Below are 57,671 nucleotides of genomic sequence, written 5' to 3' on the forward strand. Positions count from 1 at the left end.
GCGCTCGACCGCGACGGCTGGGATGGCGAATGGTATCGTCGTGGCTTCTACGACAATGGCGCGCCGCTTGGTTCGAAAGACAGCGACGAATGCCAGATCGACGCCATCGCGCAATCCTGGAGCGTGTTGTCCGGTGTGGCAGATCCAAAGCGCGCCGAACAGGCGATGGCTTCGCTCCAAAAACGTCTGCTGGATGAGGAGGGCGAACTGCTTCGCCTATTCACGCCGCCTTTCGACAAGACCGTGCAGGAGCCGGGTTACATCAAGGGCTATCCGCCCGGCGTTCGCGAGAACGGCGGTCAGTACACCCATGGCGCAACCTGGGCCATTCTGGCGCTGGCCCGCATGGGAAAGACAGCGGAAGCCTGGCGTCTGTTCTCGCTGATCAGCCCGGTCAATCATGGCCGCAACCCGGACACCTACCGTGTTGAACCTTATGTGATCGCAGCAGACATCTATTCCGTCGAGCCGCGTCGCGGGCAGGGCGGCTGGACCTGGTATACGGGTTCGGCAGGCTGGTTCTACCGCGTGGCAACCGAGGGCATCCTCGGTGTGACAAAGCGTGGAGACAGGCTGCATCTTGATCCGGCATTGCCGCCGGAATGGGACGGCTATGAAGCCGAGCTTCGTTTCGGCGAGGCGCTCTACCGGGTCAAGGTTGTCGCTGGCGCTAAGGATAAGGCGATCAAGTTCAACGGCCGCAAGGTCGGCAAACCGGACGAAGGCGTGCCGATCAAGCCGGATGGCGAACATGAAATTGTGGTAGAGCTTCCCAAACAGAAGTGAACCGATTAAAAAGGCGGGTGAAAACCCGCCTTTTGCACGACTCAGGCTAAGTAGAATTAGCCCTTGTGCCATCGGATACTTGTTGTTTGCTGGAGGCCGTGATGGCCAGAACTGATATCGCGCGCCGCGTCTATAACCATGCCTGGAAGCTCGATCCTATTATCCGCAGCCTGCTGGATACGGATTTCTACAAGCTTCTGATGCTCCAGATGATCTGGGGCCTCTATCCCAAGGTGGACGCGACCTTCTCGCTCATCAATCGCACGACCTCTGTGCGCCTCGCCGACGAGATCGAAGAAGGCGAGCTGCGCGCGCAGCTTGATCATGCGCGCACGCTGCGCTTCTCCAAAAAGGAAATGATCTGGCTGGCGGGTAACACCTTCTATGGCCGCAAGCAGATTTTCCAGCCGGAATTCCTGGCATGGCTGCATGATTTCCAGCTGCCGGAATATGAGCTTCGTCGCAAGGACGGGCAGTACGAGCTGCATTTCCACGGGCCGTGGTCTCACACATCGATGTGGGAAATTCCAGCGCTTGCCATCATCAACGAACTGCGTTCGCGCGCGGCGATGAAGAACCTCGGGCCGTTTTCGCTCGATGTGCTCTATGCCCGCGCCAAAGCCAAGATGTGGAGCAAGGTGGAACGGCTGCGCCTGCTGCCGGATCTGAAGATTTCCGACTTCGGCACCCGCCGTCGACATTCGTTCCTGTGGCAGCGCTGGTGCGTGGAGGCGCTGAAGGAGGGCATCGGCGATTCCTTTACCGGCACCAGCAACGTGCTTCTGGCGATGGATACCGACCTTGAAGCGCTCGGCACCAACGCGCATGAATTGCCGATGGTGCTGGCCGCACTCGCCAAGACCGACGAGGAACTGCGCAGCGCGCCCTATCGCGTGTTGCAGGACTGGAACCGTTATTATGGCGGCAATCTGCTGATTGTTCTGCCGGACGCTTTCGGCACCGCGGCCTTCCTGCGCAATGCGCCGGACTGGGTTGCCGACTGGACGGGTTTTCGTCCCGACAGCGCCCCGCCCGTCGAAGGCGGCGAACGCATCATCGAATGGTGGAAATCACGCGGAAAAGACCCGCGTGAAAAGCTGCTCATTTTCTCCGATGCGCTGGATGTCGATACGATCGAAGACACCTATCGCCATTTCGAAGGCCGTGTGCGCATGAGCTTCGGCTGGGGCACAAACCTCACCAATGATTTCATGGGTTGCGCGCCCAAGAGCATCGAAGGGCTGAATGCCATTTCGCTGGTCTGTAAGGTCACGGATGCCAATGGTCATCCGGCGGTCAAGCTTTCCGACAATCCGCAGAAAGCGACGGGCGACCCGAAGGAAGTGGCGCGTTATCTCAAATTCTTCGGCAATGAGGAAAGAGTGGAGCAGCTCGTCAGAGTTTAAACGTCAGCGGATATTCGGGTTCTGGTGGCCTGCAAATACCGCTCTTCTGCGCTTCCGGTGCTCACGTACCTTTAAGTACGCTGCGCGCCGGTTCTCGAAGAACGGCATTTTCGTCTCACCATAACGCCGAATCTCCACTGACGTTACGAGCCGCGTTTTACCGCTATTCCATCAGCCGTGCTGTGCCGGAAAGGCGGATTGATCCGCCGCGTTCCGTGCCGATCTGGGCGCGAAGATGCGACGGACTGCCCATATCCTCGCCCTGAAACACTTCGATCTCGCCGCCATGCGGCCAGCCGATATCGCGCAGATAGGCGGCAAAGGCCGCCGTGGAAGCGCCCGTCGCCGGGTCTTCATAGACGCCACCAGCAGCAAACGGGTTGCGGCTATGGAAGCGTTGCGGCGTTTCCGAATGGATCAGCAGGATGGTCGTCCAGCCCTGCCGCTTCATCATTACGCGGCCACGCGCCAGATCGTAATGCATCGAAGCAAGCTTCTCGCGTGAGCGCAGCGGCAACAGGATATGGTCCGCGCCCGCATGGATCAGCGCCGGCGGAATGCCGGGCGCGAGATCGTCCTTGTCGTAGCTGAACAGCGAGAGTGCCTGTTCCACCTCGACTTCAGCGGCGGCACGGTTGCGCGTCGGCGGCGATTGCAGGCTGGCGGCGAACAACTCGCCTTCCTTGCGACCGTCCACGCTGATGGTACTGTTATTGAGCTTCAGGTTGAAATGTCCGTCGCCCATGCGCATGGCCAGCGCTGCACCGAGCGCAATGGTGGCATGGCCGCAGAACGGCACTTCCATTTCAGGCGCGAAATAACGCACGCGCCAGCTTTCGCCGTCCGGCGCGGCGAAAGCCGTTTCAGAAAAGCCCACCTCCTTGGCGATTTTCTGCATTTCCTCTGGAGAGGGGAGGCGGTCCGCAATCAGCACACCTGCTGGGTTGCCGCCCTGATTGCCTTGTGAGAAGGCTGCGATGCGCAAGACGTCCACTGAATTGTCCTTCGCCATATTCGATTCTCTCCCACCCACTCCCTATAGAAGGCGGGAATTGAGTCGGGTCAATGGCGTAGGTTAGAAGGCGCTGTCTTATCTGTAGATGACGGAATCAATCGCGCATTTCTGCGGCCCATGGCGGGTTTGCGCCCGCGCGGGAAACGGTGACGGCAGCAGCCCGGACGCCAAGCGCAATAGCAGAATGAATCTGGTCTTCGTTCAGAGTTGCGATGGCCGCCTTGTTGAGCAAGCCCTGATTGTGCAGGCTGACCAGAATGCCCGCATTGACCGTATCGCCCGCGCCAACCGTGTCCACGACATCAACTTTGACGCCCGGCACACGCACCGTTGCATGGGCCGTATAGGCATCGGCGCCATGGGCGCCCTTGGTAATGACGATCAGCTTTGGACCGAGCTTCAGCCATTCGGCGGCGATTTCGTCATGGCTGCCATGTTCGCCGAACCAGTTGAGGTCTTCGTCGGACAGTTTCACGATATCGGCCAGCGCGATCATGCGTTTCATGCGCGCCAGATGCTTCTCGCGGTCGGTGATGAAACCGGCGCGGATATTGGGATCGAGGAACATGACCCGCTTTTTAGCTTCACGGGTCATCAGCGCTTCATAGACGCTGCCGCATGGCTCGGAAATCAGGCTGATGCAGCCAAACAGCATGGCGTCGATGCTTTCATCCACGAAAGGCATGTCGCTTTCGGAAAGCATGCGGCCAGCCGTATTCTCGTCGTAGAAAGCATAGCGCGCCTGACCGTCCACGAGGCGGACGAAGGCAAGCGTCGTCGGGCGATCCGAAATGGCGGCAAAGGAATAATCGACATTGGAGCGCGCCAGCGTGTCACGCAGCACTTCGCCGAAGAAATCCGAGGAAATGCCGGAGAAGAAGCCTGTCGGCACGCCAAGTCGCCCAAGCGCTATGGCCGAATTGAAAACCGAACCGCCCGCAAAAGGCACGAAGGCTGTTTCGCCGGTCGCGGCTTCGCGTGGCAGCATGTCGATCAGGGCTTCACCGCAACAAAGGATCATGGCTCGGTTTCTGTTGAATTGGGTTTTAAATCGATTGAAGGCAGCTAAACAAAAAGCGCGGTGTTTTTCAACAGCCGCGCTTTGCATTTGTTAGACGTGCTGGCCGCCATTGATATGGATTTCCGATCCCGTGACATAGGATGAAGCTTCAGTGCACAGGAAGTAGATGGTTTCCGCGACTTCCGAGGTTTTGCCAAGGCGGCGCATGGGCAATTGTTCCACCAGCTTTTCTGTGCCCGGCGACAGGATCGCCGTGTCGATTTCGCCCGGCGCAATAGCGTTGACGCGGATGCCATAGGGGCCGAAATCCGAGGCCATTTCGCGCGTCAGCGAGGAAAGCGCTGCTTTCGACGTGGCATAAGCGGTGCCTGCAAAGGGGTGAACACGGCTGCCTGCAATGGAGGTCACATTGACGACCGAACCCTGTGCGGCTTCCAGTTCCTTGAACAGGCCACGCGCCAGCATGATAGGGGCCATGAAATTGACCTGAAACACGTCGCGCCACACGGCCATCGGCGTTTCAATCGAATTCAGGCGGCGGCCGCCCTGTGCTTTCGGCGAAATGCCTGCATTGTTGACGAGCGCATGCAGCTTGCTGCCATTGGCTTCAAGGCGACGGCGGATTTCGGCAATCGCTTTGCCGACGTCTTCCTGATCGGCCAGATCGACCTTGATATGGTCTTCCGGTCCGGCGGGCCATGGGCAATTATCGGAAAAATCCTGCCGCGAGCAGGTAATCACGCGCCAGCCTGCACGCGAAAAACGCTTGACGGTCGCATGGCCGATACCGCGGCTGGCGCCGGTCAGAACCAGTGTCTTGCGCTCTTCGTCAACCTTCGGGGCTTCAGATGGGGACGCGTCTGTTTTGGTCATTTGGGTCATGGAAAACCTCGCTCTCAAATCTTGAATAGACCATGCCGCTCAAGATTTCGAGGGGAATTAGCAATTGCGTGCAGAAGGTGCTTCACTTGATCGCGACTGCGGGAGCGGACTGTCATCCACTCCCGCATTTCTTGCAAATCTCTACTGCGAATTGCCCATGATGATGTCAAGCAACGTGGTGGAGCCACCCTGCCGTCGCTGCGGCTGCTGCACCGGCTGGCCACCGACCTCGCCGGGTGGCATCGGGCGGTAGGTGTCGTCATACCCGCCGGATGCGTTGCCCTGCGGGCCCGGCGCATTCACAGGATAAGCGCCTTCCGGTGCAGCCTGCTGGATGTCGTTGCGCGTGGTGGTTTCCGGCGCTGGCGGCCAGTAACCATCGTCGCCATTTCCAGCCATCGGCTGATCGCCATAGCCGCCCTGTGGCATCATGTTGGGATCGTAAGGCGCATTCGGGTCCATGCCGTCGCTGCCGCCGGGAACGACATTCTGGATGTCGTAATGGCCGGGCAGTTCGGAGATGGGCACGCCCTTGTGCGCTTCCTGCATAAAGCTTTTCCAGGCGGCAACCGGCAAGGTCGAGCCGAAGACGCGCTTCATGCCCTTGCCATCGTCATTGCCGAACCAGACGCCAGTGGTGAGATTGGATGTGTAGCCGACGAACCATGCGTCGCGGAAATTCTGGCTGGTGCCGGTTTTCCCCGCTGCGGGCCAGCCGCCAAAGGCCGCCTTGCGCGCCGTACCGTCCTCGACGGTGCGCCGCAACATGGCGTTCATCATGCCGACATTGCGCTCGTCGATGACACGCGGGCCAATGGCGTCATCTTTCTGGTAAAGCACCTTGCCATCGGCATCCGTCACCTTGGTGATGAAATAGACCGGCGCGCGATAGCCGCCATTGGCAAAAGGCACATAGGCATCGGCCAGTTCGAGAAGGGTCACTTCCGAGGTGCCAAGCGCCAGCGAAGCGTTGGGCTCAAGCTTCGATTGCACGCCAAGACGGTGCGCGGTATCCACCACGGTCTGCGGGCCGACTTCCATCACAAGCTGGGCGGAAACCGAGTTGAGCGAGTGCGACAGCGCGGTCGCCAGCGTCACTTCGCCCATATATTTGCCGTTGTCGTTGCTGGGCGTCCACTTGCCGATGCGCACCGGCGCATCGTTGCGCACCGAATCCGGTGTGCGGCCCTGTTCCAGCGCCGAAAGATAGACGAACGGCTTGAAGGAGGATGCAGGCTGACGGCGCGCATCGGTCACGCGGTCAAACTGGCTGGCGGCATAATCGACGCCACCGACCATGGCGCGCACCGCGCCGGTGCCGTCGATGGAAACGAGCGCACCCTGGCTCACATTCATTTTCTTGCCGCTTTGGGAAATCTGGTCCTTGATCGCCTCTTCGCCTGCCGATTGCAGGCCGAGATCGATGGTCGTTTCCACCGTGATATCGGTCTTCGCCTCGCCGATCAGGGCTGGCAATGCCGACACGACCTTGTCGGCGACATAGTTTTCCGAACCCTGCCAGAAGGATGGCGCGCGGGTCGGCGGTTCGCTTTCGGCGATCGCCAGTTGTCTGTCATCGATCATGCCTTCTTCGCGCATGGCACCCAGCACCAGCTTGGCGCGGGCGGCGGCGGCTTCCGGATCGCGGGCGGGCGACAGGCGGGACGGGGCTTTGAGAAGGCCAGCCAGCGTGGCGGCTTCCATCAGGTTCACATCCTTGGCCGACTTGTTGAAATAGCGCCGCGAAGCCGCGTCGACGCCATAGGCGCCCGAACCGAGATAGACCCGGTTCAGATACATCTCCAGAATCTGTTCCTTGGTGTATTTATGCTCGAGCCATACGGCGAGCATCACTTCCTGTACCTTGCGTTCCAGCGTGCGGTCAGGTGACAGGAACAGGTTTTTGGCCAGCTGCTGTGTCAAAGTGGAACCGCCCTGCACGGCGCGCCCCGAAACAACATTGGTCACAATTGCGCGGGCAAGGCCGATCGGGTCGATGCCGAAATGCGAAAAGAAACGCCGGTCTTCAATGGCGACAACCGCCTTTGGAATGAAGGCCGACATTTCATGCAGACCCACAGCCTCGCCGCCGGTGGTGCCGCGATTGGCAATCAGCTTTCCGCTAACATCGACAATGCGCACGTTGGGTGGACGGTCGGGAATTTCCCAATCCGTCGTCGGCGGCATCTTGGCTGCAAAATAGACGAGCACACCGGCAAGGCCGATGCCGCCCCACAGGCCGAGCACGAAGCACCAGTAGATCGCCCGGCGCAGAAAGCCGAAGAAGCCGCGCGGCTTCGCCTTGCCGCGGCGTGCCGCACGCGGTTCGCGATCCCGGGACGGGGTCCGTTTGCGTTGCTGCGAGCGCGCCATACGCTCCTCCTCATCGACACGGAAATCGTCCTCGTCAGTCCTCTTCTCTTCTTTGCCGAAAGAAGGGTCGATGCGTCCGTTCCTGTCGTCTCGCGATGCCATAGTCTGCCTAAGTTACCCACCTGCGCGCCGGTCCGTTATGCGTGCGAACCGATCATTTTCCAAAATTAATCTGCATTGCCGTCATGTTATTCAGCCAATGCGAAGAAGGGTCTACCCGGTGCAGGGTAAATGCGGCGGTTTAAAGGGACGTAAATCGCCGGTTAATAAAAAGCCCGCCATGCGGCGGGCTTTTCCAGTTTTACGAACAGCTTACTCGCTGCGAGGCTTCTTGCTATAGCCGCCTTCGGACTTCTTCGGGCCCTTTTTGAAGCCGTCACCACGCGGCTTGTCACCCCAGGATTTTTCGCCACGCGGCTTGTCGCCCCATGACTTTTCCCCACGTGGCTTGTCGCCCCAAGGCTTGTCTCCGCGCGGCTTGTCGCCCCAGGATTTCTCGCCATAAGACTTTTCACCACGCGGCTTGAAGCTCTTGCTTTCGCGGCGTCCGGCATCTTCACCGGCGCCAGCAACCGCAGGACGGATCACCAGACCCTTTTCGCCCGTGCCGCGCTCGGCAACCGACTGACGGAATTCATCGGCCTTCGATGCGGCGATTTCAAAGCGGGTTTCGCCGTCGAGGATCTTGATCGAGCCGACATCGCGCTTCGACACGTCGCCGGCCTTGCAGATCAGCGGCAGCAGCCACTTCGGATCGGCGCGGTGCTTTCGACCAGCCGAAACCGAGAACCAGACGCCATCGAAATGCGCATTGCGGTCGAAGCGTTCGCCCGGTTCGCCGCGTTCTCCACGATCAAAACGGTCGTTACGCTCGAAACGATCGCCGCGGTCAGAACGTTCGCGCGGTTTCTTGCCGCCAACCGGATGAACCGGCGCGTCCGACACTTCTTCCGGTGCAGGCGCCAGCGACAATTCGCGATTGAGATAGGCGGCTGCCAGCTGTTCCGGCGTGTAACGCTCCAGAAGCGCTTTCAGCACGTCCTGATGTTCTTCCTCAACCGGCTGGCCAAATGCCTCGGCATTGAGAATGCGTTCGTTGTTTTTGGCCTGAACGGCAGCAATGCCCGGCGCAGGGATGGTCTGCGCGTCGAGCTTCGCCATATGCAGAAGGCGCTCGGCGGAACGGCGGCGCGAGAACGGCACGACCAGCACGCAGGTGCCCTTGCGACCGGCGCGACCGGTACGGCCCGAACGGTGCAGCATGGTTTCAGGATTGTTCGGCAGATCGGCATGGATAACCAGATCGAGATTCGGCAGATCGATACCGCGTGCGGCAACGTCGGTCGCCACACAAACGCGGGCGCGACCATCGCGCATGGCCTGCAGCGCATTGTTGCGCTCGGCCTGGCTCAGTTCGCCCGAAAGCGCCACCACTGCAAAGCCGCGATTGGAAAGGCGGCTTGCCATGTGCTTTACCGCTTCACGGGTTGAGCAGAAGATGATCGAGTTCTGTGAATCGTAATAAAGCAGCGTGTTGATGATCGCGTGGTCGCGCTCATGCGGCGGAACCGGCATGGCGACATAATCGATATCGGCGTGCTGGCTGGTTTCGCTCTGCACGGTGAGGCGCAGCGCATTGTTCTGGAAACGCTTGGCGAGCTGCGCGATGGGCTTCGGCACGGTTGCCGAGAACATCAGCGTGCGGCGGTCTTCCGGCGCTTCACCGAGGATGAATTCGAGGTCTTCGCGAAAACCCATGTCGAGCATTTCGTCGGCTTCGTCGAGCACGACGACGCGCAGCGCAGACATGTCCAGCGCGGAGCGGGTGATATGGTCGCGCAGGCGGCCCGGCGTACCAACGACGATATGGCTGCCACGTTCCAGCGCACGGCGCTCGGTGCGGATATCCATGCCGCCAACGCAGGATGCAATGCGCGCGCCGGTATCGGCATAAAGCCATTCCAGCTCGCGTCGCACCTGAAGCGCCAATTCGCGCGTCGGCGCGATGATCATGGCAAGCGGCGCACCCGCTTCGCCGAAGCGAAGCTCGTCTTCCAGAATGGTGTTGGCCATGGAGAGACCGAAGGCAACGGTCTTGCCGGAACCGGTCTGGGCGGAAACGAGAAGGTCGGAATCAAGGGTTTCAGGCGCCAGCACGGCGTTCTGAACGGCGGTGAGGGTATTATAACCGCGAGCGGCAAGAGCTCCGGACAGGGCCGGAGCGATGGTTTCGGGCAGAGACATGGACAACTTTCACAAAAGCTTCACAAGTCGCAAACCCATTGGCCGTAAACCTAACGTTCACGGCTCCCCTGGCGACCACCGAAGCAACAGAATTGCCGCTTCCCTATAGGGTTCAGGTCGCGAGGTCAACCATGGCTGGCGACATGGCAGCCCTGCGCCCGGCGTATGCCAATTGACCGACTTACCGGGGCTCAGTTTTCATTTAATATATAAACGTCACTATCAATAATGATTGGCTATCAATTCGATTTAATCAAAGTAATTGCGAGATAAAAATGAGAAAATTATTGGCTGTTTCAGCTTTTTTAATCGTTGGCTTGATGTTTTCTGTCAATTACGGTGTCGCAAGGCCGATTTCGTACTGTGCATCTGGAATTCCTCCCAAGAGTAACCCCAATGAATATGATGATTTCAGAAATGCAAAATTCCAGCTCGACCAATATTTGAAGGGGAAGGGGCAGAGGCCCACGGTCTTCAACAATAACGAGGGAATTCTCCCGAATGTGCCTCGTATGACCTATTTTGAGTTCGATCTCGGCAAGGATCGATACGGTCGCCGTGGAAGGCACCGGGCCATTATCGGTTATGATGGGAGTGCAAATCGCACCTATTATTATACGGATAATCACTACAGATCGTTCTGTATGATCCGTTAAAATGCGGGTTTAAAGCAAGGCCGAGCCGCAACCGTCTGGCAGTGACGGCTCGGTAAAGAGTGTTAGTGGGCCTCGTCCCAGTTATGCGCTGCGCGCGCATCGACATGCAGCGGAACCGTCAGAGATACCGCCGGAAGGGCCGCATTCTCCATGATATGACGCACCAGCGGAATGGTTTTTTCCACTTCATTTTCCGGTACTTCGAAGATCAGTTCGTCGTGCACCTGCAATAACATGCGGGCGGCGAGCTTTTCTTTTTCAAGCGCATCTTCCATGCGAATCATGGCGCGGCGGATAATGTCGGCAGCCGAACCCTGAATGGGCGCGTTGATGGCCGCGCGCTCGTTGAAAGCGCGGATTTGCGGGTTGGAAGCGCGGATATCCGGATAATGGGCACGGCGTCCGAATATGGTTTCGACATAGCCATTTTCACGCGCAAAAGCCTTGGTCGCTTCCATATAATCCTTGATGCCGGGGAAGCGCTCGAAATAGGTGCGGATATATTGCCCGGCTTCCTCACGCGGGATGGAAAGCTGGTTGGCGAGACCGAAAGCGGAAATGCCGTAGATGATGCCGAAATTGATCGCCTTGGCGCGGCGGCGAACCTCCGACGGCATGCCTTCCACCGGCACGCCGAACATTTCCGACGCAGTCATGGCGTGAATATCGACGCCATCGGCAAAAGCCTGTTTCAATTGCGCAATGTCGGCCACATGGGCCAGCACGCGCAGCTCGATCTGGCTGTAATCGGCGGAGATCAGCTTGTTGCCCGGTTCCGCGATGAAGGCCGTCCTGATCTTGCGGCCTTCGGCGGTACGCACCGGAATGTTCTGCAAATTCGGTTCGGAAGAGGAGAGGCGGCCCGTCGAGGTGGACGCCATTGCGTAAGATGTGTGGACGCGTTTGGTCTGCGGATGGATAAAGCCGGGCAGCGCATCCGTATAGGTGGATTTCAGCTTGGTCAGCTGGCGCCAGTCAACGATTTTGCGCGGCAGCGGATGGCCCTCGGCGGCCAGATCTTCAAGCACCTGAGCAGAGGTGGACCATTGGCCGGTCTTGGTTTTGGAGGCGCCGGGCAGGCCCATCTTGCCGAACAGAATATCGCCGAGTTGCTTCGGCGAGCCGATGGTGAATTTCTCACCGGCCAGTTCGTAGATTTCATCTTCGTAAGCGGCGGCAGCCTGTGCCAGATCGCCAGACAGGCGCGACAGCACCTGACGATCCACGGAAATGCCGCGTTCTTCCATGCGCGCCAGCACATCGACCAATGGACGCTCCAGCCGCTCATAGACCGACATGAGGCCCTCAGCAGCGAGGCGTGGTTTGAGGACTTGCCACAGGCGCAGCGTCACATCGGCATCTTCAGCCGCATAGGCTGTCGCGCGGTCGATATCGACCATGTCGAAGGTCACGGCGCTTTTGCCGCTGCCTGCAACATCCTTATAGGCAATCGGCGTATGGCCGAGCCAGCGCTCCGAAAGCGGGTCCATGCCATGGCTGCCCGTACCGGCGTCGAGCACATAGGAAATCAGCATCGTATCGTCAAAGGATACGGTGTTGATCCCGTGACGTCGCATCACCAGCCAGTCATATTTCATGTTCTGCGCGATCTTGAGAACGGAAGCATCCTCAAGCACGGCTTTCAGCGCTTCAAGGGCCTGGCCGAGCGGTATTTGCCCATCGACCATGCCGCCGCCGAGCAGATCGCCCTGACCGGATTTGTGCTGTAGCGGGATATAAGCCGCCCTGGTCGTGCCATTCTGGCCGGGGAGAGCCAGCGAGAAGCCAACGAGTTCCGCCTGCATCGGATCAAGCGAATTGGTTTCCGTATCGAAAGCCATCACGCCGGTTTCGACTGCTTCGGCCAGCCAGAGCCTGAGCGTGGCAATATCGCGAATGCAAGTGTAAGCGCTGGTGTCGATCTTCTGCGCAGTGGCATTCGCGGCGCGCTTGTCGGCCAGCGCCTGCGGGGTGTAGCCTTTCGCAGCGGCAGGCTCGCCCGTCGCCACAGCGACGACCGTGACGTCCGCAACACTCGTCACGACGACATCGACATCGGGGCCATGCGCATCCGCGCCCCATTGCGTCTCGACATGGCACGGCTCCACGGCGGAAGCATCCGTATCGGTCGCTTCGGCCACGCGGCGGGTCAGGGAGGTGAACTCCATGGCCTTGAGGAAGCCGATCAGCTTCGGGCCGTCTTGCGGTTCTAGAACCAGACCGTCGAGATCGACATCCAGCGGCACATCGGTCTTGAGTGTCACCAGCTCGCGCGAAATCTTGGTCTGGTCTGCAAAGGCCAGAATGTTTTCGCGGCGCTTGTTCTGCTTGATTTCCGAGGCGCGGGCGAGAAGCGTGTCGAGATCGCCGAATTCTTCCAGCAATTGCGCCGCCGTCTTTGGGCCAATGCCCGGAATGCCGGGCACATTATCCGTGCTGTCGCCGGTCAGCGATTGCAGGTCGATCATCTTTTCCGGCGGCACGCCCCATTTTTCGATCACTTCGGGGATCGAAATCTGCTTGTCCTTCATGCTGTCATACATCGACACGCCCGGCGTCACGAGCTGCATGAGGTCCTTGTCGGAAGAGACGATGGTGACATCGCCGCCCGCCTGTTCGGCAAGGCGCGCATAGGTCGCGATCAGGTCGTCGGCCTCAAACCCTTCCTTTTCGATGCAGGGCAGGTTGAAGGCGCGGGTTGCCTGACGGATCAGGCCGAACTGCGGAACCAGGTCTTCCGGCGGCGCGGTGCGATTGGCTTTGTATTCAGGATAAAGCGCGTTGCGGAACGTCTTCGACGAATAGTCGAAAATCACCGCGAAATGGGTCGGCACCACGCCGACATCGGTGTTGCGCGCATCCTTCAGCAGCTTCCACAGCATGTTGCAGAAGCCCGATACGGCGCCCACCGGCAAACCATCGGACTTGCGGGTCAGTGGGGGAAGGGCGTGATAGGCGCGGAAAATATAACCCGAGCCGTCAACGAGAAAGAGATGATCGCCTTTTTTCATGGCTTAGAAGTAGATCAAAGCAGTCCTAAAGGGAACTGGCTCAATGTCAGGAGAAACAATGATCCACGCGAAAGAACCTCGTCACGGATCGATAACAAGTTTGTTACAGATTTGTAATCTTCCGTGCCCTTGAATAGCCACGATTGAAAACCAAATTTCAGTCATCGACAGTTCGTCGGTCGCCGGTTTTCTGACCCGTCCCCCGTTGGATACCGGATGTTGCGGCAGCCTCATTCCCCTCTCCGGGCTGCCGCTTTGAGTGTAGTGATATGGCCGCTGTGGTATCCCCTCACCGCAGCGGCCAAATCATTTTCGGGCACCCGCTCTCAAACCGGGTTTCCTCCTGACGATGCTGGTTGTAGTGTGCCGCCAGTTTAAGACTCGTCAGGAAATTTTCATGTCCACGGAAACGTCTCAGCAATCGCTCGACAAAGTTCTCAGCCACCTCGACGCCAATCTCGATAAAAGCCTCGAACGCCTGTTCGAACTGCTGCGGATCAAGTCGATTTCGACCGACCCGGCCTATAAGGCCGACTGCCGTAAAGCTGCGGAATGGCTGGTCGAGGATCTGAAGACGATCGGCTTCGACGCCAGCGTGCGCGACACGCCGGGGCACCCGATGGTCGTTGCGCATCACGATGGCGCCAAGCCCGATGCGCCGCATGTGCTGTTCTATGGTCACTATGATGTACAGCCGGTCGATCCGCTGAACCTGTGGGAAAACGACCCGTTCGATCCGGCGATCAAGGATGTCGGTAACGGTCGCAAGATCCTGACCGGTCGCGGCACGTCCGACGACAAGGGCCAGCTGATGACCTTCGTGGAAGCCTGCCGCGCCTATAAGGCGATCCATGGCAATCTGCCAGTCAAGGTGACGCTCTTGTTCGAAGGCGAGGAAGAATCCGGTTCGCCGTCGCTGAAGCCATTCCTTGATGCCAACAAGGCGGAGCTGAAGGCAGACGTGGCGCTGGTCTGCGACACCGCCATGTGGGACGCGGAAACCCCTGCCATCAGCGTGGGCTTGCGCGGTCTCGTCGGCGAGGAAATCGTCATCAAGGCTGCCGACCGCGATCTGCATTCGGGCTTCTTCGGTGGTGCTGCCGCCAATCCCATCCATATTCTGAGCAAGATTCTGGCCGACCTGCATGACGAAACCGGACGCGTCACCGTTCCGGGCTTCTATGAAGGCGTGGAAGAAACCCCGTCGCAAATCCTGCAATCCTGGGAAAGCCTCGGTCGTACGGCGGAAAATTTTCTCGGTCCCATCGGCCTGTCGATCCCATCCGGCGAAAAGGGCCGCAGCGTTCTGGAACTCACCTGGGCGCGCCCGACTGCGGAAGTAAACGGCATCACCGGCGGTTATACCGGCGAAGGCTTCAAGACCGTTATCGCGGCGCAGGCTTCGGCCAAGGTCTCGTTCCGTCTGGTCCACAAACAGGACCCGGCAAAGATCCGCGAAGCCTTCCGCGCCTTTGTGCAAGAGCGTCTGCCAGCCGATTGTTCGGTGGAGTTCCACCCGCATGGCGGCTCGCCCGCAATCCAGTTGCCTTATGATTCACCGCTGGTTTCCAAGGCCAAGGACGCGCTGTCCGACGAATGGCCGAAGCCAGCGGTGCTGATCGCCATGGGCGGCTCGATCCCGATTGTCGGCGACTTCGACACGTTCCTCGGCATGGAATCGCTGCTCGTCGGCTTCGGCCTCGAAGACGACCGGATCCATTCGCCCAACGAAAAATACGAGCTGAACTCCTTCTACAAAGGCCAGCGCTCATGGGCGCGTATTATGGCGGCTATCGCCGCCAAGTAGGGCTCGCATCATGGCGGCTATCGCCGCCAAATAAGGATAATAGAGAATGACCATCCGTTTTCATAAAAACGATCTGCCGAACCTCGATCACTATCAGGTCGATGCGGTCGCCATCGATACCGAGACGCTGGGGCTGAACCCGCATCGTGACCGGCTTTGCGTGGTGCAGATTTCGCCCGGTGACGGCACGGCAGACGTAATCCAGATCGAAGCCGGTCAGAAAAAGGCGCCCAATCTGGTCAAGCTTTTGAAAGACCGCTCGATCACGAAAATCTTCCATTTCGGCCGATTCGATCTGGCGGTGCTGGCGCAGGCTTTCGGCACCATGCCGCAGCCCGTCTTTTGCACCAAGATCGCATCGAAGCTCACCCGCACCTATACGGACCGCCATGGTCTCAAGGAACTGTGCAACGAGCTGCTGGACGTTTCTATCTCCAAGCAGCAACAGTCATCCGACTGGGCTGCGGAAATTCTCTCGCAGGCGCAGCTCGAATATGCCGCTTCCGACGTGCTCTATCTGCATCGCCTGAAGGCCGTTCTGGAACAGCGCCTTGAGCGCGATGGCCGCGTGAAACAGGCCGAAGCCTGCTTCAAATTCCTGCCGACCCGTTCGGAGCTCGATCTGATGGGCTGGCCGGAAGACGATATCTTCGCGCATAGCTGATACTGGGCGAAAAATCCGAAACCATCAAACGGCGGCTGTGGCCGCCGTTTTCTTTTGCGGGGCCTGATCAATATAGGCCCATGCCGGGCGGCGGAACAGAAACTGGCCATAGCCGGTCCATCGGATAAGCCCGTAAAGAATGACCGGCCCGATCACGCCGCTTGCGGTGGTCAGCAGCGATACTGTGCCGATATCGATGAAGCCGAGTTTCAGCAGCACCGTGCGCGCAATGGCCATTGGTAGGAAGAAGGCCAGATAGATCACAATCGAATGTGCGCCGAGCCAGCTTAAGGCCCGATGCAGCCAGTTGCGCGCGGACAGCAGGCTTAACAGCGACGAAATCGAGATGATCGCCAGCGCGCCGACCAGTCCCAGCAGTAGCGAGATAACGGGCAGATCGCTGATAGCGCCACGCCCGTTCAGAAGATCGCTTGCCGGCGCGATCAACGATGCGAGGCTTTCCGGCACCGGCATGAAGACGAGCTTATATTCGACAAGACCCCAGACGAGTAGCCCGGCAACGCCGACAAGAGGGCGCTGGCGCAGCCAGTCCGCAACCTTGAAGATGGCCGGTGCGAAGGCATAGCCCGCGAAGAAATAGACGAAACGCGAGCAGAATTCGTCAATCATCACCCAGCCCGTATGCACGGGCAGGATTTCCAGCACAGCCAGCACCGTAAAGGTCACGCCCACTGGCACACGCTTCAAAAGCCGCGTCGCGATAAAGAAGATTGGCAGGATATAGATGAACCACAGCGTTCCAAACGGCTCGACGAAAGCCATGAGATAGGCCTGCACGACGCCTGAAATACCGGCTTCGCTGGCAATGCCCGGCGCTTTGAACGCAAACTGGATCGTCAGCCACAGAATATAGAAATACAGGAAGTGCACAACCTTGCGATCGAGATAGCGCCGCCAGGGCCGGTCGATGACGAGGCTGAGAAACAGCCCGGAGATCATGAAGAAATCCGGCATGCGGAATGGTTTGGCGAAGGCAACCACATAATGCATCCAGCCTTCGGCACCCGCCGCCTTTTCGACGCCCAGCGTGGAATGCATCATAACGACGAAGATAATGCAGATGCCCTTGGCAATATCGACCCAGTCGATCCGTTCGCTGCCGCCCGCTATCTGCATATCAGTCTCCCACCTTTTAAGCCCGGTTTTCTATAACCCGATTGGATCGGGATTAATATAGGCCTGCACAGAGCGGCTCTTTCGGTGGTTTTTAACCGAATTTTAACTAGAGAAGGCGGTTTCACGGCTTCGTGTTCGGCTTTTTGCACATTTCGCTTGCTGTGGCTTCCTTGCTACAGACTTTTCTGAGTAGTCGCTTATATTAAGGGCAAGCTTGGTTCAGAAAATTTCCTTTGGAGGTTCATCATGAAGCTCAAGACGCTTCTTCTCGCATCCACCGTCGCCCTCGTTGCTGCCACCGGCGCAAAGGCTGCTGACGCGGTTATCGAACAGGAACCAGCACCGGTTGTCGTCGCTCCGACCTTTACCTGGAACGGTGCTTACATCGGTGGTCAGGTTGGCTATGGCTGGGGCAAGTCCGACTTCAGCGGTGACCTTTTCACTTATGGCGACGTGAAGCCTGATGGCTTCCTCGGCGGTCTCTATGCCGGTTACAACTTCGATCTGGGCAACAATGTTGTTCTCGGTATCGATGGCGACATCACCTATAATGACGTCTCGAAGGGCATCGACATCTATAATGGCGATCTCGCAGTCGGTTCGTTTGAGAACAAGCTGCGCTGGTCGGGTGCCGTTCGCGCCCGCGCTGGTTACGCCTTTGATCGCTTCCTGCCGTACATCGCTGGCGGTGTTGCATTCGGCAATGTCAAGAACAGTGGTGATATCGGCGGTATCGGCTTCTCCGAAAGCAAGACGCTTACCGGCTGGACCATTGGCGGCGGTGTGGACTATGCCGCAACCGACAATCTGATCCTGCGTCTTGAATATCGCTACACCGATTACGGCGATAAGGACCTCGATTTCGGTGGCCTGAGCGTCAACAACGACTTCAAGACCAACGAAGTTCGTCTGGGCGTTGCCTACAAGTTCTGATCCTTCGTTAAAGGATTGCAAGAGAAAGGCCCCGCATTGCGGGGCCTTTCTTTTTGCGGTTGTGATACCGCCAGATAAACAAAAGGCCTCTGCGAGCAGAGGCCTTTATTGTTGTCAGGGGCCGAGCTGGATCAGACGTCCAGATTGGCGACGCTCAGCGCGTTTTCCTGAATGAACTCGCGGCGTGGTTCCACTTCGTCGCCCATCAGGCGCGAGAAGAGCGAATCCGCATCGGTCGCATCGGTCACCTTGACCTGCAGAAGCGAGCGCACATTCGGGTCAAGCGTGGTTTCCCACAGCTGTTCGGCGTTCATTTCGCCCAAGCCTTTGTAACGCTGTAGGGTGAGGCCCTTGCGACCCGTCGCGAAAACCGCATCCAGCAGCGCCATTGGGCCGGACAGCACGTCCGACTTGTCCTTGCGGCGCAGCATGGGCGGCTCGGCGAAGGTTTCGCTCATGCGGCCTGCCACCCGGTCGATCTGGCGGGCATCGGCAGAGCCGAGCAGCGCCATGTCGAGAATGGCGACATCCTTGACGCCGCGCACCATGCGCTCGAAGCGATAGCCACCATCGTCCATGACATGGCCGGTCCAGCCGCGCTCGGTTTCTTCCGAAATCATGTCGAGGCGCGTCGCAACCGTATCGGCAGAGCGTTGCGCCGTGGCATTGTCCTTCGAAGCGTCGGGGTTGAGCAGGCCGGCAATCGCCGCCTGTTCGACAACGCGGCGGTCATAGCGGGTGTGCAGGCCATGCAGAAGCTGGCGCAATGTGCGGGCATCGTCCACGACAGCGCGCAGATCTGGCCCGGCGCGCACTTCGCCGCTTGCCATTTCAAGGGCTGCTTCTTCTAGGCCGGTCTCGATGAGGAAGTCTTCGAAGGCGGCCTCGTTCTTGATATATTGCGAGGACTTGCCGCGCGACACCTTATAGAGCGGCGGCTGCGCAATATAGATATGGCCGCGCTCGATCAGCTCTGGCATCTGACGGAAGAAGAAGGTGAGCAACAGCGTGCGAATATGCGCACCGTCGACATCAGCATCGGTCATGATGATGATCTTGTGATAACGCAATTTGTCGGCATTGAAGCCGTGCGTCTCATCCTTGCCGATCGAGGTGCCGAGCGCCGTGATCAGCGTGCCGACCTGATCGGAGGACAGCATGCGGTCGAAGCGGACGCGTTCCACATTCAGGATCTTGCCGCGCAGCGGCAGGATCGCCTGGTTCTGGCGTGAACGCCCGCTCTTCGCGGAACCGCCTGCCGAGTCACCTTCGACGATGAAGAGTTCCGACTTGGCCGGATCGCGTTCCTGACAATCGGCGAGCTTGCCAGGCAGCGAGGTCACGCTGAGCGTGCTCTTGCGGGTAATGTCGCGGGCCTTGCGCGCTGCTTCGCGGGCAGCGGCGGCCTGAATGACCTTCTCGACCACGGCCTTGCCTTGCGCCGGATGCTCTTCCAGCCAGATCGACAGCGCTTCGTTGACGAGGCTTTCGACCACCGGGCGCACTTCCGACGAAACCAGCTTGTCCTTGGTCTGCGAAGAAAACTTCGGGTCCGGCACCTTGACGGAAAGCACGGCTGTCAGACCTTCGCGGCAATCGTCGCCGGTGAGCTGCACCTTTTCCTTCTTGGTCATGCCGGAAGCATCCGCATAGCCCGTGACCTGACGGGTCAACGCGCCACGGAAACCGGCCAGATGGGTGCCGCCATCGCGCTGCGGGATGTTGTTGGTGAAGCACAGCACCTTTTCGTGGTAGGAATCGTTCCACCACATGGCGACTTCAACCGTCATGCCGTCCTTTTCGCTGCGGATATAGACCGGCTCGTCGATCAGCGGCTTCTTGTTCTGATCGATATATTTCACGAATTCGATCAAACCGCCGTCGTAATGCAGTTCGTGTTCCTTGGCGTCCGCATGACGGTTGTCCGTCAGCTTGATGCGCACACCGGAATTGAGGAAGGCAAGCTCGCGCAGGCGGCGCTCCAGCGTGTCATAGTCGAATTCGACCATGCTGAAGGTTTCCGTCGAGGGCAGGAAGGTCACGGAGGTGCCGGTTTCGCCGTCGGCCACATCGCCCGTCACCACCAGCGGCGCATCGGCGACGCCGTGGGTAAAGCTCATTTCGTGAACCTTGCCATAGCGGCGGATCTTCAGCTTCAGCCAGACCGAAAGCGCGTTGACGACCGAAACGCCCACGCCGTGCAGACCGCCGGAAACCTTGTAGGAATTCTGGTCGAACTTGCCGCCCGCATGGAGCTGGGTCATGATGACTTCAGCAGCCGAAACGCCTTCTTCCTTATGGATGTCGGTCGGGATGCCGCGACCGTTATCGGTCACAGTGCAGGAGCCATCGGCATTGAGCGTCACGGTGACGAGTGTGGCATGGCCCGCCAGCGCTTCGTCGATGGCGTTGTCCACGACTTCATAAACCATGTGATGCAGGCCGGAGCCGTCATCCGTGTCACCGATATACATGCCCGGACGCTTGCGAACGGCATCCAGACCTTTCAGAACACGAATGGAATCCGCGCCATATTCGGCGGAGGCTTCGGAATTCATCTCGGGCGTATCGCTCATGAAAATCTTTCGAAAACGTGCTGCGAATGCAGCCTGATAGCCTGCTGCAAATGCAGCCTTAAAGAACGTGTCGAATCACACGACAAACATGGCTTTAATATAGGCGCTAACGGCTTATTTTCCAAATTTCACGCGCAAATTTGCCGGGGATTCCGGTAGTTTGGGCGGATATCGACCCCATATGGCAGATGCAGCCTCGATTGGGCTTCTGGAAGCGCCACAATTACCCCTTATATGTCATAAAACAACGATATCTGGAACGCTTGGATGAAACTGCGATGACTATGCCGGAAGTGCTAGAACCCTTCGTGCCGCCCGCGCCGCGTCCGCGCGAAAAGCCGGTCGGCCGTTTCGAGATGATGCGCGTGGTTTACAAGAACCCGCTCGAATTGTGGGGCGAGCCTTCCTACAATGAGCGCTGGGTCGAGGTCAGCTGGCTCGGCATCAAAACCATCATCGCCAACGATCCGGGGCTGATCCGCCACGTGCTGGTGGACAACGCCGCCAATTATCCCATGTCCGCCATTCGGCAGCGCGTGCTGCGCCCGCTGCTGCGCGATGGCCTTCTGACGGCTGAGGGGCAGGTGTGGAAGCGTTCGCGCAAGGCCATGGCGCCTGTCTTCACGCCGCGCCATATTGCGGGCTTTGCGCAAACCATGCGCGACCGTTCCCGCCTGTTTGTCGAGCGCTACAGGACCAACGGCACCGTCACCGATGTTGCCCATGACATGACGCTTTTGACCTATGATATTCTGGCCGAAACGCTGTTTTCCGGTGAAATCGCAGGCGATCCTAATGATTTTGCGCGCCAGATCGACAAGCTGTTTGAAACCATGGGGCGCGTCGATCCGTTCGATCTGCTGGGACTGCCCGACTGGCTGCCACGCTTCACGCGCTTGCGCGGCCAGCAGTCGCTGGGCTTTTTCCGCGCGCTCGTCTCCGACACGATTGCCCTGCGCAAGGCGCGCATGGACAAGGGCGAGGCGGTGCCGAGCGATTTCCTGACGCTGCTTCTGCGCGCCGAAGGTCCGGAAGGCCTGAGCCGTTCCGAGATCGAAGACAACATCATCACCTTCATTGGCGCCGGTCACGAAACCACGGCCCGGGCGCTTGGCTGGACGCTCTATCTGCTGGCCAAGGCCCCCGAAGAGCGTGCGCGTGTTGAGGCGGAAATCGACGCCTTTTTCGAAAAGGGCGGGCGCGATCTCCCGCCGCATGAATGGCTGGCAAGTCTGCCTTTTACGCGCGCGGCTTTCGAGGAAGCGATGCGTCTTTACCCGCCTGCGCCATCGATCAATCGCGAGGCGGCGGAGAATGATCGCTATGGCGATCTGGCAATACCGAAAGGCGCAACGGTGCTTGTCATGCCGTGGGTGATCCACCGTCACCGCCTCTACTGGGATCAGCCGGATGCTTTCATGCCGCAGCGCTTCTGGCCGGAAAACCGCGACCGGCTCGACCGTTTCCAGTATCTGCCCTTCGGCGCGGGACCGCGCGTCTGCATCGGGGCGAGCTTTGCCTTGCAGGAAGCGGTGATTGCGCTGGCGACTTTGCTCGACGGTCACCGCTTCGACGTGCTGGAAACCACCAGACCGTGGCCGGTGCAAAAGCTCACCACGCAGCCGCAGGGCGGTCTGCCCATGAAGGTGGTGAGGCGATAGCAAAAAGCCCGGCCAAGCCGGGCTTTTCTGTGTCTTACAGCCGTTCTGCATGCCAGCGCAGATGGTCATCCATGAATGTCGAAATGAAGAAATAGGAATGATCATAGCCCTCGCGCATGTTGAGCGCGAGCGGAATGCCAGCTTTCTTGCAGGCTTCTTCCAGCAGCCACGGACGCAAGCCGTCGTTCAGGAAACCGTCTGCGGTGCCCTGATCGACCAGAAATGCCGGGAATTTGTAGCCATCCTCGATCAGCAACGACGCATCATAGGGACGCCATGCACGTTCTTCCGGTCCGAGATATTTTTCCAGCGCCGGTTTCGACCATCCGGCGGTCGATGGCTGCACGATCGGCGCGAAAGCCGAGGCCGACTTGAAGCGGTCCGGGTTTTTCAGCGCAATCGTCAGCGCGCCATGACCGCCCATGGAATGGCCGGTGATGGCTTGCCGCGCCATATCCAGCGGAAACTCAGCCGCAACCAGATCGGTCAGTTCCTGCGTGATATAGCTGTACATCTGGTAGTTCCTGGCGAAAGGCGCCTGCGTCGCATCGACATAAAAGCCTGCGCCCTTGCCGAACTGCCAGTTCTCCGGTTCGTCCGGAACATCATCACCGCGCGGGCTCGTATCCGGGCAAATAACGGCAATTCCCAGTTCTGCGGCCAATTGCCGATATTCGCCCTTGTCCATCACGTTTTGATGCGTACAGGTCAGGCCGGATAGATACCAGAGCACCGGCACCGGACCATCCTTGGCCTGCGGCGGCAGGAAGACGGCAAAGGTCATATCGCACTGGCAGGTCGCGCTTTTGTGCCGGTAGACGCCTTGCGTCCCGCCAAAGCACTTGGCTGTCGAAATTGTTTCGAGGGTCGTTGTCATGTGAATTCCAGTTCCTGATTTTGCGCGCGGGCCGGGCTATTCAGCTGCCGAGCGCGACGGCGGCATTGACCGCTGCCGCGACGAGAATGGTGTTGAAGAAATAGGATACCACGCTGTGCATCAGTGTCAGCCGCCGCATGGCGGTGGTGGTGACGCCCGTATCGGAAGTCTGCGCGGTCATGCCGATGACATAGGCGAAATAGGCGAAATCCCAGCCCGATGGTTCCTGCGTGCCGGGAAAGTCGAACCCGCCGCGATGGCGGCTGGCGTGGCCGTTGTCGTCACCGGCTGGTTCCTGCGGTTGCCAGAAGGCATGGGCGTAGTGAATGGCCGTCATCATGTGGATGGTCGCCCAGCCGAGCGGCACCGATGCAAGCGTGGTCACCAGCGCCAATGCATCCGCCTTCGGCTGCCGGTTGAGCAGGATGAACAGCGAGGCCACTGCGACGATAACGGTTGCGAAAGTCACCAGAAAGATGATCCAGGCCGGTTCATCGGCGGCGGCGGCGTGCTTTTTGAGAAAAGCGGCGGTGAGCTTCGGAATGGCCACAAGCGCCAGCACCAGATAAAGCACGAAGAATGTGTCCGCCCCGATCACCGGCGCCAGCGGACTGTCGAATAGCCAGGCGATGATAAAGGCCGCTGCGCCGCCGATGGCCGCAAGATAAAAGGACATATGGCGGCGCAGCAGAAACATCAGTTGCTCTTTTCCCGGCGTTCCAGCCGCATGTCCACATGCGGGATGCCGTCTTCCAGATATTCATCCGAAATGACTTCAAAACCGAACGAGCCATAGAATTTCTGCAAATGGCTCTGGCCACCGAGCTCAATGGCGATGCCGGGAAAATGCTGTTGCGTGAAGGCAATCGCTTCCTGCATCAGCCTTCGGCCAAGTTGGTAGCCCCGGTAATCCGGGGCCACGACCACACGCCCGATCTTGGCAGGTTTGCCATCACTTTCCGGCGGCAGAACCCGCAAGGCGGCTGCGAGTTCTTCGCCGTCAAGAATGCGCAGGTGGAACGCGCCAATGTCCTTGCCATCGATTTCGGGATAGGGGCATTTCTGCTCCACCACGAAAATATCCACGCGCAATTTCAGCAGCGCATAAAGCGCGCGCGGCGTAAAATCGTCCAGCTCATCCCAGCGGGATATCAGCGTTTTTTCGCTCATCAGTAGACAATCACCGAACGGATCGACTTGCCTTCATGCATCAGGTCGAAGGCCGTGTTGATTTCATCGAGCGGCATGGTGTGGGTGATCAGATCGTCGATGTTGATCTTGCCGTCCATGTACCAGTCGACGATCTTCGGCACGTCGGTGCGGCCGCGCGCGCCGCCGAAGGCGGTGCCTTTCCAGACGCGGCCCGTGACCAGCTGGAATGGACGCGTGGCGATTTCCTTGCCAGCTTCCGCAACGCCGATAATGATGGATTCACCCCAGCCGCGATGGCAGCATTCCAGCGCCTGACGCATGACATCGGTGTTGCCGGTGGCGTCGAAGGAATAGTCCGCGCCGCCATCGGTCAGGTCTTGAATCGCCTGAACCACCTTGTCATTGCCGATTTCACGCGGGTTGACGAAGTCGGTCATGCCGAACTTCTTCGCCATTTCGACCTTGGCCGGGTTGATATCAACGCCGATGATCTTGTCCGCGCCGACCATGCGCGCGCCCTGAATGACATTGAGGCCGATGCCGCCGAGGCCGAATACCACCACATTCGAACCCGGACGAACCTTTGCCGTATAGATCACCGCGCCGATGCCGGTGGTGACGCCGCAGCCGATATAGCAAATCTTGTCGAAGGGCGCGTCTTCACGCACCTTGGCGACGGCGATTTCCGGCAGAACAGTGAAGTTCGAGAAAGTCGAGCAGCCCATATAATGGAACACTTCGCCGCCATCGCAGGAAAAGCGCGTGGTCTTGTCCGGCATCAGGCCCTGACCTTGCGTGGCGCGGATCGAGGTGCAGAGGTTGGAGCGCTGCGACAGGCAGGTTTTGCACTGGCGGCATTCCGGCGTGTAAAGCGGGATGACATGGTCGCCCGGCTTGACGGAGGTCACGCCTGCGCCAACTTCGCGCACGATGCCCGCGCCCTCATGGCCGAGAATGGCCGGGAACTTGCCTTCGGAATCGAGGCCCGACAGCGTATAGGCGTCGGTGTGGCACACGCCGGTCGCCATGATTTCGACCAGCACTTCACCGGCCCGCGGTCCGCCGATTTCGACGGTTTCGATGGTGAGCGGCTTTTTTGCCTCCCAGGCAACGGCTGCACGTGATTTCATGACGATGTTCCTTCTGGATCTGGAGCGCATCCCGAGAATTTTGAAACTATCTTCCGACAGGATGGGCTCAAAAACAAATAGTTAGTCCGGTTTGGCGCCCTATTTCAGATAGGTGCGCAAAATCTGCATGATTTGATCGATCTCGGCGTCCGGGTCTGTCGCGACATCCCGCACAATGGTCTCACGCGCTTGCCCGAATGTCTCGCGGAAGTGACTTTCCAGAACTTCCGCCATCAGCCCGTTGGCCGCGCCGCGCAAGGCTGCGATCTGTTGCAACAGCGCCGCGCATTCCGTGCCCGCTTCCACGGCGCGTTCCAACGCTTCCGCCTGTCCGCGAATGCGGCGAAGGCGGGTTAGCGCACGCTTTTTATCGTCCGGTGAATGCGGCATGAATCCTCTCGATTTTGCGAAAATCTATATACTATGGGGGAGTATGTCAATTGCTCCTGAAGCGTCTTTTTCAGGAAAGGATTTGCGCGTGCGGCCAGATACGCGCAAACCTTTCAGGCCGGTATCAGGCAGGTTTTTGCTGGCGCATATGGATCAGCGGGTAGGGGCGTCCCTGATCGTCGGTTTCGGAACGTCCGGTTTCGATGAAGCCCATATGCCGGTAGAAGCCGACGGCCTGAACGTTCTGCTCGTTCACATCGACGGTCAGCGTGCCGCCATTGAGGGATTGCGCGTGGGCGATGAGCCGCTTGCCAATGCCCTTGCCGCGCTGGTCTGCCGCGATGAACAGGCTGTCGATCTGATTGTCGGTCAGCCCCATGAAGCCGACAGGCCTTCCGTCGTCTTCGATGACCCAGACTTCAGCATTAGGCAGATAATGCTCGGATACGAGGGTTTCTATTTCCCGGAAATCCTCGGGACTAAGAAAGTCATGCGTGGCGCGCACGCTGGCCCGCCAGATTTCAGTGAGAGCAGGCGCGTCGGTCGCGCTCGATAGGCGGATATGGGGCATGTGTGTTCCTGACAGAATAGGTGTGAAAGCACGCTCTTCTACCACCTTATCAGTTCGGACTTGAAGAAGCCGATTTTGCTTTTCTCCCAGACCGTTCCGTGGGCCGGAAGAGCCGCGCTGTGCCTCTGCCATGGACTGTTGGAAACGGTGCTCCATCCCTTTTGCGCCATGCCGGGTAGGCGCGGCAGGATCAGAAAACTCAAATCATCGAAACTCTTGATCGTTTCGCACCAGATTGCCGCACCCACGCCCGCAATATGCGCGTTCTTGCCCCCGCCGGGCAGGGATTTGCCCGGATTCCAGTTATAATATTCCTCGACGGTCTGGGGCCGATAGGTGCGCAGTCCAAGGCGTGCCTTGAGCGCGTTCTGCGCGGGCAGAATGGACGCTTCCTTATAGGGCACGTCGAGATAGCTATGGGCAAAAGGCGTGAGCAGGATCGGAAGCTCGCGCTCCATCGCGCGGTTGAGGTCGTTCAAACTGTTCTGGACATTCTTGACGACCATTTTCTGCAACTGGAGTGCCTGTTGCGATCCCATCTGCGCGCCGAGTTCCATATTGGCATATTTGGGGTCGGTGGAAATCCAGTGCTGAACGACGATATCGCGGTCAAGTCCGGCACGCATGGTTTCCTGACAGGCGATCGGCTTTTTCCCGGCCAGCACCGCCACCTTATGCTGATGCCGGACGAATTTCGTATAAAGCTGTTCCGGCATCCCGAAGGCTTCATCACCGCCGATATCGAGCCAGCGCCCGGGGAACACTTCCAACAGATAGGCTATGATCTCGTCATAGACTTTGAAGCTATCGGGCAGATCGGGGTTGAGCCAGGCGCGATGCTGCACCACCCCCGGCGTCAGTTCGAAACGCTGTACGTTGCTGCCCATCGCCAGTTCCGGGTGCAGCCTGATCAGTGCCGCGGCATGGCCGGGCGCGTCCGAAGATGGGATGACGGTGATGTGACGTGCCTGCGCATAGGCGACGATTTCGTTGAGATCGGCGCGGCTATAGATGGGCTCGTCATCCGGCTGTTTGCCATCCGGTCTAGCGGCTTCAATGCGCCAGGTCTCATCATCGGTGAGATGAAGATCGAGCGCGTTGAACTTGTAGAACGCAATCAGATCGATGACCGTCTTGATCTCGTCCGTGGTGAAATAATGCCGGGCAACATCGAGATGGAAACTGCGCCATTTGTAATGCGGACCGTCCACGATGCGGACAGCAGGAATTTCGATGCCGCTGGCATCCTGTTGCGGCGCGGTGGCGAAAAGCTGCAACAGCGTGGTCAGGCCCATGGCTAGCCCTTGCGAACTGTTCGCCCTGATGACCACCCCGGTTTCGTCTGCGTGCAGAAAATAGCGCTCGTCCAGATCGTCCTGCTCGGCGGGCGAGAGGCCCGTCGACCGGGGAGCCTCTTTGATTTCCGGTGTCGGACCGATTTCCAGATGAATGGCGCCCTTCGGTGAATTCGCGCTGGAACGGGGTGCGTTTACGAGTTTTATTTCCGAGAAGGGTCGTATTGCTTCTTTGAAAACGCGAATACTGTTTTCAATGGCGGGATCGTCATAGGTGATCCTGGCGCCGCTCTCGACGCGGAATTTTCCGCTCAAATTCCTGATCCTGTGCGGGGTCGGGATAAGAGGAATGGCTGCATCCGTGTCCTTCGCACCTGCATCGAAGAGGCCGGGAAAACCCGATGTCGCCAGACCGCCTGCGAGACTGGAAAGAATAAGTCCTTTTAAAAATTCTCTTTTGCTAATATTCATCCCGATTAATTCCCCAGTTTTCTTAATTTTATCAATACTATGCATAATTATACGAATAAAATATAAAGAAATACTTTTGTGAAGTCTTGTAGGATGCGGGGGCCTGTTCGGTCGGGTTTCGAATATGGATAATGGCCAGCACTTGTGTGATAAGCACAAATGCTGCTGCCCCCTGATCGACGGATATTCTTTTGACGCGCTTGCCTGATCTTCCCGTTACCCGCATTCTGCCGCAACTGGATACGGCCATGGACACCCATGCAAGCGCGGTTCTGGTCGCGCCGCCGGGTGCGGGCAAGACGACGCTGGTGCCGATCCATATGCTGGATGCGCAGTGGCGCGGCGATGGCATGATCGTGCTTCTGGAGCCGAGGCGACTTGCTGCCCGCGCGGCTGCCCGTCGCATGGCCGAGCTTTTGGGCGAGGAGCCGGGCGAAACGGTCGGCTACCGGATGCGTCTGGAGAGCAAGGTCTCGGGCAGGACGAAAATCCTTGTCGTCACTGAGGGCGTCTTTGCGCGGATGATCCTTGATGATCCGGACCTCAAGGGTGTGGCGGCAGTGCTGTTCGACGAGTTTCACGAGCGCAGCCTCGATGCGGATTTCGGGCTGGCGCTGGCGCTCGATGTGCAGGCGGCCTTGCGCGACGATCTGAAAATTCTGGTCATGTCGGCAACGCTCGACGGTGCGCGTGTGGCCGCACTCCTCGGCGATGCGCCAGTGATTGAAAGCGAGGGCCGGGCCTTCCCTGTCGATATTCGTTATCGCGAACGAAAAGCCGACGAGCGGGTGGAAGACGCGCTGGCGCGGAGCATTCGCGACGCGCTGGCCGATGAGACCGGTAGCATTCTGGCTTTCCTGCCGGGGCAGGGCGAAATCGAGCGCACGGTGCGCCTTCTGGAAGATCGCGTGCCGGCCCATGTGATACTCGCGCCGCTTTATGGCGCGATGGAAGGCCGCGATCAGGACGCGGCAATCAAGCCGGCACCGGAAGGCAGGCGCAAGGTGGTTCTGGCGACCTCGATTGCTGAAACCTCCATCACGATCGACGGCGTGCGCGTGGTGATCGACAGCGGGCTTGCTCGCCTGCCGAAATATGAACCAGCCACCGGCCTGACACGGCTGGAAACGGTGCGGACCTCGCGCGCAAGCGCCGATCAGCGGGCGGGCCGCGCCGGGCGAACGGAGCCGGGCATGGCCATTCGCCTCTGGCATCAGGGGCAGACGGCATCGTTGCCCGCCTTTTCTCCGCCCGAAATTCTGGAGGCCGATCTATCCGGCCTTATGCTCGACAGCGCCGCTTGGGGCGTGACCGATCCGGCAACACTTGCCTTTCTCGATGCGCCGCCGAAACCGGCACTGAATGAAGCCCGTGCTCTGTTGCGCAGGCTTGGCGCGCTCGACGAGGCCGGGCGTTTGACCCCCGACGGAGAAGCCATGCGCCAGCTCGCCCTGCCTGCGCGTCTTGCCCATATGGTGGCCGAGGCGGGCAAGCGCGGCGAAGTTTTAAAGGCTGCCGAACTGGCGGTGCTCTTAACCGAGCGTGGTCTTGGCGGTAACGAAACCGATCTCGATACGCGCTTTTCGCGCTTTCGCAATGATCGTTCGGACCGTGCTCAAAGGGCCAAGGGTCTGGCAAAGCGCCTTGCCGCGAATGTGCCCAATCAGGGCGCGCCCGCTGGATCAGGCATCGGGCGCATGCTGATAGACGCCTATCCTGACCGCATCGCCAGAGCGCGCGGCCAGACCGGACAATTCCTGTTGGCCAACGGTCGCGGCGGCGAGGTGGATAGCGCGATCAGCCTCAGTCGTGCACCCTGGCTGGTCGTGGCGGATATGTCCGGCAAGGCGGGCCGTGCGCGTGTTCTTTCGGCTGCCGAAGTGTCGGAAGCGGAAATCCGGTCAGCTCTCGGCGAGCGGATCGAGAGCGGGCGACAGGTCGTCTATGACCCCGAAAAGAACGCGCTCAGGGCGCGTGAAGCCGTGCGCATCGGCGCCATCGCCCTTTCGGAAAAGCCACTGGCCGCGCCATCGGGCAGCGCTGCCGATGAGGGCGTGATCGCCGCCCTGCGCGAACATGGGCTTGGCATTCTGCCCTGGGGCAAGGAAGCTGAAATTCTGCGTCGCCGTCTTGGCTGGCTTTATCGCGGGCTTGGCGATCCATGGCGATCCATGGACGACGAGCATCTGCTGGAGACGCTGGAAGACTGGCTGCTGCCCTTCCTCACCGGTGAAGCGCAACTCGACCGCATTCCGGGTCACGTGCTGAAAAACGGCTTGATGAGCCTTGTGCCCTTCGATCTTCAGCGCAGTGTGGATCAACTCGCGCCAACGCATTTCACCGTGCCTACCGGCTCGCATATTCCAATCCGCTACGATGCCGAAGAGCCGGTGCTGGCCGTCCGCGTGCAGGAACTGTTCGGACTTGGTGTGCATCCATCTATCGCCAATGGCAAGGTGCCTTTGCTGCTGGAACTTCTGTCGCCCGCCCATCGCCCGATCCAGATCACCCGCGATCTGCCGGGCTTCTGGAAAGGATCATGGGCCGATGTCCGGTCCGACATGCGTGGGCGCTATCCAAAACATGTCTGGCCGGAAGACCCGGCCAATACGGAAGCGACCCGCCGGGCAAAGCCGCGCGGAACCTAACACGAAGCATTAACCGCCTGCGACCGGATAACGCAGTTCCGCTTGCATTCCTGTCTTCGCTTGCCCCATAAGGGGCGGGATAGAGGGACAGCAGAAAATGCACGCAGAGTTCGAGAACCGCGCTTCCAATCTTTCGCGCCGCCCGCGTTTGACCACGCTGGTTCGTGTGCGCTGGCTGGCCATCGCCGGACAGACGGCAGCCGTCATGCTGGTGGCGCTTTACCTGCAATTCCCCTTTGCAGTCGGTATCTGTTTTGCGCTGATTGCCTGCTCGGCCTGGCTCAATCTCTATCTGGCCTTTCGTTTTCCGACCAATCACCGGCTGAACCCGGAAGCGGCGAGCCTTGTGCTGGCCTTCGATATTCTGCAACTGGCGGGCCTGCTTTATCTCACCGGCGGGTTGCAAAACCCCTTCGTCATCCTGATGATCGTGCCGGTCATCATTTCGGCCACCTCGCTTTCAGCCCGGCACACGCTCGCGCTGGCTTTACTGGTCGTGGCCTGCACATCGGTGCTTTCGGTGCGGCACGAGCCGCTGCCCTGGTATCCGGGGCAGGAACTGAACCTGCCCTTCCTGTTCGTGATCGGCATCTGGTGCGCGATCACCTCGGCACTGGGCTTTACCGGTGTCTATGCCTATCGCATCGCGGAAGAAGCGCGCCAGCTGGGCGATGCTTTGAGCGCTGCGGAACTCATTCTCCAGCGCGAACATCACCTCACCGCTCTGGATGGTCTCGCCGCTGCTGCCGCTCACGAGCTGGGAACGCCGCTCGCCACCATCGCGCTGGTGGTGAAGGAAATGCAGCGTTCCTATGCCAAAAATCCGGTTGATACGGGGCTTGGCGAAGACATTGCGCTTTTGCATTCGCAGACGCAGCGCTGCCGTGAAATTCTGCAACGGCTGACCAGCTTGTCCTCGGAAAACGAGGAGCATATGTCGCGCCTGCCATTGTCCTCGCTGATCGAGGAAGTGATTGCACCGCATCGCAATTTCGGTGTCACCATCGACGTGGAGAAGGTGGAAGGGCCGAAGCCCGAGCCGGTCACGCGGCGCAATCCCGGCCTGCTTTATGGCCTCGGCAATCTGGTAGAAAATGCTGTCGATTTCGCGCGCGGCAATGTCAGTGTCACCTGGGGCTGGACCGACAATCAGGTCAGCGTGACCATTCAGGACGATGGCGAAGGTTTCAAGCCGGAAATCCTCGACCGCATCGGTGAGCCCTATATGACCAGCCGCGACAGCACCCGCAATGGCGGCGGGCTTGGCCTTGGCCTGTTTATCGCAAAAACCTTGCTGGAGCGTTCCGGCGCACAGATTGCGTTCCGTAATCGAAGCAATCCGGGGCAGGGGGCAGAAGTCAAAGTGGTTTGGCCGCGTTCAACCTTCACCCACGTCTGACGCAAAACCGCCTCGCAAAATTGTTTTTGCTCAACTTCTTGTGTTGTCTTTTAGAATTATTAATCAAATACAATGATTTATAGTCTGGCGTAAAATTCATGGCCGTAGAAATTGCTTCAACGATTCAATGGCTATTTGACTTTTTGACGCAGGGGTATCAATAAGGGATCAAAAATACAGGCAGGAAGCACCCGATGGACGACTTGAAGCAGGAAGACAGCGAAGCCATAGGCAACGACCCCACCCTCCTTCTGGTTGATGACGACAAACCTTTCTTGCAACGCCTGGCCCGCGCCATGGAAAGCCGGGGCTTTCAGGTGACCACAGCGGAATCGGTTGAAGAAGGCATCGCCGCCGCCAAGGCCGCAGCGCCCGCCTATGCCGTGGTCGATATGCGGCTGGGAGACGGCAACGGTCTCGACGTCATCGAGGCCATTCGCCTGCGTCGTTCCGATACGCGTGCCATCGTCCTCACCGGTTATGGCAATATCGCCACCGCCGTGAATGCGGTTAAGCTCGGAGCCATCGACTATCTGTCGAAGCCTGCCGATGCGGATGAAGTCTTTGCAGCCCTGACCCGCCGTCCGGGCGAAAAAGTCGCTCCGCCGGAAAACCCGATGTCTGCCGATCGCGTCCGCTGGGAGCATATCCAGCGCGTTTACGAGATGTGCGAGCGCAATGTTTCGGAAACCGCGCGCCGTCTCAACATGCATCGCCGTACCTTGCAGCGCATTCTCGCCAAGCGCGCGCCGCGCTGAGGCCTTGATTCTGCATTTTGGCGTTCGCCCGCCGAAAATTAGTAATTTCTTAATTCAGTGAAAAATCCAGTAAAACCTCCGTGTTTTGCTGGATTTTTTTATTAGAGGGGATTTCAAAGGTAATTTCCCTATATTGTGTATCATTCCTAGTGGATTGTTCTAAAGTTGAATATAAAAATCTATAATAATAAGGCAACTAAGGCACATCCCGAAAAGTGTGAAACGGTTTTCGGATAAGATGTGCTCCAAAAACAAATAGTTAGAGCGGTCCTGGTGCCGCTCTAGGGCCATTCGGAGGAGAATGCTGCGCCTTGTTCCATCGCAGCCCGGTTCTCTTGTGCTCGAATGCGCTATCTAACATTCAAGGCAACACATGACTGCTCATACTGATGCACCTTCGAGCGCCACCGCCCGCCGGCGAGCGCTTATCGCCAGCTTGACTGGCAGCTCCATCGAATGGTTCGACTACTTTCTCTACGGCACAGCCGCCGCGCTTGTTTTCAACAAGCTGTTCTTCCCCAACTTCGACCCTGTCGTCGGGTTGATGCTGTCTTATCTGTCGTTTTCGCTGACCTTCTTCATCCGTCCGCTGGGCGGCGTGATTTTCGCGCATATCGGCGACCGTATAGGCCGCAAGAAGACGCTGGTCATCACGCTGTCGCTGATGGGCGGTGCAACCGTTCTCATCGGTCTGCTGCCGACCTATGAGCATATTGGCGTCTGGGCACCCATTTTGCTGATCCTGCTGCGCATGGTGCAGGGGCTCGGCATTGGCGGCGAATGGGGCGGTGCTCTGCTGCTGGCCTATGAATATGCACCTGCCAATCGCAAAGGCTTCTTCGGTAGCGTTCCGCAGGTCGGCGTAACCATCGGCATGTTGCTGGCGACGCTTTCGGTCAGCCTGATGGTCACCCTGCCGGATGAATCCTTCATGGCCTGGGGCTGGCGCGTTCCCTTCGTGCTGAGCGCGGGTCTGGTTTTCCTCGGCCTTTGGATCCGTAACGGTCTCGACGAGACGCCGGAATTCAAGCAGGCGAAGGAAAGCGGCAATGTCGCCAAGATGCCGCTCATTGAAACCCTTCAGAACCATTGGCGCGAAGTGCTGATCGCCGCTGGCCTGAAGGTCGTGGAAACAGCACCGTTCTACATCTTCTCTACCTTCGTGGTGAGCTATGCGGTGAGCACACTTGGCTTCGAAAAGAGCGCGGCGCTGAACGCCGTGATGATCGGCGCGCTGGTCGCTTCAATCCTGATCCCGACCATGGGTCTCGTGTCCGATTATGTTGGCCGCAAGACGGTCTATGTCGTCGGCTGCATCCTGCTCGGCCTGTTCATCGTTCCCTACTTCATGCTGCTCGACACCAAGACCGTCTGGGGCCTGACGCTGGCAACGGTTATCAGCTTCGGCGTTCTCTGGTCGCCGATCACCGCTGTTCTGGGCACGCTGTCGTCGGAAATCTTTGCGACCAAGGTGCGCTATACCGGCATCACGCTCGGCTACCAGCTGGGTGCCGCGCTGGCTGGCGGTACTGCGCCGCTGATCGCCACCTGGCTGCTCGCCAAATATGAAGGCAGCTGGCATGCGGTCGCGGTCTATCTGCTGGTGACGGTGCTGATTTCTCTGGTCGCCATCATCGCGATCAGCCGCAGCCGTTCGCGCCAGTAAGCGCCGCTGCTAAAACATTGAAAAGCGGGGAAACCACATCGGTTTCCTCGCTTTTTGTTTAAAAATCGCCGCCCGGCATTTCCAGTCCGGAAAGCTCGGCATAGGTGAGGCGCGCCGCGCCCGCCCGGGCAAAGCGCAGCATCAGCGCCTTGCGGGTAGCACCTGCCAGCTTGTGTTCAGGCGCATCGCGCAGGATTTCCGCGCCATAACCGTCAGAGAGAATGAAGCCGCATTCCTCCGGGAATATCTCACGCGGCACCGCCGGATGGGTGGCGAAAAACAGCCGGTCGCAATAGGCGCGATAGTCCGGCCATTTGCGATCCGCCTTCCAGTCCTCAATCGACGACTTGATCTCGACAATCCAGATTTCGCCCTTGCGGCTGACCGCAATCAGATCGGCGCGGCGGCCGGATGCAAGCGGCAGCTCCGGCAAGGTCGCAAGCCCCATATCCAGAAACAGGCGCTGCACACCACGGCGCACAAGCATGGCGTTGTCTGATTGCCGTCCGTCGGACAGCGGATGGGTCTGGTTGGGAATCACGATGGGCATGGCGGCATTTTGCGTGCGGTTTCAAAGCGAAACAACTGAAAACGCGCGATTCTTTGTGGCGATTTTTGAGTATTGGGCCGTCAAACAAGGCGAAAAAAGGCAGAAAAATGGCCTAATAAAGAATTTTTCAATTTACGGTTAACGTACAGTTAACAATACTGCCGCATCTTCAAGCATGAATGGGCGATTCGCTCCTTTTGACGGCACATTGATTCTATCTTGGGGGAATGCATGAATTCTCGCGTCCTTAAACTGACGACGGCACTTTTTCTTGCAGGCGGACTTGCTGGCTGCTCTACTGTCGGCGGAACGTTCTACACAGCCTCTTACTCGTCGGTCACCGATGCTGGCTATGTGCTTCCCGCCATTCCGAGCGAAAAGATACCGGCGCAATATCGTCGCCAGATCGTGAAGTATCAGACCGATGAAGCCCCCGGCACCATCATCGTCGATACGCAAGCGAAGTTCCTCTATTACATCATGCCGGATGGCAAGGCGATGCGCTATGGCATCGGCGTCGGGCGTGAAGGGTTTGGCTGGTCGGGCACGGCCCGCGTTGCCATGAAGCGCGAATGGCCGACCTGGACGCCGCCATCGGCAATGATCAAGCGTCAGCCGGAACTGGCGAAGTTCCGCAATGGCATGGACCCGGGCCTCAAGAATCCGCTCGGCGCGCGTGCGCTCTATCTGTTCAACAAGGGTGGTGATACCGGCTATCGCCTGCACGGGACGCCGGAATGGTGGACCATCGGCAAAGCCATGTCGTCGGGCTGCATCCGTCTGATGAATCAGGATATCATCGATCTCTATGATCGTGCCGAACAGGGCGCAAAGGTTATCGTGAAGCAGTAAATAATGCTATATCGGCGATACACGACATTAAAGTGGTGATCGTGTATCGCCGAACTTATTTTCAAATAGTTTAAAGTCTGTTTTCAGAGCAGTGCGGGAAATATATCTGCATATTGCAGAATGACATCTGAAACGGAGTGCATAAAGTATCCATATGCCTCCTTTAGTTCTTCCAAGTCTGAACTGCCGATCGGTATATGAAACATCATGTCCTCTTTCTTGAAACATGAGTGAATCTATACTTTTTACGGGGCGCTGCAATCGCCATAGTTTGGTACACGATAAGTACGATGATATCGCTTATACTTAATATACGATATGCGCCAGGACGGCGTTGAGCGCGGCGCTTTCATAAAAAAACGCCGGTCTGGCGATCCGGCGTTTTTCAGATTTCAGTTTGTGAGACCGATCAGATCTGTTCGACCTGCTGCACTTCCGGCACGAAGTGACGAAGCAGGTTCTGGATACCGTGCTTCAGCGTCGCGGTCGACGACGGGCAGCCCGAGCAGGCGCCCTTCATGTTGAGAAACACGGTGCCGTTTTCGAAGCCACGGAAAGTGATGTCGCCGCCATCCTGCGCAACGGCAGGGCGAACGCGGGTTTCGATCAGTTCCTTGATGGTTTCGACGATTTCGGTATCGGCCTCATCGAAGAATTCTTCATCTCCATGAGCGGCTGCGGCGTCTGCATTGGAGTTGTCAGCCATGGCCGAGGCGCCCGACATGAAATGCTCCATGATCGTGCCGAGGATTGCAGGCTTCAGGTGCTGCCATTCGCCATCGTCCTTGGTGACGGTAATGAAGTCATAGCCGAAGAAAACGCCGGTAACGCCCGGAACGGCGAACAGCTTGGCTGCCAGCGGCGACGTGTTGCCGGCGGATGAAGCATCGCGGAAATCGGCGGTGCCTTCCGGCATGACCACCTTCCCGGGCAGAAACTTCAGGGTCGCCGGATTGGGCGTGGTTTCAGTCTGGATGAACATGCCAGTTCTCCGCTTTCAATTTTGGAACTGTTCTAATAATAGCGAAACCGCGCAGAAACAAGGGCTGTCGCTCTCAGGCGCGTTTCAGTTGCTATCAATATAGGGTGATTGCACAACAGTTGCAAATTCGTCAGGCCGTGGCGAAAAGAGTGATTTTCGAGTACCGGAGCGGAACGTATTTAAAGGTACGTGAGCACCGGAAGCCTCGCATAATCCCGAAAAGTTGCAGACTTTTCGGATCAGATTATGCGAACGCAAAACTCAAAATTGCTCTTTGCAGCCCGGCATCACGAAGAATGCAACTGTTGCGTCAGGTCACCGCATCAATGTCGTCATCGGTCAACCCTGCGGGAACAACGGTGACGGGGATGGGAAACTGGGCGCGGCCAGCCAGCGATTGCACGAGAGGGCCGGGGCCTTCCTTGCCGGAACCGGCAGCGAGAACCAGAATGGCAATGTCCTGGTCTTCCTCGATCAGGCTGAGCAGCTCTTCCGCTGTCTGGCCTTCACGGATGCTAAGTTCGGGTTCGATGCCCTGATCTTCACGTACGACGGCGGCGAATTTTTCCAGCGCGGATCGCGCTCGATCCTGCGCTTCGGCACGCATGATTTCGCCGACGCCCAAAATTTGCTGGAAATCGGAGTCATCAATAACGAAAAGCAGAATGAGCGAGCCGCTCGTGTTTTTGGCACGGCGTGCGGCATAGGCGACAGCGCGCCCGCATTCGGGCGTTTCATCGATGACGGCGAGAAATTTGCGTCGGTGACCGGATTCCCGGCTTAGTCGTTTGGATACCATGGCCGCAATTTGCCATCAGGATTGGCCGCCTGCAAGCCAGCATTCTTTGCTATGGCCCTGAACAGCAGGCAATTTCACAAAAACAAGGGCGACCGCAAAAAACCAGTCGCCCTTGGTGACGCTGTTGAAAATCAGTTCTGCAACCAGCCGATAATGTCGCGCACATCGCGCATGGTCTTCTCGGCGATCACACCTGCGCGCTCGCCGCCGTCCCGCAAAACGCTGTCGATATGGGCCGGATCGGCCACCAGACGGCGCATTTCATGGGTGATCGGCGAAAGCTTCGTCACGGCCAGTTCGGCCAGTGCCGCCTTGAATTCCGAGAACTGGCGCCCGCCAAATTCGCCAAGGATATCTTCCTTCGACTGCGAGGCGAGAGCCGCATAGATTCCGACCAGATTGTCCGCTTCCGGACGACCGGACAGACCATCCAGTTCCGATGGCAGGCCATCGGAATCGGTCTTGGCCTTGCGGATCTTCTTGGTGATCGTTTCTTCGTCGTCGATCAGATTGATGCGCGACAGGTCCGACGGATCGGATTTCGACATTTTCTTGGTGCCGTCGCGCAGCGACATGATGCGCATAGCCGGACCCGAAATCATCGGTTCGGTCAGCGGGAAGAAGCCCGAAACCTTCTCGTCGCCCACCTGCATATCCACGCCGATGCCAAGCGATGCAATACGGTCGGAATAGTCATTGTTGAATTTTTGCGCGATATCGCGCGTCAGCTCCAGATGCTGCTTCTGGTCTTCGCCAACGGGCACGGCGGTGGCGCGATAGAGCAGAATGTCGGCAGCCATCAGGCTCGGATAGGCAAAGAGGCCCAGCGAAGCATTTTCGCGGTCCTTGCCGGCCTTGTCCTTGAACTGCGTCATACGGCTCATCCAGCCGATGCGCGCAATGCAGTTGAACACCCAGGCCAGTTCCGCATGCTGCATGACACGGCTCTGGTTAAAGACGATGCTCTTCTGCGGATCAATGCCGGAAGCCAGAAACGCCGCCGTCACTTCGCGGGTGGATTGCAGCAGTTCAGCCGGGTCGGGCGACACGGTCAGCGCGTGCATGTCCACGACGCAATAAATGCATTCTTGGGTCTTCTGGACCTCGACCCACCGCTTGATCGCCCCCAGATAATTGCCGAGGTGGAGATTTCCGGTCGGTTGGACGCCGGAGAAGACAAGCGGTTTGAACGTGCTCATGGTTCTATCCTAAAAATGAACCCCTGCCGGTGGAGAGCAGGGGGCTTTGATGATGTGGCGTGTTTTCGCAGAGACGCAGAGGCGTTTCAAGGACAATTATGCGTCACTCTCGGGCTCTTTCTTGACCGCGCCGCGTTTGACATTGCGGCGGATCATGCCGGTATTTGCACCGCCGAGACCGAAGGCGAGGCCGAAATAGACAATCATCGCGGCAATCACCATGGCGCAGACTGTTCCGGCTCGAACGACAAAGGGCGCAGCGGAAGAAAGCTCATAGGCGAAATGGCCGATGGCATAATGAATGCCAAACGCCATGACGCCCGCCGCGATCAACAGGCGCGGAATGCGGGTGAGAAGCGGAATATCCTGTCCCCAATGGCCGCGTTTCACGAGCGTTGCAAACAGCAGAACGGCATTGACCCAGCCAGCCACGATTTCTGCTGTGGCGATGCCGGTCGGGCCGAGACGCGGGAACAGCGTGATGGCAAGCGAAACATTCACCGCAACGGAAATGGCCGCGAAGATCATCGGCGTACGCGTATCCTCGCGGGCGAAGAAGCCCGGAATAAACGCCTTGATCAGCACGAAGGCGGGCAGACCAAGACCGTAGATCGCCAGAATGTTGGAGACGACGATTGTGGAATCCGGGCTGAATTTGCCGCGCTCGAACAACAGCCGCACGATGGGCTCCGACATGACGAGCAGTGCGGCGGCGGCTGGTAGCGTGAGGAACAGCGTGAACTCGACCGAGCGGTTTTGCAGGTTCGAGGCTTCCTTCATGTGGCCGCCGCGCAAGGCGCGCGACAGTTCCGGCAGAAGCACGGTGGCAACTGCAATGCCCACGACGCCCAGCGGCAGCTGATAGATGCGGTCGGCATAGACCAGTGAGGAAACAGCGCCTTCCATGCCGGAAGCGATGTTGGTGTTGATGAGCAGGTTGATCTGCGTGATGCCCCCGGTGATTGCGGCGGGCAGCGCCAGCACCAGCAGCCGCTTGACGTTTGCAGTCAGGCGCGGACGGCGAAAGCCGATCTTGATGCCCGCATTGCGCACCGCGAGCCAGACGATGGCGAGCTGCACCAGACCTGCCGCCATGACGCCCCAGGACAGGCCGTAGCCGACAGTCAATGGATCATGACCGCGCCACCAGGCAAAGGCCAGAACGCCGATCAGGATGATGTTGAGGAAGACAGGCGCTATCGCTGCCGCGAAATAGCGGTGCAGCGAGTTGAGCATGCCGCCCATCATCGCCGCCAGCGACATGCAGGCGAGATAGGGGAACATGATGGTGGCGAGCCGCACCGTGTTGTCGAACTTCACCGGATCGTCCATGAAGCCCGGCGCAATGACGGTGCGCACGATAAACGGCATCGAAAGTTCCATCACGATGGTCAGCGCCAGCAGCACCGTGAACAGCACGCCGAACACTTCCTCGGAGAAGCGGCGGGCGCCGTCCATGCCGTTCTTTTCGATTTCCTTGGCGAAAAGCGGCACGAAGGCCGAGTTGAATGCGCCTTCGGCGAAAAGCCTGCGGAACGTGTTCGGAAAGCGGAATGCTGCGTTGAAAGCATCGGCCACCGGGCCGGTGCCGAGCGCTGCCGCCATGAACATCTCGCGGGTGAAGCCGAATATGCGGCTCATCAGCGTGCCGGATGCCACCGTGGCGAACTTTTTGACCAGACTCATGCTTTTGAGAAACCTAACTTATGCTGCCTGCGACGAGCGGCCATTGGCCTTGCTGCCGTTTTCGCCGCTGAGCAACGCAAGAACCTTGCGCCGGATATTGCCCTGGCGGGTGGCGTTTGAAATCTTGTGACCCACGAGGTCCGTTACATAAAAACTGTCGATGACCTTTTCGCCGAAGGTCGTGATATGCGCCGAAGCAATATCCAGCGAAAGGTCGGAAATAAGGCCAGTCAGTTCCGACAAAAGGCCGGGACGGTCCAGACCTTCCACTTCGATGACGGTGAACTTGTTCGACAGCGTGTTGTTGATCTCGACACGCGGTTCCACGGTGAAGGCCTTGGCGTTCTTCTTCGGCTTGGTGCGCTTGGCCAGCACATCGGGCAGATGCGCCTTGCCGGAAAGCACATCTTCGATCACCTTGCCCACGCGCTCGGCGCGGCGGCGTTCATCCTCATCCAGATCGAATTCGCGGCTGATCAGGATCGTATCGAGCGCGCGTCCGTCGCCGGTGGTGAAGATCTGCGCATCGACGATGTTGCCGCCTGCGGCAGCGCAGGCGCCGGTGATGATCGACAAGAGGCGCGGATGGTCGGGCGCAAGAACGGTGATTTCGGTCACGGCTTCGAAGCTCTGTGGCTTGGCCATGGTGGCAAGGGCGCGGCCCGCCCGGTCGGCTTCGCGGATGAAATGGGCGTGGCGCACCTGATCGTCTAGGCTGACGGTCAGGAAATAATTGATGTAATGCAGGCCAAGATAGGCGTCGCGCTCAGGCGTTGGCCAGTCGGAAAGCTTTTCGGCCAGCGCTTCACGGGCCTGCCGGTCGCGGTCGGCGCGCGACAGCTCGGAGAAGCCGCCGGTCAGCACCAGTTCGGTTTCATAGAAAAGCGTGCGCAGAAGCTGGCCCTTCCAGCCGTTCCAGACACCGGGGCCGACGGCCTTGATATCGCAGACGGTCAGGATCAGGAGCAGCTTCAGCCGTTCCATGGTCTGCACCGTGTCGCCAAAGTCGATGATGGTCTTGCGGTCGTTGAGATCGCGCGACTGGGCCACCATGCTCATGGTCAGATGTTCGCGCACCAGCCATTCCACCGTCTCCGTCTCGGAAGGGGAGAGGCCGAAGCGCGGGCAAAGCTTGCGGGCAATGCGGGCACCGGCAATCGAATGATCTTCCGGGCGACCCTTGGCGATATCGTGCAGGAGAAGTGCCACATAGAGCAGATTGCGGTCGCGCTTGATCGTGGTGATTAGATGGTTGGAAAGCGGATGCTCGTTTTCCAGTTCGCCATGCTCGATTTCCGACAGCACGGCAATGCAGCGTAAGAGATGTTCGTCCACCGTATAGTGGTGATACATGTTGAACTGCATCATGGCGACGATCTTGCCGAAATCCGGGATGAACTTGCCCAGCACGCCGGATTCGTTCATGCGGCGCAGGATCAGTTCGGGATTGCGCGGCGATGTCAGAACGTCGAGGAAAAGCTTGTTGGCTTCGGGGTTCTCGCGCAGATCGGCATTGATGAGTTTCAGCGAGCGGGTCAGCTGCTGCATCGCTTCCGGGTGAAACTCCAGCCCGTGCTTGTCGGCCAACTGGAAGATGCGGATGATATTGACCGGATCTTCCGAAAACACGTCGGGGCGCGCGGTGTTGATGCGATGGTTTTCGGAGACGAAATAGCCATCGGTCGAAAGCTTGCGCTTGCGGCGCGAAAAGGTGAGGAAAATGCGGTTGAAGCCCGGCACATGCTTGGCCTGTTCCTCTTCCAGCGCGGCGCAGATGATGCGGGTCAGGTCGCCGACATCCTTGGCCACGAGGAAATAATGCTTCATGAAGCGCTCGACATGGTTCTGTCCGGGATGCGCGGTATAGCCAAGGCGCTGGGCGATTTCCGGCTGAATGTCGAAGGAAAGGCGCTCTTCCGCTTTCAGCGTGGCGAAATGCATGTGGCAGCGCACAGCCCAGAGAAAATCTTCCGCCTTGTTGAAAATGCGCAATTCGGCACGTGACAGCACGCCGAGCTTGACCAGCTCTTCCTTGGTTTTGACGCGATAGAAATATTTGGCGATCCAGAACAGCGTATGCAGATCGCGCTGGCCGCCTTTGCCTTCCTTGACATTGGGCTCCACCAGATAGCGCGTCTCGCCCGCCTTGCGGTGGCGTTCGTCGCGCTCGGCAAGCTTGGCCTGGATGAATTCGGGCCCGGTATCCTTGACGATTTCCTCATCGAAGCGGGAGACGAGCGCGGTGAACAGATCCTTGTTGCCGGTGAGAAAACGCGCGTCGAGAATGGCGGTGCGGATCGTCATGTCTTCGCGCGACAGCCGGATGCACTCATCGATATTGCGTGTCGAGTTGCCGACTTTCAGCCCCATGTCCCAGAGCATGTAAAGCATATATTCGACGACCTGCTCGCCCCACGGCGTCTGCTTGTAGGGCAGCAGGAACAGAAGGTCGATGTCGGAACCCGGCGCCAGCCCGTTGCGCCCATAACCGCCGACTGCGACGATGGCCATGTTTTCCGCCTTGGACGGATTGACCATCGGATAGACCTTGGTGGTCGCAAATTCGAACAGCGCCTCAATCAGCGTGTCCATGAGATAGGAGAGGCGGCGGGCGCAGAGCGTGCCGCCGCCATCCTTCATCAGCAGCCCTTCCGCATTGGCGCGACCGCGTACCAGCGCATCTTTTAGCGCGTGCAGGACCACCTTGCGCACGGGAAGGCTCGTATAGCTTTCGTCGGTCGAATCCGCCAGCTCATTGAGCTTGCGACGGAGCGTTTCGGGATTGACGATCTCTTCCAGCTTCAGGTCGTGTGCGCTCATGCGGCTTGCAGGTCCGGCTTTTCGGGAAAGGAATTGCGGTGACAAGACTATCCTATAGCGGCTTTTACAATGGATGAATATGCAAAAGGAAAGGCCGGGTTTCCCCGGCCTTGTTTGTTATTATTCGCTAATATTTCAGTTCGTCGCATTATAGGCCGCGATAGCCGCCATATTGACGATATCGGAATCCTTCGCGCCGATGCTGACGATCTGCGCCGGCTTGTCGAGACCGACCAAAAGCGGGCCAATAATGGTCGCGCCGCCCAGTTCCTGCAACATATTGGCGGCAATCGACGCCGAATGATTGTCTGGCGTTACGATGACATTGGCGGGACCCGACAGGCGGATGAACGGATATTGTTCCATTAGCTTAGGGTTCAGCGCCACATCAGCGCTCATTTCGCCGTCGAATTCGAAATCGACATGGCGCGTGTGGAGAATGCGCACCGCTTCCTGAATGCGGGCCGAGCTTTCGCCGCCCATATGGCCGAAGGTCGAGAAGGCGGTGAGCGCAACGCGCGGCACATAGCCCATGCGACGCGCCATGCCTGCGGCTTCCACCGCAATATCGGCAAGCTCGTCGGCGGTCGGCTTTTCATGCACGGCCGTATCGGCGATGAACACGGTGCGACCGCGGCAGAGCGCGATGGAAACACCAACCACGCGATGGCCGGGCTTGGAATCGACCACGCGGCGCACATCTTCCAGGCCGACCGCGTAGTTGCGGGTCACGCCCGTCACCATGCCATCGGCATCGCCCAGCGCCACCATGCAGGCCGCGAAATGATTGCGGTCATTGTTGATGAGGCGGTGGCAATCGCGCGCCAGATAGCCCTTGCGCTGCAATTTCTCATAGAGATAGTCGGCATAGGCCGAATTGCGGCTGGAAAGGCGCGCATTGATGATCTCGATGCCGGGGCGGTCGAGGTCCATGCCTGCGGCTTTGGCAGTGTCCTTGATGCGCTCGTCGCGACCGACGAGGATGGCGGTGCCGAGCCCCTGATTCACATAGGAAACGGCGGCGCGCATGACCTGCTCTTCTTCACCTTCGGCAAAGACGATGCGCTTTGGCTGGCGACGCACACGCTCGTAAATCCCGCGCAGCGTCGAGGCGATCGGATCGCGGCGCGCCGACAATTCGCTCTTGTAGCCTTCAAGGTCGGTGATGATGTGACCGGCAACGCCGGTTTCAATCGCGGCCTTGGCGACGGCTGCCGAAACGGAAGCGAGCAGACGCGGATCGAACGGCACCGGAATGATATAGCTCGGGCCGAAGCGCGGGCGGCTGCCCTGATAGGCGGCGACCACATCGTCCGGCACGTCTTCGCGGGCAAGCTCCGCCAGCGCATTGACGGCGGCGATCTTCATCGCGTCGTTGATCGTCGTGGCGCGCACGTCGAGCGCACCGCGGAAGATGTAAGGGAAGCCAAGCACATTGTTGACCTGGTTCGGATAGTCCGAACGACCGGTGGCGACGATGGCGTCATCGCGAATGCGGGCGACTTCTTCCGGGGTGATTTCCGGGTCGGGGTTGGCCATCGCGAAGATGATCGGATTGGGCGCCATGGCGCGCACCATCTCTTCGGTCAGGGCACCCTTGGCCGAGAGGCCGAAGAACACATCCGCATCTTTCAGCGCATCGGTCAGCGAACGGCGGTCGGTCTTGACCGCATGCGCCGATTTCCACTGGTTCATGCCTTCTTCACGGCCCTGATAGACGACGCCCTTGGTGTCGCACAGGATGATGTTTTCCGGCGCAAAGCCCATGGCCTTGATCAGCTCGATACAGGCGATGCCCGCGGAACCTGCGCCATTGCAGACGAGCTTGGTCGTCTTCATGTCGCGTCCGGTCAGATGCAGCGAATTGATCAGACCGGCGGCAGCGATGATCGCGGTGCCATGCTGGTCGTCGTGGAAAACCGGAATGTCCATCAGCTCGCGCAGGCGCTGCTCGATGATGAAGCAGTCTGGCGCCTTGATGTCTTCCAGATTGATGCCGCCAAAGGAGGGCCCAAGATAACGCACAGCGTTGATGAAGGCGTCGATATCGGTCGTATCGATTTCAAGATCGATGGAATCGACATCGGCAAAGCGCTTGAACAGAACGGCTTTGCCTTCCATGACCGGCTTCGACGCCAGTGCGCCGAGATTGCCGAGGCCGAGAATGGCGGTGCCGTTGGAAATGACGGCGACGAGATTGCCCTTGGCCGTATAGTCATAGGCGCGCGCGGCGTCTTCCGCGATGGCCTTGACCGGCACGGCCACGCCCGGCGAATAGGCCAGCGACAGGTCGCGCTGGGTGGTCATCGGTTTTGTAGGGTTGATTTCCAGCTTGCCGGGGCGGCCCTGCGCGTGAAAGTCGAGCGCTTCTTTCTCACTGGCTGTGGGTGTGCGTTCTGGCGTGTTGCCCTTCGGCGTCGAGACTGGCATGTTCCCTCCGGAATCTTGTGCGGTCGCATTCGATAGCGCCAGTCTGGAAATGTGTAAACAGCGCTTTTGGGAATAGTTATTCATTCAAAAACGAACGAATGCGTAATTTAATAACGCTGGTCGTGCAAAACACGCAACAAAATAAGGTTTTATAGCATGGACGTGCGGGGCGAAAACGACAAGCCGGAAGCGGAAGAAAATGCCGCACAGGAAACGGTTGTCCGTCTCACGCCCATGATGGAGCAGTATATCGAGATCAAGGCGGCGAATGTTGATTCGCTCCTGTTCTATCGCATGGGTGATTTTTACGAGCTGTTCTTCGACGATGCGGTGGAAGCGTCGGGCGCACTTGGCATCACGCTGACCAAGCGCGGCAAGCATCTGGGCGAAGACATTCCCATGTGCGGTGTGCCCGTCCATGCCGCCGACGATTATCTGCAAAAGCTCATTGCCAAGGGCTATCGCGTCGCCGTCTGCGAACAGGTGGAAGACCCGGCGGAAGCCAAAAAGCGCGGCTCGAAATCCGTGGTGCGCCGCGATGTGATCCGTCTGGTGACGCCCGGTACGCTGACGGAAGAAAAACTGCTTGATCCGTCGGAGGCCAATTTCCTGATGGCGCTTGGCCGCACCAAGGGAGACGGCGCGCTGGCGCTTGCCTGGATCGACATTTCCACCGGCACATTCCGCGTTGCCGAAACCACCGAAGAGCGGCTTTTTGCCGATATCATGCGCGTCGATCCGCGCGAGCTGGTGGTGGCCGATACGGCGTTTCACGATCCCGAATTGCGCCCGGCCTTCGATCTGGTCGGCAAGGCGGTGTCACCGCAGCCGGCAACCCTGTTCGACAGTGCGGCTGCACAGGCGCGCATCCAGCGCTATTACGATGTGGCGACGCTGGACGGTTTCGGCCAGTTCAGCCGCTCGGAGCTGTCGGCCATTTCCGGCGCCATCGCTTATATCGAAAAGACGCAGATTGCCGAGCGTCCGCCGCTGATGCGGCCGGAGCGCGAGCATGAAGGCGGCACGATCTTCATCGACCCCGCCACGCGCGCCAGTCTGGAACTGGTGCGCACCATGTCGGGAAATCGCGATGGCAGCCTGCTCAAATCCATCGACCGCACGGTCACTGGCGGCGGGGCGCGGCTTCTGGCGGAGCGGCTCACCGCGCCGCTGACCGATCCCAAGGCAATCGCATTGCGGCTTGATTCCGTGTCATTCTTTCTCAGCGAGCAGACGCTTTGCAACGGAATGCGGGCAGAGCTGAAAGGCGTGCCCGACATGCCGCGCGCGCTGTCGCGTCTGGCAGTGGGGCGCGGTGGTCCACGTGATCTGGGCGCGTTGCAGCGCGGTTTTGAGGCAGCGGGCACGCTGGTCTCGCTGTTGGAAGGCGCGCTTTTGCCGGAAGAGCTGGCTGCGGCGCGGGATGCGCTCGACGCCATGCCTGCGGCTTTTGCCGTGCATATCGACCGGGCGCTGGCCGACGAGCTGCCGCTGTTGAAGCGCGACGGCGGTTTCGTGCGCGAGGGCTACAACACCGAACTGGATGAAATGCGCGCCTTGCGCGACCAGTCCCGCCGGGTGATCGCCGGTTTGCAGGCTGACTATATCGAGGAAACCGGCATCAAGTCGCTGAAGATCAAGCACAACAATGTGCTTGGCTATTTCATCGAAGTGACGGCGAATAATTCCGGCGCGATGACCGATACGGATGCCGCCAAGGGGCGCTTCATCCATCGTCAGACCATGGCCAATGCCATGCGTTTCACGACGACGGAACTGGCCGCGCTTGAAAGCAAAATCGCCAATGCCGCCGACCGCGCGCTTTCTATCGAACTCGCCATCTTCGAAGAACTGACGGCGGAAGCCGTCTCTCATGCCGATGCGATCCGCGCTGCTGCAGCCGCTCTTTCGGTCTTCGACGTTTCGGCAGCGCTTGCCGTGCTGGCCGAGGAACAGGGCTATTGCCGCCCGATGGTCGATGCCAGCCTGTCCTTCAACATCGTGGCCGGTCGCCATCCGGTGGTGGAACAGGCGCTGCGCCGTCAGGCGGCCAATCCATTTGTTGCCAATGATTGCGATCTCTCGCCGCAAAGCGACGCTGGCAATGGCGCGATCTGGTTGCTGACCGGGCCGAATATGGGCGGTAAATCGACCTTCCTGCGCCAGAATGCGCTGATCGCGATCCTCGCCCAGATGGGTTCCTTCGTGCCTGCGGGCGCCGCGCAGATTGGTGTGGTAGACCGGCTGTTCAGCCGCGTCGGCGCTTCCGACGATCTGGCGCGCGGACGCTCGACCTTCATGGTCGAAATGGTGGAAACGGCGGCAATCCTCAATCAGGCGGGCGAACGTTCGCTGGTCATCCTCGATGAGATCGGTCGTGGCACTGCCACCTTCGACGGGCTTTCCATCGCCTGGGCGGCGGTGGAATATCTGCATGAGAAGAACCGCTGCCGGGCTTTGTTCGCGACTCACTTCCACGAGATGACCGCACTTTCGGAAAAGCTGGAGAGGCTTTCCAATGTCACGATGCGGGTCAAGGAATGGGACAATGATGTCGTCTTCCTGCATGAAGTGGCCAAGGGGGCTGCCGACCGGTCCTATGGCGTTCAGGTGGCACGGCTGGCCGGTCTGCCGGAAGCAGTCGTCAACCGCGCGCGTGATGTGCTGCACCAGTTGGAAGCTGGCGAAACATCCGGCAAAGCCGACAAACTGATCGACGATCTGCCGCTCTTCTCCGTTGTGCTGCAACAGGAAAAGCCGAAGCCGCAGGCATCGGCAAAGGACAGCGAACTGGCAAGGGCGGTGGCAGGCATCAGCCCCGACGAGCTGACGCCCCGTGAAGCGCTCGACCTGATCTATAAGCTGAAGGAACTGGCCGGGAAGGCGTGAGGGCTTTCGGAAGCCTCGCCCTTCGATCCTTCGACGGGCTCAGGATCGAAGGGCGAGGGGAAATAGCTACAGACTACACGAAGCGGTTTGCTTCAGCGCCGTAATAGGTGATGTAGCGGCTGGAGATGCGCTCGATCGGCAGGATGATGAACACATCGGTTGTGCCGAAGGCCTCATCGATCACCGCGCCGTCGCCGATCATCGCGCCGAGGCGCAGATATCCCTTGACCAGTGGCGGCATGGAGAACAGCGCAACCTTGTTGTTGATCGCTTCCTTTGGCATCAGGTCCATCGGCTGATAGCGATGCGGCAGTGCGCGCACATCCCAGTCGGGCGTGGCGCGGCAATTCTGGTGCAGGAACGACAGGCCGAGCGCGTGGGCGGCAGGAACCGCGCCATGAAACGAAGCGCAGCCGAACATGACGTCAATCGAATGGCGGCGGCAATAGGCCCATGCGCCCTGCCACAGCAGCTCGACGGTGCGCTTTGAACGATATTCCGCCTTCACGCAGGAGCGGCCAAGCTCAAGCAGCTTGAGATTGGGGCGGGACAGCGCCAGGCGCTGCACGTCATATTCATCCGCCGAATAGAAACCGAGCGCCTTGTCGGCCTGATCGCTGCGCATCAGCCGGTAAGTGCCGACGATCTGCTGGTGCTCGGGGACTGGCAGGGCCGTGTCATAGACGAGAAGGTGATCGCAGATCGTGTCGAAACGGTCGGCATCGCGAAGCTCCACGGCCTCGATGGATTCCTTGCGCGCACCCATTTCCTCGAAGAACACGCGGAACCGAAGTTCCTGCGCGGCCTCGATGGCCTCACGGGAGTTTGCAAGTCGCACTTCCAGCGAGCCGATACGTCCGAGAACGATCGGGTCTTCACCGGTTGCGAATAGCGCCTGTTGTGCTTCTAAGCCTGACATGACCGTATCATCAATGATTTGCTGGCCCATTCCAAGCAGTACTGTCATGATGATTCGCTCCTGATTTGTCTATTCACGTATTCCTGAACCTTTTCCCACCGATTAGGCAGTGGAATTGGCCTTCTCATTTATAGGTCGGCGGCGCAACCTGAACTGCATCTGGCCGACGTACTAGAGAGCGAGTGCTACGTGAGGATGACAGAAGCGTGTCACCAATGTGTCATTTCGGCTGGGCGCCGCTTATCCCCTTCAAAAGTCTTTAAAATTACAGCCTTCACGTTATGCGAAAGCCCAATAACGATCAAGTTACCCGGGTGCCCGCAATATATTGGGGGTCATATGAGTGGCTTATCGGGCAGCGCGTTCGCGCCGCCAGCCGAGGAATTCTTCCAGAATGATCAGCGCCGCGCCGATGGTGATAAAGGTGTCAGCAAGATTGAAGACGGCAAACGACCATGTCGGCAGGTGGAACAGGATATAATCCACCACATAGCCATGCATCACGCGGTCGATCAGATTGCCGATGGCGCCGCCGATCACCAGCGCAAAACCATAGCGCGCAAAGACGCGGTCATGCGCATTCGTCCACCAGAGATAAAGCACGAAGACGATGACCGCAGCTGTCAACGCCAGCAGACCCCAGTCGTGCAGCCCGGCGAGCATGGAGAAGGCGATGCCTTCATTATGCGTGCGAAACAGCGCCAGAAACGGCAGCAGGTCGATCTGCTGGGCGTAGTCCATGCGGGTTTCGACCAGATGCTTGACGCCCTGATCAATCAGAACCGTGAGAATGACGACGAAAAGCGAGGACAGAACCGCGTGGCGCTTCATGACTAACCTCTTTCGTCGAGGGTAAGCGCCTCACGGCGGATTTCATAGAGCATGACGCCGGTGGCGATGGCGAGATTGAGCGAATCGGCGCGGCCTGCCTGCGGAATGCGCGCAAGCTTGTCGCATGCATTGGCGAGATTGTCCGGCAGGCCCTGCTGCTCATTGCCCATCATCAGCACGACAGGCTTGTTGGCATAGGGAATGGTGCGGTAATCGACAGCGCCCTTCAGATGCGTGCCGACGATCAGACCGGAGAAACCCTTGCGCCAGTTGAGGAAGTCATTTTCCGTCGTCTTGTAGAGCGGTACGGAAAAGACCGACCCCATGGTGGCGCGCACGGTTTCGAGCGAATAGGGATCGGTGGTGTCACCGATCAGGATGACGCCTTTTGCCCCGACTGCGTCGGCGGTGCGGATGACCGTGCCGAGATTGCCCGGATCGCGCACGCGGTCGAGCGCGATATAAACATCATTGTGCTTCGGTCTGAGGCTCGCCAAATGCTGGTATTGCTGTTCGAAAACGCCAACCACCACCTGGGGATTGTCGCGGCGGGTGATCGCGGCAATCACCTTTTCGGTCACTTCCAGCACCAGTCCGCCCTTGGCGAAGGTGCGGGCGGCGACCTGCTCGACCATTTTGTTGCCCTTGCCGGATTTGGCGAAAACCAGCGTCTTGATGCGCCAGTCCTGCTCCAGCGCGTCGATGACGAGCTTCAGCCCTTCGGCGAGGAACACGCCCTGCTGATCGCGGAATTTCTTCAGCGCCAGCGAGCGCAGATCCTTGACGATCGGGTTGGTCAGGCTGGTGACTTCCTTCACCTGACCGACTTTGGAGTGCTCACCTGAATGATTACCGCGCGAACCGCTGTTTCTGGAAAAATCGTCGTTACGGCTCATTTGGCTACCCAGCGGCTGAACATGGATGTTGAAAGCGCGCGCCCAGCAGAACGCTCACGCAGAATAAGTTCGCCCGATTCGACTGTGCCGCCAAGGCCGGTGAAGCGGTCGCGCATCAGCTCATGAATCGCGAAAAACGATGCGCGGATCGAATAGGCTGTCAGGATCACGGCGAGCGGCTTCGGCGTCAGGATCGAACGGCACGTATCGACCATGGCGGGCAGATGCTCGAACAGTTGCCAGACTTCGCCGCTCGGTCCGCGCCCGTAGGCGGGCGGGTCAAGCAGGATAATGTCGTAGAAACTGCCACGGCGTTCTTCGCGCGCCACAAATTTCATCGCGTCTTCGCAAATCCAGCGGATCGGCTTGTCCGACAGGCCCGCCATTTCCTGATTTTCGCGCGCCCAGATGATGGCTTTTTTCGACGCGTCCACATGAGTGACTTCCGCACCGGCGCGGGCTGCAACCAGCGAGGCAACGCCCGTATAGCCGAACAGGTTCAGCACCTTCACGTTGCGTCCGGATTTCACGCCATCGCGGATAAGGCCATCCATGAAAGACCAGTGCGCGGCCTGTTCGGGAAATACGCCGACATGGCGGAAAGAGGTGAAGCGACCGTGGAAGGAAATGCCGTCATGCTGCATCGGCCATGTTTCGCCGAGCGGCACTTTCGGGAACGCCCAGCGTCCGATGCCTTCCTCGTCCGTATTGCCGGTGAAGACCGCATCGGCCTGATCCCATTCCTTTTGCGGCAGGCTGGGCAGCCAGATCGCCTGACCTTCCGGGCGAACGATGCGGTAGGGACCGTATTGCTCAAGCTTCAGCCCGTTGCCGCTGTCGAGCAGCGCATAATCGGCGGACGGTTCTGTTTCGAGGATGACCGGGAGTTTTTCGCCCGGGCGAGGGCCGGTATAGGGCTTGATTTCGCGCTGCGGGGCGGCGGGACGTTCGCGTTCTTCGGCGGCTACCGGCTTTGGGCCTGCCTTGGCAAATTGCGGACGCGGCTTTTTGAACGCCTGGCCTTTACCCGGATTGGCGGATTCAAACTTGTTTTCATGACGCGGCGCATCATGCTTCGCGCGTTCAAAACCGCGATCCTGTTTGCCACCCGACGGCTTTTTGCCTTTTCCCTTTGGCGCTTTCACCCGAAACTCCAATCACAGTGATTGCGGTCTAGGTAGGATAAACAAGGCCGGTGTGGAAGGGGAAAACGACGTTCTTTCCCGTGCGCAGGCCTTTTCAGGGCCGGAAAACCCGGAAGTTTCGCTTCCGGGCTTGCGAAGAGGGGGCGTTTCAGGTGTTCGCGACCGATGTGTTGCGCCTCTCGGCGGCTTCTGCGCGTTCCAGCAGACGGGCTGCTTCCTGCTTGCTGTCACGAACGCGGCGGCGGTGCTTGCCCTGCGTTAGCCAGGTCACAGCAGAGCCGATCACCACGCCGACGAGCAGCGCGCCAAACAGCCAGACGAACAGCGGCGCGCTGTAGGACAAGGCCGGATTGCCCGGATTGAACGGATCAACCGTCAGGATCGTGGACGCACGATTGGCAACCGACAGCGCGATCAGAATGACCGCGAGCGGGACCAGAATGACGATTGCGACAATACGTTTTGCCAGCATGATCTTCTATCAGACGGCGCCGTTGAGACGGTCGCGCAGCTCCTTGCCGGTCTTGAAGAAGGGAACCCACTTTTCTTCCACATCCACCGTTTCACCGGTGCGCGGGTTGCGACCACTGCGGGCGGGGCGGTTCTTGACCGAGAAAGCGCCGAAGCCACGCAGCTCGACGCGGTTACCGTCCGCGAGTGCATTGGTGATCTCGTCGAAAACCGCGCCGACGATGTTTTCGACATCGCGCTGAAAGAGATGCGGATTGCGGCTGGCGATAATCTGAACGAGTTCCGATTTGATCACGGCTTTACCCCTGTTTCCTGTTATGTGCTGTCAGGCCTTGACGCCGGACATTGTTAGTTTGCTGAATTTGCATCTGGCGTTCCGTCAACGTGCCAAACCGAGAGAAGTCCGTCAAGAAAGATGCGATCCTTTGCTATCCCCTTGAGCATACTATCGGCTTCCTGCGGCAGACCGATCAGCCGCGCACCGGCATGGATGATGAGATCGCGCAGCGAAAAACCCGTTTCGGAATTGACCGGCTTCCATTCAAGGCGTGGCAAGGTGGTGGAAACGCCCTTGGTGCCAAGCCAGGCCACGGCTTCGTCCTCACCGCCAAGCCCATCGATAAGTTTTTTCTCCAGCGCCTGACGGCCTGTGAAAACCGCGCCATTGGCGAGCGCCAGCGCCTGTTCATGCGTAAACGAGCGGCGCTTTTCCACAATGTCCACGAACCAGGCATAGGAATCCATGATCATGTTGCGGATCATGCCCTTGGCTTCGTCGCTGGCCGGGCTGAAATAATTGGGTTCCGCTTTCAGCGGCGCGGATTTGATGGTTTCGACTTTGACGCCGATTGTGTCGAGAAGCTTCGAAAGGTCGGGATACTGGAACAGCACACCGATGGAGCCGATGATGGAGGTCTGCCGCGCCACGATATGGTCGGAAGCGCTGGCGATCATATAGCCGGCAGAGGCAGCCAGTGTGCCAACCTGCGTGACGACCGGCTTTTTCTCGGCGATCTTGCGCACGGCTTCAAAAATCGCTTCGCCGCCCACCGTTGTGCCGCCGGGCGAATCGAGAACCAGAATCACGCCCTTCACCGCATCGTTCTTGGCGATCCGGTCGAGACGCTTCAGAAGCTCCTCATTCTCGAAAATAGTGCCTTCGATGCGCACCTTGGCGATATGCGGCTGGGTGAGATTGGCGCCGCGCATCGACCATGAGGCGAAACCGGCGATCAGAACGGCGAGCAGAAGCAGAAAAGCCACGCGCCAGACGGTCAGCTTGCGGCGCAGCTTTCGTCTTTCTATCAGTGCTTCGGCGTCCTGGGCCATATTTGTCCATCCAATCGTCTTTATCAATATGAGCGGCCCCGAGGGGCGATCCCGAAAACTCTGGCGATCTTTGTGCCCCCAATTCAGTCGGGCGGCAAGAGCTTCGATCTTGCTACAGATTTCAAAGAGATAGTGCTGCAGAACTGCATTGTCATGACATGGGGACGAAAGATTCTGTCTTTGGTCAAAAAACCGGGCTCATTTGCAAGTTTAGCGGCCCTGCGACGCGCTGTAATTCAAGAGCAATTTGTGGTATCAAAGAGTTGATTAGCATTCTACCTAATTAAGGTAGGTGCTGATTGTGATGAAATATCAATGGGATAGGCGTGCTTGTCTTTCAGTTTGAGGCAGGTGCGATATTTTGTGTCGCCTTCTTGCTATTGAGCATCCGATCAAATTATCCCAAATAAACCATATTAAAATGAAAAAGCGCCTATTGATTGCAGGGAATGGACCTTACATCGGGCGTGCGCCTGTCTTCTGGGCGGGTGTTTCTCGACCGTAAGTTTATTGACCGGAAGTTTCTTGAATTGAGTGCCGTGGATTATCTGAAGGACGTCATGACAACCGACACCACAAACAGCCCCGTTGCGCAGACCGCAGCCCCTTCCGGGCGCGGCAAGGGCGGCGTGCGTTTTGGTGCGTCCCAGAAGGCCGAGTCGCTTTTTCATGCCGCGCAGCGCCATTCGATCCGGGTGCGGGTATTGAAAACCGCCCTGCCGGTCGCGGCCGTCGCGCTTGCAGCGGTGTTTTCCTGGTACACATTTCTGGCAACGCCGGCGACCCCGATCAAGGTCGAGATGAATACGGGCGGCGAGAACGGCAAGCTCGTCATGGCCAGCCCGCATCTCAACGGTTACACCAAGGACAACAAGCCCTATTCGATGACCGCCTCCAAGGCGACGCAGGATGCCAAAAATAGCGGCGTCATCACCCTGGAAGGCATTCAGGCGGAACTGCCGGTCGGTGAAAGAGGCACGGCAAAGGTCGAGGCGGCCTCCGGCATTTACGATAATGCCAATGGTCGTTTGCAACTTGATAAGGACTTTGTCGTAACCACGAATGAAGGTTTGCGTGCGGTGATGCGTTCGGCAGATGTCAATCTGAAGAGCGGACAGATCACAACCGACAAGCCGGTCGATATTCGCAGCGGAAATACGCATATTCTGGCCGATACCATGCAGGTCAAGGACAACGGCAAGGTTCTGATTTTTGAGAACCGCGTTCAGATGACCGTTGACGGCAGCGTGGTTTCGGGAAACAAGGCGCCCTGACCGGGTGCAAAAGAACGGCATATCCGGCGTTCAGCCCCATTTTCGGGCCTGGCGCGGATTTGTTTTTTATACGCATTTTGCAAAGCCTTATGTTCCCATTTGGCGTCAAAGTGCTTAATGTTGCATCTGGAGGCAGGTTGTTTACATCATGACGCCTGCATTCGGGGACTGAATTTATGGAACGTGAGACGGGCAAGATGATCAAGGGCACTATGGCTCGCACGATGCGGGCAGGATTCGCAGTTCTGGCGCTTGGCATCGTTGCCGCTCCTTTTGCCGCTTCCGCACAGGAAGCCGCAGGCGGCGCAGTGAACGGCCTCAAGCTTTCCAACAGCAAGGCACCGGTCAAGATCGATGCCGACAAGCTGGAAATGCGCGACAAGGAAGGCGTTGCGGTTTTCACCGGCAATGTTTCTGTGGCGCAGGGCGACGCGCTGTTGAAGGCAGGTCTGATGACTGTCTATTACAACAAGGCGGCCAAGGACGGCGAAGCCCCGAAGGAACCGGCAAGCGCCGGTGTCGGTGGCCTCGATTCGTCGAGCATCGATCACATCGATATATCCGGCAAGGTTTACCTGAAGTCGGGCACGCAGGTCGCGACCGGCGATACCGGTCGTTACGACGCAAAAAACCAGATCATGATTCTCGAAGGCTCGAAGGTCGTTCTGACGGATGGTGACAATGTCGTCACCGGTTGCAAGCTGACGGCGCATCTCGATACGGGCCGCGCCAATGTCGAAAGCTGCAAGAGCGGCGCGAACAGCAAGGGCCGCGTGTCGATCATCATGGCGCCGAAGGATCAACAGCAGGGCGGTGCCGCGCCCAAGCAGAACTGACCGGAGCACGTGTGGGATTGTTCTGGAACAAGAAAGACGGCGAGCCGCAAGCGGTTGCCGAGAGTGTCGGCTCTTCGGGTGAACCTCATGGCGCCATGCCAGCACAGCCGGGCAAGACGGCGCGCCTGAAAGGCACGCTGGTCGCGCGCGGCCTCTGCAAGAGCTATCGTGGCCGTCAGGTCGTCAATGGCGTGTCGTTTGGCGTGCGCGCTGGCGAGGCGGTTGGCATCCTCGGCCCTAACGGTGCGGGCAAGACCACCTGTTTCTATATGGTGACGGGTCTGGTTCCAGCCGATGCCGGTTCTATCGAAATCGACGGTTTCGACGTGACATCCATGCCGATGTATCGCCGTTCGCGTCTTGGTATCGGCTATCTGCCGCAGGAAGCCTCGATTTTCCGTGGCCTTTCGGTCGAGAACAATATCAAGGCCGTGCTTGAAGTGGTCGAAAAGGACCGCAAGAAGCGCGCTTCCGAACTCGACGCGCTGCTGGAAGAGTTCCATATCGCGCATCTGCGCAAGGCGCCCGCCATCTCGCTGTCGGGCGGTGAGCGCCGTCGTCTGGAAATTGCGCGCGCGCTTGCCTCGCGCCCGAATTTCATGCTGCTCGATGAGCCTTTCGCGGGCGTCGATCCCATCGCGGTTTCGGATATTCAGCAGCTCGTGCGCCATCTGACCAGTCGCGGCATCGGTGTTCTCATCACCGACCACAATGTGCGTGAAACGCTCGGTCTGATCGACCGCGCCTATATTATTCACGCCGGTCAGGTGCTGACCCATGGCCGCCCGGCCGAGATCGTCGCCAATCCTGACGTCCGTCGTCTCTATCTTGGCGATCAGTTCACGCTCTAAGTTTTCCCTGACGACACAATAATCTGGCCCGAAAGCTTCGGCTTTCGGGTCTTTTAAAGCTGGCGCCGTTACAGCCGGTCTAAAAAATCCGTCAATATTGCGACTATTTTCCTCATTTGTCCCAAAACTGCACATTCTGAATTGACAAGCAAGGTTCATACCAGTTTTGATCGGGAAGAAGCGCCGGTCAGAAAGATCGGCTGAAAATAGCGGCTCAGGGTTCGGTCGACCAGTCGTTCGCAGGGGGAATTAACGCGTCGTATGGCTCTGTCGCCTAAGCTCGATTTTCGTCAGTCACAATCGCTGGTGATGACGCCTCAGCTGATGCAGTCGATCAAACTGCTGCAGATGACGCATCTTGAGCTTGAACATTTTCTCGATCT

General features: G+C 58.7%; 46 protein-coding genes (2 of these 46 only partly in view). 17 read left to right on the forward strand and 29 right to left on the reverse strand.

Translation table 11 applies throughout. The annotated features are described in order from the left end of the window. Positions 1-786, forward strand: the 3' end of a protein-coding gene (locus D8666_RS07590; protein ID WP_371830793.1) for a glycoside hydrolase family 94 protein. It extends 7,797 nt beyond the left edge of the window; the window shows 786 of its 8,583 coding nt (coding positions 7,798-8,583); the start codon falls outside the window, past its left edge; the stop codon is at positions 784-786. A 101-nt stretch (positions 787-887) separates the two neighbouring features. Next, positions 888-2,192, forward strand: coding sequence for a nicotinate phosphoribosyltransferase (pncB, locus tag D8666_RS07595; protein ID WP_121537068.1), 1,305 nt, complete (start codon positions 888-890; stop codon positions 2,190-2,192). Positions 2,193-2,355: 163 nt separating this feature from the next. Here pncB and D8666_RS07600 read toward each other — a convergent pair whose 3' ends face one another. The 5 genes from D8666_RS07600 to D8666_RS07620 all read right to left on the reverse strand — a co-directional run bounded on the left by D8666_RS07600 (position 2,356) and on the right by D8666_RS07620 (position 9,727). Beyond that, positions 2,356-3,186, reverse strand: a complete 831-nt coding sequence (locus D8666_RS07600; protein ID WP_109370143.1) for a PhzF family phenazine biosynthesis protein — start codon at positions 3,184-3,186, stop codon at positions 2,356-2,358. A gap of 115 nt (positions 3,187-3,301) precedes the next feature. Continuing rightward, positions 3,302-4,228: a carbohydrate kinase family protein gene (locus tag D8666_RS07605; RefSeq protein WP_121537070.1), complete on the reverse strand. Its 927-nt coding sequence runs from the start codon at positions 4,226-4,228 to the stop codon at positions 3,302-3,304. 90 nt (positions 4,229-4,318) lie between these two features. After that, on the reverse strand, positions 4,319-5,110 hold the full coding sequence (locus D8666_RS07610; protein ID WP_121537072.1) for an SDR family NAD(P)-dependent oxidoreductase: 792 nt from the start codon (positions 5,108-5,110) through the stop codon (positions 4,319-4,321). A 141-nt stretch (positions 5,111-5,251) separates the two neighbouring features. Further along, positions 5,252-7,585: a transglycosylase domain-containing protein gene (locus D8666_RS07615; RefSeq protein WP_121537074.1), complete on the reverse strand. Its 2,334-nt coding sequence runs from the start codon at positions 7,583-7,585 to the stop codon at positions 5,252-5,254. Between the two features lie 210 nt (positions 7,586-7,795). Beyond that, positions 7,796-9,727: a DEAD/DEAH box helicase gene (locus D8666_RS07620; protein ID WP_121537076.1), complete on the reverse strand. Its 1,932-nt coding sequence runs from the start codon at positions 9,725-9,727 to the stop codon at positions 7,796-7,798. 275 nt (positions 9,728-10,002) lie between these two features. On the opposite strand from D8666_RS07620, the gene D8666_RS07625 reads away from it, so the two are divergent. After that, on the forward strand, positions 10,003-10,383 hold the full coding sequence (locus D8666_RS07625) for a ribonuclease domain-containing protein (RefSeq protein WP_121537078.1): 381 nt from the start codon (positions 10,003-10,005) through the stop codon (positions 10,381-10,383). Between the two features lie 62 nt (positions 10,384-10,445). Here the strand turns inward: D8666_RS07625 and polA are convergent, their stop codons facing one another. Further along, on the reverse strand, positions 10,446-13,394 hold the full coding sequence (gene polA / locus D8666_RS07630) for a DNA polymerase I (RefSeq protein WP_121537080.1): 2,949 nt from the start codon (positions 13,392-13,394) through the stop codon (positions 10,446-10,448). Positions 13,395-13,791: 397 nt separating this feature from the next. On the opposite strand from polA, the gene D8666_RS07640 reads away from it, so the two are divergent. Both D8666_RS07640 and D8666_RS07645 read left to right on the forward strand, forming a co-directional pair. Further along, a complete protein-coding gene (locus D8666_RS07640; protein WP_121537082.1) occupies positions 13,792-15,201 on the forward strand; it encodes a dipeptidase in 1,410 nt (469 codons plus the stop codon). A gap of 46 nt (positions 15,202-15,247) precedes the next feature. After that, entirely contained in the window at positions 15,248-15,865 is a 618-nt protein-coding gene (locus tag D8666_RS07645; protein ID WP_109368154.1) for a ribonuclease D, read from the forward strand. A gap of 24 nt (positions 15,866-15,889) precedes the next feature. On the opposite strand, the gene D8666_RS07650 is transcribed toward D8666_RS07645, so the two are convergent. Continuing rightward, entirely contained in the window at positions 15,890-17,002 is a 1,113-nt protein-coding gene (locus D8666_RS07650; RefSeq protein ID WP_121537084.1) for an acyltransferase family protein, read from the reverse strand. 246 nt (positions 17,003-17,248) lie between these two features. On the opposite strand from D8666_RS07650, the gene D8666_RS07655 reads away from it, so the two are divergent. Further along, on the forward strand, positions 17,249-17,935 hold the full coding sequence (locus D8666_RS07655) for an outer membrane protein (protein WP_121537086.1): 687 nt from the start codon (positions 17,249-17,251) through the stop codon (positions 17,933-17,935). A gap of 131 nt (positions 17,936-18,066) precedes the next feature. Here the strand turns inward: D8666_RS07655 and gyrB are convergent, their stop codons facing one another. Further along, entirely contained in the window at positions 18,067-20,511 is a 2,445-nt protein-coding gene (gyrB, locus tag D8666_RS07660; RefSeq protein WP_121537088.1) for a DNA topoisomerase (ATP-hydrolyzing) subunit B, read from the reverse strand. Between the two features lie 284 nt (positions 20,512-20,795). On the opposite strand from gyrB, the gene D8666_RS07665 reads away from it, so the two are divergent. Next, positions 20,796-22,172: a cytochrome P450 gene (locus tag D8666_RS07665; RefSeq protein WP_121537442.1), complete on the forward strand. Its 1,377-nt coding sequence runs from the start codon at positions 20,796-20,798 to the stop codon at positions 22,170-22,172. A 34-nt stretch (positions 22,173-22,206) separates the two neighbouring features. Here the strand turns inward: D8666_RS07665 and fghA are convergent, their stop codons facing one another. The 7 genes from fghA to D8666_RS07700 form a co-directional block, all read right to left on the reverse strand. Then, entirely contained in the window at positions 22,207-23,049 is an 843-nt protein-coding gene (fghA, locus tag D8666_RS07670) for an S-formylglutathione hydrolase (protein WP_121537090.1), read from the reverse strand. A gap of 40 nt (positions 23,050-23,089) precedes the next feature. Next, positions 23,090-23,746 carry a DUF1345 domain-containing protein gene (locus D8666_RS07675; RefSeq protein ID WP_121537092.1) on the reverse strand — a complete coding sequence of 219 codons (657 nt, stop codon included), beginning with the start codon at positions 23,744-23,746 and terminating at the stop codon, positions 23,090-23,092. Next, positions 23,746-24,219: a GNAT family N-acetyltransferase gene (locus tag D8666_RS07680; protein ID WP_109368160.1), complete on the reverse strand. Its 474-nt coding sequence runs from the start codon at positions 24,217-24,219 to the stop codon at positions 23,746-23,748. Before D8666_RS07680 ends, D8666_RS07675 begins: the two co-directional genes overlap by 1 nt. Next, a complete protein-coding gene (locus tag D8666_RS07685; RefSeq protein WP_121537094.1) occupies positions 24,219-25,331 on the reverse strand; it encodes an S-(hydroxymethyl)glutathione dehydrogenase/class III alcohol dehydrogenase in 1,113 nt (370 codons plus the stop codon). The genes D8666_RS07680 and D8666_RS07685 overlap by 1 nt, the downstream gene beginning before the upstream one ends. A gap of 99 nt (positions 25,332-25,430) precedes the next feature. Continuing rightward, a complete protein-coding gene (locus D8666_RS07690; protein ID WP_109368162.1) occupies positions 25,431-25,721 on the reverse strand; it encodes a metal/formaldehyde-sensitive transcriptional repressor in 291 nt (96 codons plus the stop codon). Between the two features lie 124 nt (positions 25,722-25,845). After that, on the reverse strand, positions 25,846-26,292 hold the full coding sequence (locus D8666_RS07695; protein ID WP_121537096.1) for an acetyltransferase: 447 nt from the start codon (positions 26,290-26,292) through the stop codon (positions 25,846-25,848). A gap of 38 nt (positions 26,293-26,330) precedes the next feature. After that, positions 26,331-28,058, reverse strand: a complete 1,728-nt coding sequence (locus D8666_RS07700; RefSeq protein ID WP_167836048.1) for a family 20 glycosylhydrolase — start codon at positions 28,056-28,058, stop codon at positions 26,331-26,333. Positions 28,059-28,249: 191 nt separating this feature from the next. Here D8666_RS07700 and hrpB point away from each other — a divergent pair, with 191 nt between their 5' ends. The 4 genes from hrpB to D8666_RS07720 all read left to right on the forward strand — a co-directional run bounded on the left by hrpB (position 28,250) and on the right by D8666_RS07720 (position 34,529). Next, complete coding sequence (gene hrpB, locus D8666_RS07705; RefSeq protein ID WP_121537100.1) at positions 28,250-30,706, forward strand: ATP-dependent helicase HrpB; 2,457 nt, start codon at positions 28,250-28,252, stop codon at positions 30,704-30,706. 97 nt (positions 30,707-30,803) lie between these two features. Further along, a complete protein-coding gene (locus D8666_RS07710) occupies positions 30,804-32,105 on the forward strand; it encodes an ActS/PrrB/RegB family redox-sensitive histidine kinase (protein ID WP_121537102.1) in 1,302 nt (433 codons plus the stop codon). Between the two features lie 194 nt (positions 32,106-32,299). After that, a complete protein-coding gene (regA, locus tag D8666_RS07715) occupies positions 32,300-32,863 on the forward strand; it encodes a global response regulator transcription factor RegA (protein ID WP_078339656.1) in 564 nt (187 codons plus the stop codon). Positions 32,864-33,236: 373 nt separating this feature from the next. Next, a complete protein-coding gene (locus D8666_RS07720; protein ID WP_121537104.1) occupies positions 33,237-34,529 on the forward strand; it encodes an MFS transporter in 1,293 nt (430 codons plus the stop codon). A gap of 58 nt (positions 34,530-34,587) precedes the next feature. Here D8666_RS07720 and D8666_RS07725 read toward each other — a convergent pair whose 3' ends face one another. Next, positions 34,588-35,079, reverse strand: a complete 492-nt coding sequence (locus D8666_RS07725; protein ID WP_109368168.1) for an MmcB family DNA repair protein — start codon at positions 35,077-35,079, stop codon at positions 34,588-34,590. Positions 35,080-35,310: 231 nt separating this feature from the next. Between D8666_RS07725 and D8666_RS07730 the strand changes: the two genes are divergently transcribed. Continuing rightward, on the forward strand, positions 35,311-35,931 hold the full coding sequence (locus tag D8666_RS07730; protein WP_121537106.1) for a L,D-transpeptidase: 621 nt from the start codon (positions 35,311-35,313) through the stop codon (positions 35,929-35,931). A gap of 409 nt (positions 35,932-36,340) precedes the next feature. Here D8666_RS07730 and D8666_RS07735 read toward each other — a convergent pair whose 3' ends face one another. From D8666_RS07735 to D8666_RS07760, 6 genes are all read right to left on the reverse strand, one after another. Beyond that, complete coding sequence (locus tag D8666_RS07735) at positions 36,341-36,913, reverse strand: NifU family protein (protein ID WP_121537108.1); 573 nt, start codon at positions 36,911-36,913, stop codon at positions 36,341-36,343. A 310-nt stretch (positions 36,914-37,223) separates the two neighbouring features. Further along, on the reverse strand, positions 37,224-37,712 hold the full coding sequence (locus D8666_RS07740; protein WP_109368171.1) for a universal stress protein: 489 nt from the start codon (positions 37,710-37,712) through the stop codon (positions 37,224-37,226). A gap of 131 nt (positions 37,713-37,843) precedes the next feature. Next, positions 37,844-38,911: a tryptophan--tRNA ligase gene (trpS, locus tag D8666_RS07745; RefSeq protein ID WP_109368172.1), complete on the reverse strand. Its 1,068-nt coding sequence runs from the start codon at positions 38,909-38,911 to the stop codon at positions 37,844-37,846. A 96-nt stretch (positions 38,912-39,007) separates the two neighbouring features. Beyond that, the gene (murJ, locus tag D8666_RS07750) at positions 39,008-40,597 is read right to left on the reverse strand and encodes a murein biosynthesis integral membrane protein MurJ (RefSeq protein ID WP_121537110.1); all 1,590 of its coding nucleotides are present in this window, start codon (positions 40,595-40,597) and stop codon (positions 39,008-39,010) included. An 18-nt stretch (positions 40,598-40,615) separates the two neighbouring features. After that, complete coding sequence (locus tag D8666_RS07755) at positions 40,616-43,417, reverse strand: [protein-PII] uridylyltransferase (protein ID WP_109368174.1); 2,802 nt, start codon at positions 43,415-43,417, stop codon at positions 40,616-40,618. Between the two features lie 135 nt (positions 43,418-43,552). Next, positions 43,553-45,847 carry an NADP-dependent malic enzyme gene (locus tag D8666_RS07760; RefSeq protein WP_109368175.1) on the reverse strand — a complete coding sequence of 765 codons (2,295 nt, stop codon included), beginning with the start codon at positions 45,845-45,847 and terminating at the stop codon, positions 43,553-43,555. Between the two features lie 156 nt (positions 45,848-46,003). Between D8666_RS07760 and mutS the strand changes: the two genes are divergently transcribed. Further along, positions 46,004-48,736, forward strand: coding sequence for a DNA mismatch repair protein MutS (gene mutS / locus D8666_RS07765; RefSeq protein WP_121537112.1), 2,733 nt, complete (start codon positions 46,004-46,006; stop codon positions 48,734-48,736). Between the two features lie 73 nt (positions 48,737-48,809). On the opposite strand, the gene olsB is transcribed toward mutS, so the two are convergent. The 7 genes from olsB to sppA all read right to left on the reverse strand — a co-directional run bounded on the left by olsB (position 48,810) and on the right by sppA (position 54,327). Continuing rightward, positions 48,810-49,703, reverse strand: coding sequence for a l-ornithine N(alpha)-acyltransferase (olsB, locus tag D8666_RS07770; RefSeq protein WP_180917927.1), 894 nt, complete (start codon positions 49,701-49,703; stop codon positions 48,810-48,812). Between the two features lie 300 nt (positions 49,704-50,003). Then, positions 50,004-50,486, reverse strand: coding sequence for a signal peptidase II (gene lspA / locus D8666_RS07775; RefSeq protein ID WP_121537114.1), 483 nt, complete (start codon positions 50,484-50,486; stop codon positions 50,004-50,006). A gap of 2 nt (positions 50,487-50,488) precedes the next feature. Beyond that, complete coding sequence (locus tag D8666_RS07780) at positions 50,489-51,382, reverse strand: TrmH family RNA methyltransferase (RefSeq protein WP_121537116.1); 894 nt, start codon at positions 51,380-51,382, stop codon at positions 50,489-50,491. After that, a complete protein-coding gene (locus D8666_RS07785; protein ID WP_121537118.1) occupies positions 51,379-52,527 on the reverse strand; it encodes an RsmD family RNA methyltransferase in 1,149 nt (382 codons plus the stop codon). Before D8666_RS07785 ends, D8666_RS07780 begins: the two co-directional genes overlap by 4 nt. Positions 52,528-52,675: 148 nt before the next feature. After that, positions 52,676-52,999 (reverse strand): lipopolysaccharide assembly protein LapA domain-containing protein, encoded by a 324-nt coding sequence (locus D8666_RS07790; protein WP_121537120.1) that lies wholly within the window; start codon positions 52,997-52,999, stop codon positions 52,676-52,678. 9 nt (positions 53,000-53,008) lie between these two features. Then, positions 53,009-53,293: an integration host factor subunit beta gene (locus tag D8666_RS07795; protein WP_061344837.1), complete on the reverse strand. Its 285-nt coding sequence runs from the start codon at positions 53,291-53,293 to the stop codon at positions 53,009-53,011. Between the two features lie 53 nt (positions 53,294-53,346). Then, the gene (sppA, locus tag D8666_RS07800; protein WP_109368181.1) at positions 53,347-54,327 is read right to left on the reverse strand and encodes a signal peptide peptidase SppA; all 981 of its coding nucleotides are present in this window, start codon (positions 54,325-54,327) and stop codon (positions 53,347-53,349) included. 560 nt (positions 54,328-54,887) lie between these two features. Between sppA and lptC the strand changes: the two genes are divergently transcribed. From lptC to rpoN, 4 genes are all read left to right on the forward strand, one after another. Then, positions 54,888-55,601, forward strand: a complete 714-nt coding sequence (gene lptC / locus D8666_RS07805; protein WP_109370146.1) for an LPS export ABC transporter periplasmic protein LptC — start codon at positions 54,888-54,890, stop codon at positions 55,599-55,601. A gap of 176 nt (positions 55,602-55,777) precedes the next feature. Beyond that, entirely contained in the window at positions 55,778-56,437 is a 660-nt protein-coding gene (locus D8666_RS07810; protein WP_109368182.1) for an LptA/OstA family protein, read from the forward strand. Between the two features lie 11 nt (positions 56,438-56,448). After that, on the forward strand, positions 56,449-57,288 hold the full coding sequence (gene lptB, locus D8666_RS07815) for an LPS export ABC transporter ATP-binding protein (RefSeq protein WP_109368183.1): 840 nt from the start codon (positions 56,449-56,451) through the stop codon (positions 57,286-57,288). Positions 57,289-57,549: 261 nt separating this feature from the next. After that, on the forward strand, positions 57,550-57,671 hold the 5' portion of the coding sequence (gene rpoN, locus D8666_RS07820; RefSeq protein ID WP_121537122.1) for an RNA polymerase factor sigma-54. 1,438 nt of this gene lie beyond the right edge of the window; only the first 122 of its 1,560 coding nucleotides appear in the window; it begins with the start codon at positions 57,550-57,552; the stop codon falls past the right edge of the window.

Origin of the sequence: Ochrobactrum soli (assembly GCF_003664555.1) — a bacterium.
Classification (GTDB): Bacteria; Pseudomonadota; Alphaproteobacteria; order Rhizobiales; family Rhizobiaceae; genus Brucella; species Brucella teleogrylli.

Excerpts from the sequence above, each read along its gene's own strand:
- pncB (WP_121537068.1), top strand. The coding sequence starts at position 888 with ATGGCCAGAACTGATATCGCGCGCCGCGTCTATAACCATGCCTGGAAG.
- D8666_RS07605 (WP_121537070.1), bottom strand. The coding sequence starts at position 4,228 with ATGATCCTTTGTTGCGGTGAAGCCCTGATCGACATGCTGCCACGCGAA.
- D8666_RS07610 (WP_121537072.1), bottom strand. The coding sequence starts at position 5,110 with ATGACCCAAATGACCAAAACAGACGCGTCCCCATCTGAAGCCCCGAAG.
- D8666_RS07615 (WP_121537074.1), bottom strand. The coding sequence starts at position 7,585 with ATGGCATCGCGAGACGACAGGAACGGACGCATCGACCCTTCTTTCGGC.
- D8666_RS07620 (WP_121537076.1), bottom strand. The coding sequence starts at position 9,727 with ATGTCTCTGCCCGAAACCATCGCTCCGGCCCTGTCCGGAGCTCTTGCC.
- D8666_RS07625 (WP_121537078.1), top strand. The coding sequence starts at position 10,003 with ATGAGAAAATTATTGGCTGTTTCAGCTTTTTTAATCGTTGGCTTGATG.
- polA (WP_121537080.1), bottom strand. The coding sequence starts at position 13,394 with ATGAAAAAAGGCGATCATCTCTTTCTCGTTGACGGCTCGGGTTATATT.
- D8666_RS07640 (WP_121537082.1), top strand. The coding sequence starts at position 13,792 with ATGTCCACGGAAACGTCTCAGCAATCGCTCGACAAAGTTCTCAGCCAC.
- D8666_RS07645 (WP_109368154.1), top strand. The coding sequence starts at position 15,248 with ATGACCATCCGTTTTCATAAAAACGATCTGCCGAACCTCGATCACTAT.
- D8666_RS07650 (WP_121537084.1), bottom strand. The coding sequence starts at position 17,002 with ATGCAGATAGCGGGCGGCAGCGAACGGATCGACTGGGTCGATATTGCC.
- D8666_RS07655 (WP_121537086.1), top strand. The coding sequence starts at position 17,249 with ATGAAGCTCAAGACGCTTCTTCTCGCATCCACCGTCGCCCTCGTTGCT.
- gyrB (WP_121537088.1), bottom strand. The coding sequence starts at position 20,511 with ATGAGCGATACGCCCGAGATGAATTCCGAAGCCTCCGCCGAATATGGC.
- D8666_RS07665 (WP_121537442.1), top strand. The coding sequence starts at position 20,796 with ATGCCGGAAGTGCTAGAACCCTTCGTGCCGCCCGCGCCGCGTCCGCGC.
- fghA (WP_121537090.1), bottom strand. The coding sequence starts at position 23,049 with ATGACAACGACCCTCGAAACAATTTCGACAGCCAAGTGCTTTGGCGGG.
- D8666_RS07675 (WP_121537092.1), bottom strand. The coding sequence starts at position 23,746 with ATGTTTCTGCTGCGCCGCCATATGTCCTTTTATCTTGCGGCCATCGGC.
- D8666_RS07680 (WP_109368160.1), bottom strand. The coding sequence starts at position 24,219 with ATGAGCGAAAAAACGCTGATATCCCGCTGGGATGAGCTGGACGATTTT.
- D8666_RS07685 (WP_121537094.1), bottom strand. The coding sequence starts at position 25,331 with ATGAAATCACGTGCAGCCGTTGCCTGGGAGGCAAAAAAGCCGCTCACC.
- D8666_RS07690 (WP_109368162.1), bottom strand. The coding sequence starts at position 25,721 with ATGCCGCATTCACCGGACGATAAAAAGCGTGCGCTAACCCGCCTTCGC.
- D8666_RS07695 (WP_121537096.1), bottom strand. The coding sequence starts at position 26,292 with ATGCCCCATATCCGCCTATCGAGCGCGACCGACGCGCCTGCTCTCACT.
- D8666_RS07700 (WP_167836048.1), bottom strand. The coding sequence starts at position 28,058 with ATGAATATTAGCAAAAGAGAATTTTTAAAAGGACTTATTCTTTCCAGT.
- D8666_RS07710 (WP_121537102.1), top strand. The coding sequence starts at position 30,804 with ATGCACGCAGAGTTCGAGAACCGCGCTTCCAATCTTTCGCGCCGCCCG.
- regA (WP_078339656.1), top strand. The coding sequence starts at position 32,300 with ATGGACGACTTGAAGCAGGAAGACAGCGAAGCCATAGGCAACGACCCC.
- D8666_RS07720 (WP_121537104.1), top strand. The coding sequence starts at position 33,237 with ATGACTGCTCATACTGATGCACCTTCGAGCGCCACCGCCCGCCGGCGA.
- D8666_RS07725 (WP_109368168.1), bottom strand. The coding sequence starts at position 35,079 with ATGCCCATCGTGATTCCCAACCAGACCCATCCGCTGTCCGACGGACGG.
- D8666_RS07730 (WP_121537106.1), top strand. The coding sequence starts at position 35,311 with ATGAATTCTCGCGTCCTTAAACTGACGACGGCACTTTTTCTTGCAGGC.
- D8666_RS07735 (WP_121537108.1), bottom strand. The coding sequence starts at position 36,913 with ATGTTCATCCAGACTGAAACCACGCCCAATCCGGCGACCCTGAAGTTT.
- D8666_RS07740 (WP_109368171.1), bottom strand. The coding sequence starts at position 37,712 with ATGGTATCCAAACGACTAAGCCGGGAATCCGGTCACCGACGCAAATTT.
- trpS (WP_109368172.1), bottom strand. The coding sequence starts at position 38,911 with ATGAGCACGTTCAAACCGCTTGTCTTCTCCGGCGTCCAACCGACCGGA.
- murJ (WP_121537110.1), bottom strand. The coding sequence starts at position 40,597 with ATGAGTCTGGTCAAAAAGTTCGCCACGGTGGCATCCGGCACGCTGATG.
- D8666_RS07755 (WP_109368174.1), bottom strand. The coding sequence starts at position 43,417 with ATGAGCGCACACGACCTGAAGCTGGAAGAGATCGTCAATCCCGAAACG.
- D8666_RS07760 (WP_109368175.1), bottom strand. The coding sequence starts at position 45,847 with ATGCCAGTCTCGACGCCGAAGGGCAACACGCCAGAACGCACACCCACA.
- mutS (WP_121537112.1), top strand. The coding sequence starts at position 46,004 with ATGGACGTGCGGGGCGAAAACGACAAGCCGGAAGCGGAAGAAAATGCC.
- olsB (WP_180917927.1), bottom strand. The coding sequence starts at position 49,703 with ATGACAGTACTGCTTGGAATGGGCCAGCAAATCATTGATGATACGGTC.
- lspA (WP_121537114.1), bottom strand. The coding sequence starts at position 50,486 with ATGAAGCGCCACGCGGTTCTGTCCTCGCTTTTCGTCGTCATTCTCACG.
- D8666_RS07780 (WP_121537116.1), bottom strand. The coding sequence starts at position 51,382 with ATGAGCCGTAACGACGATTTTTCCAGAAACAGCGGTTCGCGCGGTAAT.
- D8666_RS07790 (WP_121537120.1), bottom strand. The coding sequence starts at position 52,999 with ATGCTGGCAAAACGTATTGTCGCAATCGTCATTCTGGTCCCGCTCGCG.
- sppA (WP_109368181.1), bottom strand. The coding sequence starts at position 54,327 with ATGGCCCAGGACGCCGAAGCACTGATAGAAAGACGAAAGCTGCGCCGC.
- lptC (WP_109370146.1), top strand. The coding sequence starts at position 54,888 with ATGACAACCGACACCACAAACAGCCCCGTTGCGCAGACCGCAGCCCCT.
- D8666_RS07810 (WP_109368182.1), top strand. The coding sequence starts at position 55,778 with ATGGAACGTGAGACGGGCAAGATGATCAAGGGCACTATGGCTCGCACG.